This is a genomic window from Pseudomonas sp. BN505 (assembly GCF_029873175.1).
Lineage (GTDB): Bacteria > Pseudomonadota > Gammaproteobacteria > Pseudomonadales > Pseudomonadaceae > Aquipseudomonas > Aquipseudomonas putida.
The window spans coordinates 1-57671 of record NZ_SSOI01000020.1 but is presented as its reverse complement, the minus strand read 5'-3'; the positions used below and the strand labels follow the sequence as shown (position 1 = coordinate 57671).

At 64.0% G+C, this 57671-nt stretch carries 47 protein-coding genes and 1 pseudogene (1 of these 48 running past the window's edge); 16 read left to right on the top strand and 32 right to left on the bottom strand.

The features are described from left to right. From E8E78_RS03200 to E8E78_RS03175, 6 genes are all read right to left on the bottom strand, one after another. Positions 1-116, bottom strand: the beginning of a protein-coding gene (locus E8E78_RS03200) for a C13 family peptidase (RefSeq protein ID WP_049277552.1). Its footprint begins 1618 nt before the window's first position; only the first 116 of its 1734 coding nucleotides appear in the window; the start codon lies at positions 114-116; the stop codon falls past the left edge of the window. 243 nt (positions 117-359) lie between these two features. Next, positions 360-1424: a 2,3-butanediol dehydrogenase gene (locus E8E78_RS03195; protein ID WP_232099851.1), complete on the bottom strand. Its 1065-nt coding sequence runs from the start codon at positions 1422-1424 to the stop codon at positions 360-362. Positions 1425-1476: 52 nt separating this feature from the next. Further along, complete coding sequence (locus E8E78_RS03190; protein WP_197863369.1) at positions 1477-2583, bottom strand: acetoin dehydrogenase dihydrolipoyllysine-residue acetyltransferase subunit; 1107 nt, start codon at positions 2581-2583, stop codon at positions 1477-1479. Beyond that, a complete protein-coding gene (locus E8E78_RS03185; protein ID WP_016497851.1) occupies positions 2580-3602 on the bottom strand; it encodes an alpha-ketoacid dehydrogenase subunit beta in 1023 nt (340 codons plus the stop codon). Before E8E78_RS03185 ends, E8E78_RS03190 begins: the two co-directional genes overlap by 4 nt. 33 nt (positions 3603-3635) lie before the next feature. Continuing rightward, positions 3636-4613, bottom strand: coding sequence for a thiamine pyrophosphate-dependent dehydrogenase E1 component subunit alpha (locus E8E78_RS03180; RefSeq protein ID WP_016497852.1), 978 nt, complete (start codon positions 4611-4613; stop codon positions 3636-3638). Between the two features lie 22 nt (positions 4614-4635). Continuing rightward, positions 4636-5691, bottom strand: a complete 1056-nt coding sequence (locus tag E8E78_RS03175; protein ID WP_016497853.1) for an NAD(+)/NADH kinase — start codon at positions 5689-5691, stop codon at positions 4636-4638. Positions 5692-5974: 283 nt separating this feature from the next. Here E8E78_RS03175 and E8E78_RS03170 point away from each other — a divergent pair, with 283 nt between their 5' ends. Then, on the top strand, positions 5975-7828 hold the full coding sequence (locus E8E78_RS03170; RefSeq protein ID WP_174371060.1) for a sigma-54-dependent Fis family transcriptional regulator: 1854 nt from the start codon (positions 5975-5977) through the stop codon (positions 7826-7828). Positions 7829-7900: 72 nt separating this feature from the next. Here E8E78_RS03170 and accC read toward each other — a convergent pair whose 3' ends face one another. The 6 genes from accC to E8E78_RS03140 form a co-directional block, all read right to left on the bottom strand. Next, positions 7901-9256: an acetyl-CoA carboxylase biotin carboxylase subunit gene (accC, locus tag E8E78_RS03165; protein WP_012270325.1), complete on the bottom strand. Its 1356-nt coding sequence runs from the start codon at positions 9254-9256 to the stop codon at positions 7901-7903. Positions 9257-9273: 17 nt separating this feature from the next. Continuing rightward, on the bottom strand, positions 9274-9735 hold the full coding sequence (gene accB / locus E8E78_RS03160) for an acetyl-CoA carboxylase biotin carboxyl carrier protein (protein WP_016497855.1): 462 nt from the start codon (positions 9733-9735) through the stop codon (positions 9274-9276). A 100-nt stretch (positions 9736-9835) separates the two neighbouring features. Then, the gene (aroQ, locus tag E8E78_RS03155; RefSeq protein ID WP_003255330.1) at positions 9836-10291 is read right to left on the bottom strand and encodes a type II 3-dehydroquinate dehydratase; all 456 of its coding nucleotides are present in this window, start codon (positions 10289-10291) and stop codon (positions 9836-9838) included. Positions 10292-10470: 179 nt separating this feature from the next. Further along, the gene (locus E8E78_RS03150) at positions 10471-12243 is read right to left on the bottom strand and encodes a protein-disulfide reductase DsbD (RefSeq protein WP_197863367.1); all 1773 of its coding nucleotides are present in this window, start codon (positions 12241-12243) and stop codon (positions 10471-10473) included. A 231-nt stretch (positions 12244-12474) separates the two neighbouring features. Beyond that, complete coding sequence (locus E8E78_RS03145) at positions 12475-14436, bottom strand: methyl-accepting chemotaxis protein (RefSeq protein WP_197863366.1); 1962 nt, start codon at positions 14434-14436, stop codon at positions 12475-12477. Between the two features lie 226 nt (positions 14437-14662). Beyond that, the gene (locus E8E78_RS03140) at positions 14663-16018 is read right to left on the bottom strand and encodes a diguanylate cyclase (RefSeq protein ID WP_197863365.1); all 1356 of its coding nucleotides are present in this window, start codon (positions 16016-16018) and stop codon (positions 14663-14665) included. Between the two features lie 248 nt (positions 16019-16266). Here E8E78_RS03140 and E8E78_RS03135 point away from each other — a divergent pair, with 248 nt between their 5' ends. The 5 genes and pseudogenes from E8E78_RS03135 (at position 16267) to E8E78_RS03115 (ending at position 21228) form a co-directional block, all read left to right on the top strand. Next, positions 16267-17334, top strand: coding sequence for a DUF2333 family protein (locus E8E78_RS03135; RefSeq protein ID WP_016497859.1), 1068 nt, complete (start codon positions 16267-16269; stop codon positions 17332-17334). A 2-nt stretch (positions 17335-17336) separates the two neighbouring features. Then, complete coding sequence (locus E8E78_RS03130; protein ID WP_016497860.1) at positions 17337-17873, top strand: NUDIX hydrolase; 537 nt, start codon at positions 17337-17339, stop codon at positions 17871-17873. Between the two features lie 295 nt (positions 17874-18168). After that, positions 18169-18540, top strand: coding sequence for a translation initiation factor Sui1 (locus E8E78_RS03125; RefSeq protein ID WP_016497861.1), 372 nt, complete (start codon positions 18169-18171; stop codon positions 18538-18540). A gap of 151 nt (positions 18541-18691) precedes the next feature. Beyond that, a complete protein-coding gene (speA, locus tag E8E78_RS03120; protein WP_016497862.1) occupies positions 18692-20605 on the top strand; it encodes an arginine decarboxylase in 1914 nt (637 codons plus the stop codon). Positions 20606-20771: 166 nt separating this feature from the next. After that, positions 20772-21228: pseudogene (locus tag E8E78_RS03115) on the top strand (transposase). 122 nt (positions 21229-21350) lie between these two features. On the opposite strand, the gene E8E78_RS03110 reads toward E8E78_RS03115, so the two are convergent. After that, complete coding sequence (locus tag E8E78_RS03110; RefSeq protein ID WP_049275227.1) at positions 21351-22688, bottom strand: MATE family efflux transporter; 1338 nt, start codon at positions 22686-22688, stop codon at positions 21351-21353. A gap of 279 nt (positions 22689-22967) precedes the next feature. Between E8E78_RS03110 and E8E78_RS03105 the strand changes: the two genes are divergently transcribed. Beyond that, positions 22968-27869, top strand: coding sequence for an alpha-2-macroglobulin (locus E8E78_RS03105; protein ID WP_197863364.1), 4902 nt, complete (start codon positions 22968-22970; stop codon positions 27867-27869). A 163-nt stretch (positions 27870-28032) separates the two neighbouring features. On the opposite strand, the gene E8E78_RS03100 is transcribed toward E8E78_RS03105, so the two are convergent. Further along, positions 28033-28326, bottom strand: a complete 294-nt coding sequence (locus tag E8E78_RS03100) for a hypothetical protein (RefSeq protein ID WP_016497866.1) — start codon at positions 28324-28326, stop codon at positions 28033-28035. Between the two features lie 77 nt (positions 28327-28403). Here E8E78_RS03100 and pbpC point away from each other — a divergent pair, with 77 nt between their 5' ends. Beyond that, positions 28404-30746 carry a peptidoglycan glycosyltransferase PbpC gene (pbpC, locus tag E8E78_RS03095; RefSeq protein ID WP_280311810.1) on the top strand — a complete coding sequence of 781 codons (2343 nt, stop codon included), beginning with the start codon at positions 28404-28406 and terminating at the stop codon, positions 30744-30746. Positions 30747-30838: 92 nt separating this feature from the next. After that, entirely contained in the window at positions 30839-32503 is a 1665-nt protein-coding gene (locus tag E8E78_RS03090; RefSeq protein ID WP_280311808.1) for a POTRA domain-containing protein, read from the top strand. A 41-nt stretch (positions 32504-32544) separates the two neighbouring features. Here the strand turns inward: E8E78_RS03090 and E8E78_RS03085 are convergent, their stop codons facing one another. From E8E78_RS03085 to E8E78_RS03050, 8 genes are all read right to left on the bottom strand, one after another. Continuing rightward, positions 32545-33318: a response regulator transcription factor gene (locus E8E78_RS03085; protein WP_049274436.1), complete on the bottom strand. Its 774-nt coding sequence runs from the start codon at positions 33316-33318 to the stop codon at positions 32545-32547. Positions 33319-33444: 126 nt separating this feature from the next. After that, entirely contained in the window at positions 33445-33915 is a 471-nt protein-coding gene (locus tag E8E78_RS03080) for an A24 family peptidase (RefSeq protein WP_049274437.1), read from the bottom strand. A gap of 304 nt (positions 33916-34219) precedes the next feature. After that, complete coding sequence (locus E8E78_RS03075; protein WP_016497872.1) at positions 34220-34789, bottom strand: DUF4136 domain-containing protein; 570 nt, start codon at positions 34787-34789, stop codon at positions 34220-34222. Between the two features lie 19 nt (positions 34790-34808). Continuing rightward, on the bottom strand, positions 34809-35444 hold the full coding sequence (locus E8E78_RS03070; RefSeq protein WP_049274438.1) for a DUF4136 domain-containing protein: 636 nt from the start codon (positions 35442-35444) through the stop codon (positions 34809-34811). Between the two features lie 21 nt (positions 35445-35465). Continuing rightward, on the bottom strand, positions 35466-36215 hold the full coding sequence (locus E8E78_RS03065; RefSeq protein ID WP_049274439.1) for a methyltransferase domain-containing protein: 750 nt from the start codon (positions 36213-36215) through the stop codon (positions 35466-35468). After that, positions 36212-36517: a MazG-like family protein gene (locus E8E78_RS03060; protein WP_280311802.1), complete on the bottom strand. Its 306-nt coding sequence runs from the start codon at positions 36515-36517 to the stop codon at positions 36212-36214. Before E8E78_RS03060 ends, E8E78_RS03065 begins: the two co-directional genes overlap by 4 nt. Positions 36518-36692: 175 nt before the next feature. Then, on the bottom strand, positions 36693-37544 hold the full coding sequence (locus E8E78_RS03055; RefSeq protein WP_280311801.1) for a MaoC/PaaZ C-terminal domain-containing protein: 852 nt from the start codon (positions 37542-37544) through the stop codon (positions 36693-36695). 2 nt (positions 37545-37546) lie between these two features. Further along, positions 37547-38899 carry a 3-oxoacyl-ACP reductase gene (locus E8E78_RS03050; protein WP_049274442.1) on the bottom strand — a complete coding sequence of 451 codons (1353 nt, stop codon included), beginning with the start codon at positions 38897-38899 and terminating at the stop codon, positions 37547-37549. A gap of 119 nt (positions 38900-39018) precedes the next feature. Here E8E78_RS03050 and E8E78_RS03045 point away from each other — a divergent pair, with 119 nt between their 5' ends. Both E8E78_RS03045 and E8E78_RS03040 read left to right on the top strand, forming a co-directional pair. Then, positions 39019-40296 carry an acetyl-CoA C-acetyltransferase gene (locus tag E8E78_RS03045; RefSeq protein WP_049274443.1) on the top strand — a complete coding sequence of 426 codons (1278 nt, stop codon included), beginning with the start codon at positions 39019-39021 and terminating at the stop codon, positions 40294-40296. A 120-nt stretch (positions 40297-40416) separates the two neighbouring features. Continuing rightward, positions 40417-41196, top strand: a complete 780-nt coding sequence (locus E8E78_RS03040; RefSeq protein WP_049274445.1) for a helix-turn-helix transcriptional regulator — start codon at positions 40417-40419, stop codon at positions 41194-41196. A 128-nt stretch (positions 41197-41324) separates the two neighbouring features. On the opposite strand, the gene E8E78_RS03035 is transcribed toward E8E78_RS03040, so the two are convergent. The 4 genes from E8E78_RS03035 to E8E78_RS03020 all read right to left on the bottom strand — a co-directional run bounded on the left by E8E78_RS03035 (position 41325) and on the right by E8E78_RS03020 (position 46680). Further along, on the bottom strand, positions 41325-43268 hold the full coding sequence (locus E8E78_RS03035; RefSeq protein ID WP_016497880.1) for a methyl-accepting chemotaxis protein: 1944 nt from the start codon (positions 43266-43268) through the stop codon (positions 41325-41327). A 166-nt stretch (positions 43269-43434) separates the two neighbouring features. Next, positions 43435-43845 carry a Cu(I)-responsive transcriptional regulator gene (gene cueR, locus E8E78_RS03030; RefSeq protein WP_016497881.1) on the bottom strand — a complete coding sequence of 137 codons (411 nt, stop codon included), beginning with the start codon at positions 43843-43845 and terminating at the stop codon, positions 43435-43437. Further along, positions 43842-46241 carry a heavy metal translocating P-type ATPase gene (locus E8E78_RS03025; protein WP_061202613.1) on the bottom strand — a complete coding sequence of 800 codons (2400 nt, stop codon included), beginning with the start codon at positions 46239-46241 and terminating at the stop codon, positions 43842-43844. The genes cueR and E8E78_RS03025 overlap by 4 nt, the downstream gene beginning before the upstream one ends. A 52-nt stretch (positions 46242-46293) precedes the next feature. Next, positions 46294-46680, bottom strand: coding sequence for a hypothetical protein (locus E8E78_RS03020; protein WP_059395799.1), 387 nt, complete (start codon positions 46678-46680; stop codon positions 46294-46296). 145 nt (positions 46681-46825) lie between these two features. On the opposite strand from E8E78_RS03020, the gene E8E78_RS03015 reads away from it, so the two are divergent. Together E8E78_RS03015 and E8E78_RS03010 are read left to right on the top strand one after the other, a co-directional pair. After that, positions 46826-47023: a cation transporter gene (locus E8E78_RS03015; RefSeq protein WP_016497884.1), complete on the top strand. Its 198-nt coding sequence runs from the start codon at positions 46826-46828 to the stop codon at positions 47021-47023. A 242-nt stretch (positions 47024-47265) separates the two neighbouring features. Then, positions 47266-48447: a multidrug effflux MFS transporter gene (locus tag E8E78_RS03010; RefSeq protein ID WP_016497885.1), complete on the top strand. Its 1182-nt coding sequence runs from the start codon at positions 47266-47268 to the stop codon at positions 48445-48447. Here the strand turns inward: E8E78_RS03010 and E8E78_RS03005 are convergent. After that, a complete protein-coding gene (locus tag E8E78_RS03005) occupies positions 48398-48595 on the bottom strand; it encodes a hypothetical protein (protein WP_080642756.1) in 198 nt (65 codons plus the stop codon). The genes E8E78_RS03010 and E8E78_RS03005 overlap by 50 nt on opposite strands. A gap of 487 nt (positions 48596-49082) precedes the next feature. On the opposite strand from E8E78_RS03005, the gene E8E78_RS03000 reads away from it, so the two are divergent. Further along, positions 49083-49796 carry a helix-turn-helix transcriptional regulator gene (locus tag E8E78_RS03000; protein WP_049273704.1) on the top strand — a complete coding sequence of 238 codons (714 nt, stop codon included), beginning with the start codon at positions 49083-49085 and terminating at the stop codon, positions 49794-49796. 19 nt (positions 49797-49815) lie between these two features. Here the strand turns inward: E8E78_RS03000 and E8E78_RS02995 are convergent, their stop codons facing one another. The 5 genes from E8E78_RS02995 to E8E78_RS02975 form a co-directional block, all read right to left on the bottom strand. Beyond that, on the bottom strand, positions 49816-50763 hold the full coding sequence (locus E8E78_RS02995) for an adenosine deaminase (RefSeq protein ID WP_049273703.1): 948 nt from the start codon (positions 50761-50763) through the stop codon (positions 49816-49818). Positions 50764-50849: 86 nt separating this feature from the next. Further along, a complete protein-coding gene (locus E8E78_RS02990; RefSeq protein ID WP_059395797.1) occupies positions 50850-51536 on the bottom strand; it encodes an SDR family oxidoreductase in 687 nt (228 codons plus the stop codon). Between the two features lie 371 nt (positions 51537-51907). After that, positions 51908-52492 carry a YigZ family protein gene (locus E8E78_RS02985; RefSeq protein ID WP_049273699.1) on the bottom strand — a complete coding sequence of 195 codons (585 nt, stop codon included), beginning with the start codon at positions 52490-52492 and terminating at the stop codon, positions 51908-51910. Positions 52493-52501: 9 nt separating this feature from the next. Then, complete coding sequence (locus tag E8E78_RS02980; RefSeq protein WP_016497890.1) at positions 52502-53164, bottom strand: TetR/AcrR family transcriptional regulator; 663 nt, start codon at positions 53162-53164, stop codon at positions 52502-52504. Between the two features lie 90 nt (positions 53165-53254). Next, complete coding sequence (locus E8E78_RS02975; RefSeq protein ID WP_026034606.1) at positions 53255-54175, bottom strand: LysR family transcriptional regulator; 921 nt, start codon at positions 54173-54175, stop codon at positions 53255-53257. Between the two features lie 115 nt (positions 54176-54290). On the opposite strand from E8E78_RS02975, the gene E8E78_RS02970 reads away from it, so the two are divergent. Beyond that, on the top strand, positions 54291-55637 hold the full coding sequence (locus E8E78_RS02970; RefSeq protein WP_280311800.1) for an aspartate aminotransferase family protein: 1347 nt from the start codon (positions 54291-54293) through the stop codon (positions 55635-55637). Positions 55638-55714: 77 nt separating this feature from the next. Next, on the top strand, positions 55715-57208 hold the full coding sequence (locus E8E78_RS02965; protein ID WP_049273695.1) for a CoA-acylating methylmalonate-semialdehyde dehydrogenase: 1494 nt from the start codon (positions 55715-55717) through the stop codon (positions 57206-57208). Positions 57209-57671: the final 463 nt, after the last annotated feature.

Sequence of the window (57671 nt, the reverse complement as noted above, 5' to 3'; positions counted from 1 at the left end):
ACCTGCCCCCGGTAACGCCCCCCGTCGGGCAGGCGTGCGTCCGGCGCAAGCAGCGATTCGCCATCGCCACAGGCGGCGAGCAGCAGGACCAGGGTAATGGGGAGCAGTGGACGCATGGCGAGGACCGGGCAATAGGTCTGCCGAGTATGACGCAGAATGGGATCCTGAGACAGCTAGGGCAAGGCTTGTGCGGCGCCTGAAGCTCACGCGGCCCCTGTGGGAGCGGGCGTGCCCGCGAACACCGGCGAAGCCGGTGCCATCCACCGCGGCGCATTTTTCGCGGGCAAGCCCGCTCCCACAGGATTCTGCACTGCCCCGGGGTCTTGGGCAGTACCTGTGGGAGCAAGATGTTGCTGCAGTCAGCGCACGCCCGGTGAAACGATGATCTTCACGTTCTCCTCTTTGTTGTTCACCAGTTCCTCGAAGCCCAGCTCGACAATCTGCTCCAGCCCGATCCGCCCGGTCACCAGCGGGCGGATGTCCAGCCTGCCATCTGCGATGAAGGCAATCACATCGGCAAACTCGCCGTTGTACGCCAACGCTCCCAGCACCTGCTTCTCGGTGGACACCAGCTCGAAGAAGTTGAACTCGCTGGCTTCTTCGAAAATGCCCACCAGCACACATTTACCTGCCTTGCGGATGGTGTCGATGGCCAGCTTGGCCGTGTGCTTGTTGCCGATGCACTCAAAGCTCACATCCGCCCCCAGCCCGGCGGTCAGCGCGCGGATTTCCGCCAGGGCGTCGCACTGGCTGGGGTCCAGCACCACGCTTGCACCCACTTCCTTCGCCTTGGCTTTACGCGCCGAAGACATCTCCAGGGCGATTACCTTCGCCGCCCCTGCGGCTTTGGCGCACATGATGGTGCACAGGCCGATGGTGCCGGCGCCAACCACCACAACAGTTTGCCCGAGCAGGCTGCCGGCCTTTTTCACCGCGTGCATGCCCACCGCCAGCGGTTCGATCAGTGCCCCTGCCTCTGCAGGGAAGCCTTGCGGCAGCCGGTACAACAGATTGGCAGGCACGTTGACCAGTTCGGCGAAGGCGCCGTTGTTCATCAGGCCGGTGAAGGCCAGGCGTTCGCAGATGTTGTACAGGCCGTGGGTGCAGTAATAGCAAGTGCCGCAATGCTGGCAGGCGTCAGCCGCCACGGGGTCGCCCACCGCGAACCCTTCCACACCTTCACCGAGCTTGGCGATCTGCCCGCAGAATTCGTGGCCGAGGATGCACTGGCCCTGGATGCCGGTCAGCGGGTGAGGGGCCTCCACCGGGATGAATACCGGGCCGGCGACGTATTCGTGCAGGTCGGAGCCGCAGATGCCGCACCAGTCCACCTTGATCTGTACCCAGCCGGGCGCAGGGTCGGCTGGCAAAGGCACCTGTTCGACGCGAATGTCGTTGCGGCCATGCCAGACGGCGGCGCGCATATGGTTGTGGCTCAGGTCATTCATTGTTGTTCTCCAGGCTCACGGATAGGGCTTAGTGCTTGCGCAGGAATGCAAGCAGTTGCTGGTTGACCTGTTCGGCCGCCTCCATCTGCACCATATGCCCAGCCTCGGGCAGCACCAGTACTTCTGCCTCCAGGCCTTCGGCATGGTTGGCCGGGATGATCGCGTCCTTGCCGCCCCACACCACCAGTGCCGGATGCTGCCCCAGCACCCCGCGCAGGTCGTGGCGCTGGCGGTCGCAGTCAGCAATGGCTGATGCCAGTTGGCGCAAGGCGTCATCAACACCTTCCAGGCGCTTGAACTTGAGCATGTCCTCCAGCATTTGCCGGGTGACCAGCGCCGGGTCGGCAAACAGTTGCACCATCTGCGGTTTGAGGGCGTTGCGGTTGGCGGCGGCGACGAAGCCTTGCAAGTACTGCCCGTTGATCGCTTCGCCCAGGCCGGCACTGGCGACCAGGCTGAGGCTGGCCACCCGCTGCGGCGCCAGGCGTGCCACGTTGAGGCTTACCGCGCCGCCCATGGAATGGCCCGCCAGGTGGGCCTTGGTGATGTCCAGGTGGTCGAGCAGGGCCAGCACGGTTTCGCTCAGTTCATCCAGGTCGCCCCGCTGCAGGGCCTTGGCCGACTCGCCGTGCCCCGGCAGGTCGAGGGCGATCACCCGGCGTTCAGCGGCCAATGCCGGGTGGTTGAACAGCCAGTTGTTGAGGTCGCCGCCAAAACCGTGCACCAGCACCAGCGGCGTGCCGCCTTCCCCCAGCTCGAACCAGCGCAGCAGTCGGCCGCCAACCTCTGCCTTCTGTGGGGCCGGCCCCTGGGCCTGATCGGCGCCCCCCTCGGCGACGAACTCGGCCTGGAAGCGCTGCACCAGCGCATCGATTTCGGCTTCTTCGGCTTCGCCTTCCACCACCACGGCCAGCAACGCGCCCACTGGCAGGGTTTCATCCGGCTTGGCCACCTGGCGGCGCAACACGCCACTGAACGGGGCTTCGACGCTGCTGCTGATCTTGTCGGTCTCGACGTCCAGCACCTCGTCACCCTTGTTGATTTCGTCACCTTCCTGCTTGAGCCAGGTATCCACCCGGCCTTCGGTCATCGACAGGCCCCACTTGGGCATGGTCAGGGTATGGATCTGGCTCATGCGGCACTCCTTGCGGCTTCGATCACCTTGCGCACGGCTGCTTCGATCTTCGCCGCGTCAGGGATGTACAGGTCTTCCAGGGCATCGGAGAACGGCACCGGGGTGTGCGGTGCAGTGACCATCTCGATCGGGCCCTTGAGTGCGCCGAAGGCCTTCTGCGCCACCAGCGCGCTGATGTCGGTGGCCATCGAGCAGCGCGGGTTGGCTTCGTCGATCACCACCAGGCGACCGGTTTTTTCCACACTTTCAAGAATGCTGTCTTCGTCCAGCGGGCTGGTGGTGCGCAGGTCCAGCACTTCGCAGTCGATGCCCTGGCGGGCCAGGTTGTTGGCGGCTTCAAGTGCTACATGGACCATGCGGCCATAGGTGACCAGGGTCACATCGTCGCCATCACGCAGGAAGTTGGCCTCACCGAACGGCACGGTGTACACCTCTTCCGGCACCTCGCCCTGCATGCTGTACAGCAGCTTGTGCTCACAGAAGATCACCGGGTCGTTGTCGCGGATCGCCTGTATCAGCAAGCCCTTGGCATCGTAAGGGGAAGAAGGGCACACCACCTTCAGGCCGGGGATGTGCGTCCACAGCGAGGTGAGCATCTGCGAGTGCTGGGCGGCCGCCCGTAGGCCGGCGCCGTACATGGTGCGCATCACCAGCGGGGTGACCGCCTTGCCGCCGAACATGTAGCGGAATTTGGCGGCCTGGTTGAGGATCTGGTCCAGGCAGCAGCCGGCGAAGTCCACGAACATCAGTTCGCACACCGGGCGCAGGCCTTGGGTGGCGGCACCGACGGCAGCGCCGACGTAGCCGATTTCCGACAATGGAGCGTCCAGCACGCGGCCGGGGAACTGGTGATACAGGCCCTTGGTCACGCCCAGCACGCCACCCCAGGCGTCCTCCTCGCCGGGTGCACCGGCACCGCCGGCGACGTCTTCACCAATGATGAACACCGTGCTGTCGCGGCGCATTTCCTGGGCCAGGGCTTCGTTGATGGCCTGCTGGTAGCTGATCTTTCTTGCCATGGTGGTTCTCCTGTTGTTCTTGTAATCCGCGGCTCAGGGGTAGCTGACGTAGACGTCGGTGAGCAGGTCGGCGGGCTGTGGCTTGGGATCGGACTTGGCGCGGCGCACGGCGTCTTCGATCAGGTCCTCGATGCGCGCGTCTATGGCGTCCAGTTGCTCGGCAGTGAGCAGGCCGGCGCGGGTGGTCTTGTTGCGGAACTGCATCAGGCAGTCGCGGGATTCGCGCAGGTTCTTCACTTCATCCGGCGCGCGGTAGGTTTGCGCATCGCCTTCGAAGTGCCCGTAGTAGCGGCTGAGCTTGACCTCGATCAGTGACGGCCCTTGCCCGGCACGGGCGCGCTCGATGGCGGCGCCGGCGGCCTCGTACACGGCAAAGAAGTCGAAGCCGTCGATGGTGACGCCCGGCATGCCGAAGCCGGCAGCGCGGTCGGCAATGTGGTCGCAGGCGACGGACCAGTTGGAGGCTGTGGCCTCGGCGTAGCCGTTGTTCTCGGCCACGAAGATGCACGGCAGGTTCATGATCGACGCCATGTTCATGGCCTCGAACACGGCGCCTTCGTTGGAAGCACCATCGCCGAAGAAGGCCACCGACACGTCATCACGGCCCTTGAGTTTGGCTGCCAATGCCGCCCCGGCCACCAGCGGTGCACCGGCGCCGACGATGCCGTTGGCACCGAGCATGCCTTTTTCCAGGTCGGCAATGTGCATCGAGCCGCCTTTGCCGCCGCACACGCCGGTTTTCTTGCCATAGATCTCGGCCATCATGCCGTACACATCCACCCCCTTGGCGATGCAGTGGCCATGGCCGCGGTGGGTCGAGGCGATGCAGTCGCTGTCGCGCAGGTGGGCCATGACCCCGGCGGCGGAGGCTTCTTCGCCGGCGTACAGGTGGACGAAGCCGGGGATCTCGCCAGTGGCGAATTCCACGTGCAGGCGTTCTTCGAAGGCGCGGATGGTGCGCATCACTTCATAGGCATGCAGCAGTTGTTCGGTACTGAGTTGATTGGACATCTTGTTGTTCTCCAGGGTTGTCTCAACGCGGGTTTGCAGGGTGCAACCGGTGGCCGCGCGGGACGGCCAGCAGGTGATGGCGGGCGGCATGCGCCAGGACGGCCTCGACATCCACGCTCAGCGGGCCTTGGTGGTCGAGGGTGATGGTGGGCGTGTCGTGCTCGGCGAATTCGATTTCGCGCTCGCCGTCCAGGGCCAGGGTGCCGCTGGCCAGGCTCAGGCGATGGGCGACGCCGGGCGTAAGCGGGCCGCTGGCGGTGATGCCGCAGCCTTGCAGCAGGCCGGGCGCCAAGGGGGCGAGCAGCGCCTGTTCGGCAGCGGGGTTCAGGCGTACCCAGGCGCCGTGCGGGTCCTGGCGCGACACCGGGCACCACAGCCCGCACAAGGCTGACAGGCCAATGGCATGGGGTTCGGCGAAGCAGGCAAAGACTTCGCTCAAGTCTTCGCTGCGGCTGAGTGCACGGGCACCGATGAAGCGCTGGGGCGATACCGCCACTTCCACCAGGGCCCATTCGGCAAGCTGTTGCTCGGGCACTTTCACCAGCAGGCGCTTGTTGCGGCGCAGGCCGATGCTGGCTGGTACCTGGCCGCTGGCGAGCAGGCCGCCGGCCAGGCCCGCACTGGTAGCTTCACGCAGTTCGGGGAAGGCATTGTTGGTGCCGGTGGACAGCGTCAGCAGCGGTATGTCACCGGCCTCGGCAGCGACTGCCTTGTGGGTGCCGTCGCCACCGAGCACGGCGATCATCGCCACGCCACGCTCGACCATGCGCCGGGTGGCCAGGCGGGTATCGGCAACGGTCTGGGTCAGCGGCAGGTCGAGTATTTCGATGGCCGGCCAATGCTGCTCACGGGCGCCGGGGCCCTGGCTGGCCTTGAGCACGGCGGCGGCTATGCCGGTCATGTCGCTGGGCAGCAGCACCTGGCCGATGCCAGTGGCTCCGAAGGCCGCCAGCAGGCGCTGGATCGCCGAGGCCTTGTCGGTGCTCGAATAGAGCCCGGCATTGGCGGTCAGGCGGCGCAGGTCGCGGCCAGAGGCAGGGTTGGCAATGATCCCGACGGTCGGGGCGGGTAGCGGCATGGCGCACCTCGTATTTTTGTTTGCAAGGGCAGGAGCAAGCGCGGTGCCAGCTTTTCGTGGCGCGGCTCAAAGGGCCGCGCCAGAGCGTTTTTGTTGCGCTCAGGCAGGTGCTCATTGCGCTGCTGGCGAGACGCCGGGTGCCAGCGCGGGGCCTGTGTCGGCGAGACGCTGAGACGCAGCGTCTCAAGCCGGCCGGTAATCACACAGTGCTTGTCGGGGCATGCGTGGAAGCGCTTAATGGCCGGACAACGATAAAAACAGCAACGAGAACCGGAGGGCCTGAATGCTTGCCGCGAACTCCCGAGCCCATGTCGACTGCGTCAGCCGGGTGCTGAAGAACGCCGACCGCCTGCCACAGGCGCCGGTGCCAGCGCTGATCCTCGATTCATGGCGCCGTTCCATGGAGCTGTACCGCCTCGACCCCGGGTCCCAGCAGGGGCCGCGCATCCTGTCCCAAAGCCTGCTCAACGAATGCCGCGAACGCGCCGAGCTGTTTCTGCGCATCGCCAGCGATGCCGTGGCACGCCTGCACGAGCGGGTGCGCGGCGCCGACTACTGCGTGCTGCTGACCGATGCCCAGGGGCGCACCATCGATTACCGGGTCGAATCGGCCATCCGCAATGACTGCCGCAAGGCCGGGCTGTACCTGGGCACCTGCTGGTCGGAGGGCGAGGAGGGCACCTGCGGTGTAGCGGCGGTGCTGACCAGCAAGGCCCCGGTCACGGTGCACAAGCGCGATCACTTCCGCGCAGCCTTCATCGGCCTGACCTGCACCGCGGCGCCGGTGTTCGACCCGCAGGGCGAGTTGCTGGGGGTGGTGGATGTATCGGCCTTGCAGTCACCCGACGACCGCCGCAGCCAGCACCTGATCCGCCAGTTGGTCGAGCAGACTGCCCGTGAAATCGAAAACGCCTTCTTCATGCACAGTGCCCAAGGCCACTGGGTAATGCGCGCCCACGGCACCCCGGGTTATGTGGAGAGCCAGCCCGATTACCTGCTGGCCTGGGATGCCGATGGCCGCTTGCAGGCCATCAACAGCCTGGCGAGGCAACGGCTGGTGCAGCACCTGGGGCGCTTGCCCGAGCACATTGGCGAACTGTTCGACATGGGCCAGCTACGGCGCGTCAACACGTCGTCCGCCCAGCGCCTGCCGGGCCTGGGTGGGCTGTATGGCCGGGTCAGCGCCCCGCAGCAACGCCAGCGCGCGCAGCCCTTGCAGCAGGCGCAGGACGCCCGCATCGAGCATCATCTGCGGCTGGCCACGCGGGTCAAGGACTGCAACCTCGCGGTGCTGGTCCAAGGCGAAACCGGGGCCGGCAAAGAAGTGTTTGCCCGCCAGCTGCACCAGCAAAGCCAGCGCCGCGACGGGCCATTCGTCACCCTGAACTGCGCCGCCATCCCGGAAAACCTGATCGAGAGCGAACTGTTTGGCTATGTAGCCGGGGCCTTTACCGGGGCTTCCAGCAAAGGTATGCAGGGGCTGTTGCAGCAGGCCGATGGTGGCACCCTGTTCCTTGACGAAATCGGCGACATGCCGCTGAACCTGCAAACCCGCCTGCTGCGTGTGCTGGCCGAAGGCGAAGTGGCGCCGCTGGGTGCAGCACGGCGCGAGCGGGTGGATATCCAGGTGATCTGCGCCACCCACCGCGACTTGGCGAAGATGGTGGCGGAGGGCCGTTTTCGCGAGGACCTGTACTTCCGTCTGGCCAATGCCCGGTTCGAGCTGCCGCCGCTGCGTGAGCGCGAGGATCGCTTGGGGCTGATTCACCAACTGCTGGCCGAGGAGGCGCAAGCGTGTTCGGTGGAGGTGGTGTTGGCGGATGCTGCGTTGCAGTCGCTGCTGCTTTACCGCTGGCCGGGGAACCTGCGCCAACTGCGGCAGGTGTTGCGTTATGCCTGTGCGGTGAGTGAAGGCGGGCAGGTGCAGTTGCAGGATTTGCCGCAAGAGGTGCGCGGTGATGCGGTTGTTTCGGTTGAAAGCGGCGTGTCCTGCCCGGCCCGGCAGTTGTTGCTGGACGCACTGATCCGCCATCGCTGGAAACCGGCCGATGCAGCACGGGCGTTGGGTATTTCGCGGGCTACCTTGTATCGGCGTGTGCATGAGCACTGCATCGAGATGCCGCGGATGAAGGGGTAGGGCCCTGAGGCCCCGACAGGCAATAAAAAACCCCGGAACAAGTCCGGGGTTCTGGTACATCACACTATTCGATCAATGCTCGTTTGCCAGCTTGTGTTCGAGGTAGTGAATGTTGACGCCGCCTTTGCAGAAGCCTTCATCACGCACCAGGTCGCGGTGCAGCGGGATGTTGGTCTTGATGCCGTCGACGACGATCTCGTCCAGGGCATTGCGCATGCGTGCCATGGCTTCGTCGCGGTCCTTGCCGTAGGTGATCAGCTTGCCGATCAGCGAGTCGTAGTTCGGCGGAACCGAATAACCGCTGTACAGGTGCGAATCGACGCGAACGCCGTTGCCGCCTGGGGCGTGGAAGTGCTTGACCTTGCCTGGGCTCGGGATGAATTTCTTCGGGTCTTCGGCGTTGATCCGGCACTCCAGCGAGTGGCCACGGATAACCACGTCTTCCTGGCGGAACGACAGCTTGTTGCCAGCGGCGATGCTCAGCATCTCCTTGACGATGTCGATACCGGTAACCATCTCCGACACCGGGTGCTCAACCTGCACGCGGGTGTTCATCTCGATGAAGTAGAAGCGACCATTCTCGTACAGGAACTCGAAAGTACCGGCACCACGGTAGCCGATCTCGATGCACGCATCGACGCAACGCTTGAACACTTCCTGACGGGCTTTCTCATCGATACCCGGGGCTGGTGCTTCTTCCAGTACCTTCTGGTGACGGCGCTGCAGCGAGCAGTCGCGGTCGCCCAGATGGATGGCGTTGCCCTGGCCGTCGGACAGTACCTGCACTTCCACGTGGCGTGGGTTGGTCAGGAACTTCTCCAGGTAGACCATCGGGTTGCCGAAGGCGGCACCGGCTTCGGTACGGGTGAGTTTGGCCGAGGAAATCAGGTCCTCTTCCTTGTGCACCACGCGCATGCCGCGACCACCACCGCCACCGGCGGCCTTGATGATCACCGGGTAGCCGACGTCACGGGCAATCGCCAGGGCGACTTCTTCGTCTTCCGGCAGCGGGCCATCGGAGCCCGGTACGGTCGGTACGCCCGACTTGATCATCGCGTCCTTGGCCGAAACCTTGTCGCCCATCAGGCGAATGGTGTCGGCTTTCGGGCCGATGAAGGCAAAGCCGGACTTTTCCACCTGCTCGGCGAAGTCGGCGTTTTCCGCCAGGAACCCGTAACCCGGGTGAATGGCGGTAGCGCCTGTCACTTCGGCCGCAGCGATGATCGCCGGGATGTGCAGGTAGGAATCTTTGGACGAAGCAGGACCAATGCAGACCGACTCGTCTGCCAGGCCCAGGTGCATCAGTTCGCGGTCGGCCGTGGAGTGCACGGCGACGGTCTTGATGCCCAGCTCTTTGCAGGCACGCAGGATCCGCAGGGCAATTTCCCCGCGGTTGGCGATCAGGACTTTTTCCAGCTTCCCAGACATCGTTGGCTCTCCGCGAATCAAACGACGGTGAACAGCGGCTGGTCGAACTCAACCGGCTGGCCGTCTTCTACCAGAATGGCGTCGATGACACCGCCAACATCGGCTTCGATGTGGTTCATCATCTTCATGGCTTCAACGATGCACAGGGTGTCGCCTTTCTTCACGGACTGGCCCACTTCAGCGAAGTTCGGCGAGGTCGGCGAAGGCTTGCGGTAGAAGGTACCTACCATTGGCGAGCGGATCACGGTGCCTTTCAGGGCCGGGGCAGCGGCAGCGGCTTCGGCGACTGGAGCAGCAGCGGCAACCGGGGCAGCAGCAGGGGCAGCGGCCATCGGTGCTGGTGCGTAGAACTGCTGGGCAGCTGGAGTCTTGCTGTGACGGCTGATACGGACCGACTCTTCGCCTTCCTTGATCTCCAGTTCGTCGATGCCAGACTCTTCCAGCAGCTCGATCAGTTTCTTGACTTTACGGATATCCATTAATCATCAACTCCCAAAGGTTCGGTCAGGGGGCGAAATACAAAAAAACGTATCGGAAACGTTTCTCTCGAACCCCGGCCCACTTAGGCCAGGGTTTTCATCATTTGGGCTGTGCGTTGGCAGCCAGTTGTTCCAGCGCGGACTCCAGGGCCAGGCGATAACCGCTGGCGCCCAGGCCGCAGATCACCCCTACGGCAACATCGGAGAAGTAGGAGTGGTGACGGAACGGTTCGCGTTTGTGCACGTTGGACAGGTGCACTTCGATGAATGGGATGCTCACCGCAAGCAATGCGTCACGTAATGCGACGCTTGTGTGGGTGAAAGCAGCCGGATTGATCAGGATGAAGTCCACACCCTCGTTGCGTGCGGCGTGAATGCGGTCGATCAGTTCGTATTCGGCATTGCTCTGCAGGTACTGCAGATGGTGGCCCGCGGCGCGGGCACGTTGCTCCAGGTCCTGGTTGATCTGGGCCAGGGTCACGGCGCCGTAATGGCCAGGCTCGCGAGTACCGAGCAGGTTGAGGTTTGGGCCGTGGAGCACCAGTAGCGTTGCCATCTGCGGATTCCTTGGATTTGTAGGGCAATTCGACACAGCGCGGCGAGTGTGCCGTAAAGCGACGGCAAGTGTCCAGTTCCCGGCAATAGCCAGCACGATGTCCGAGATTCGCGCGAAGTATGTGACCAAATAATTAAATCTGGTCATCTATTACAGGATTTTTCCCGGCACGCGGGAAGTTATAGACCGACTTTGCCGCGCACGCGTGTCAGAATTTGCGCAAAATCACCGGCGTTTATCTCGCCAATCACCCGATCAGCGGTAATTTCGCTGCCGTTCGCGGCAAAGAACAGCAGGGCGGGTGGGCCGAACAGCTGGTAGCGGTCGAGCAGCTTGCGTTGTTCGGCACTGCTCTCGGTGATGTCGAAACGCAGCAGCTTGAAGCCGGCCAGCTGCGTTTGCACCTGCGACGCATTGAGCACTTCATGCTCGATCACTTTGCAACTGATGCACCAGTCGGCGTACCAGTCCAGCAGCACTGGCTGGCCGGCCGCTTTGGCCTGGGCCAGTGCGGCGTCCAGTGCGCTGGGGGTGGTGATGGTCTGCCAGGCATCTGCCTGTGCCGCCTGGCTGCTGCCGGTGGCCGCCAGTGTTGCAACGGGCAGCGGGCGAAGCGGGTCGCCCTGGCCGCTGAGGGCGCCGTACCAGCAGGCCAGGGCGTATACCAGCAAGGCCAGGCCAAGCAGTTGGGCCAGGCGTTGGAGAGCGGTCTTGACCACGAACTCCAAGGCGCCGAGGAACAGGGCCACGCCAGCGGCGAGGAAACCGACCAGCAGCAATGTCACCGGCCCCGGCAGCACGCGGCTGAGCAAGCCGATGGCCAGGCCCAGCAGCAGTACGCCGATGGCGTTTTTCACCGTGTTCATCCACGGGCCGCTTTTCGGCAGCCATGCTGCGCCACCGGTGGCCACCAGCAACAAGGGTGCACCCATGCCCAGGCCCAGGGCGAACAGCTTGAGTGCGCCGCCCAGGGCATCGCCACTGGCACTGATATACAGCAAGGCGCCAGCCAGGGGGGCTGACACACAAGGCGAAACCAGCAGGCTGGAGAGCACGCCCAGCACTGCCGCGCCCAGCAGCGAGCCACCCCGGGTATGGTTGGCGACGTTGTTCAGGCGGTTGCTCAGTGCCTGGGGCAGCTTCAGCTCGAACAGGCCGAACATGGCCAGGGCGAACAGCACGAAAAACAGCGCGAAGGGCACCAGCACCCAGGCCGACTGCAGGCGCGCCTGCAGGTTCAGGCCGGCGCCGAACAGGCCCATCAGCGCGCCGAGCGCCGCGAAACTGGCCGCCATCGGCAGCACGTAGGCCAGCGACAGCGACAGCCCGCGCAGGCCGCCGACCTGGCCGCGCAGCACCACGCCAGACAGGATCGGCAGCATCGGCAGTACGCACGGGGTAAAGGTCAGGCCGACCCCGGCGAGGAAGAACAACAGCAGCGATTTCCAGTTCCAGCCGTGTTCGGCGGTTGCGGGGGCGTTGGCGCCGCCTTCGCCATCGATGCTCAGGCGTGCGGTTTCCGGTGGGTAGCACAGGCCTTTGTCGGCACAGCCCTGGTAGCCCACCAGCAGGGTGAAGGCTCGCGGGTCGGTGCGCGGCAGCTCGATGTCGAGCACGCCGTGGTACACCTCGACATCGCCGAAGAATTCATCGTGCTTGGCCTCGCCCTTGGGGATGTTTGGCGTGCCCAGGGCGATGTCGGCGGGCTCGGTGCGGAACTGGAAGCGGTGGCGGTAGAGGTAGTAGCCCTCGGTGGCGACGAAGCGCAGCTTGACGGTTTGCGCATCGGCCTGGACCAGGCTGAGCTTGAAGGCTTCGTGTACCGGCAGGAAGTCGGCGTTGTTGGCCAGCGAAGCGGCGCCGAGGGTGGCGCTGGGGCGGTTGTCGAGCAGGCCCGTGGCGAACGCAGGGCTGGCCAGCAGCAGGAACAGCAGGAAAAACAGGCGGCGCATGGCGGACTCGCGAGGTGGAACGTGCCGGGCATGATAGCGGAGTTGGTGCAGGTTGGGGCCATGCAGGCGGTGGGGGCGACACATGGCCGCTGGATCATGTGTCGCCTGTGCCGGCCTTTAGCGATCTCTGTGGGAGCGGGCAAGCCCGCGAAGCAGGCGGCGCGATGGATGGCACCGGCTGCGCCGGTGTTCGCGGGCATGCCCGCTCCCACTGTTATCACGCATGCTTCGTTAAACCCTGAATGCTCGCACCGCCCGGTTCAGCTCACCGCCCAGGCTCAGCAACTGCTCGCCTTGCTCGCGCCCTTCACCTATGCGCTGCAGGTTATCTTCGCCCAGCGCGTGAATCCGCTCGCTGTGGTCACGAATTTCACTCACCGCACCACTCTGCTGCGCTGTGACATCGGCAATACGCACCGCTGTGTCGGAAATGGTGCGGATGGCACAGACAATCTCGTCCAGCGCGCCATCCGCCGCCTGGGCCTGGTTGGCCGTCGCCTCGGCATGCTCAAGCTGCGCACGCATCCCCGCCACCGAACCTTTCGCCGCTTGCTGCAGGCGGTCGATCAGTGCCTGAATCTCGCCGGTAGCCCCCGTGGTGCGCTGCGCCAGCGAGCGCACTTCATCGGCTACCACGGCAAAGCCACGGCCCATTTCACCCGCGCGGGCGGCTTCGATCGCGGCGTTCAGCGCCAGCAGGTTGGTCTGCTCGGCAATCGAGCGGATCACCGTCAACACCCCGCCGATGGTCGCCGACTCGTCGGCCAGTTGTTCGATCATACGGGCGTTGCCTTGCACTTCATCGACCAGCTCGCGCAAGCCCGACAAGCTCTGGCCAATGACCGCCTGGCCCTGTTCCACTGCGCGCCCGGCATCGCGGCTGGCATCGGCAGCGGCGCTGGCATCGCCCGCCACTTGCTGAATGGTCGCTTCCAGCTCGCCCAAGGCATCGCGGATCTGGCCGGTATCGCCGGCCTGGCGCTCGGCGCCGTCGTGCAGGGCGGCGCTCATGCCGGCCAGGGCGTGGCTGCTGCCAGCCACCTGCTCGGCGTTGTGGCGGATGGTGCCTACCAGCTCCACCAGGTACTGACGCAGGCGGTTGAGCGACTCCTGGATGTCGTGCAGTTCGCGGTTGGTCTTGCCCAGGGAGATGGCCTGGGCAAAGTCGCCCTCGGCCCAACGTGACAAGGCTGGGGCAAGGCTGGAGAGGGTGCGGGTCAGGCGCCGCTGCAAGGTGTCGATCAGCAGGGCGATGAGCAGTATCAGGCCGATCATCAGGCCCTGGATGAGGCGCACCTCGGCGGCGATCCTGGCATGCTCGCCGCGTACTTCGGGTTCCAGCGCGGCGATGGCCTGCTGCACCGCCTCCAGGCGCTGATGGGTGCTGGCGGCAAGGGCGACGCGGCGTTCGATCTGTTCGCGGGTGCGTTTCAGTTCGGCCGGGTAGCGGCTCAGCAGGCTTTGCAGTTCACGCTTCAGGTCCACCGCAATGTCTTCCTGCTGGGCGCTGGCCTGGGTTTCCAGGCCCATCATGGCGGCGAAGTCGTCGGCACCGGATTCGGCTGCGCGGGTCACGCCCAGCAACGGCAAACTGTCGATGGCCTGCGCCTGGGTGCGGATCAGTTGCAGTTCACGCTCCACTTCGTCGGCCAGCTCCGGGCGGCCGCTGCTGATCAGTTTGTCCCTTGCCAGCGACAGGCGACCGAGGTGCACGCTGGCATCGAGTAACGGCAGCAGGTAGCGGTTGGCATCGGCGCTGCCGCTGTCGCGGGCATAGTCAGCCAGCTGTTCAAAGTTGGCCCCCATTTCCCGCTCGGCCTGCAGCAGCAGGGCTTGCGGATCGCCGGCCAGTTTACCGGCGGCCAGCAGTTCGTTGGCAGTGAAGGCCTGCAGGTTGTCGAGGCTGGGGCGCAGCTTGCCGGCCAGTTCTGCGGGCCACTCGCTCAGGCTGGCCTGCAATTGCTGGTTGGCCTCCATGGCGGCGGCATGGCGCAGGGCATCGCCGCTGCCCAGGTAAGCCTGGATGTTGCGTGCTGCCTGGTTCTGGAACTGCTGGGACAGGCCCAGGTAGCGCTCCATCATCTGGTAGGGGCGCTCCAGGGCACGCTGCGACCACCACAGGGTGACGCCCAGGGCGAGACACACCGTTACCAGCAACAGGGTGTTGAAATTGGTCAGCCACTTCAGGCGCATAGCCGCGAACTTCCTGCGCAGGGGAGAGGTAGGCGCCTGAAGTTATTGCGATTTTGTGACCAGGTGATGACGACAGGGGCTGGGTGCCAGAAAAAAAGTGGCACAGTGCCTCTATCGGTGTGGCCTGCTCTGGCCTCTTCGCAGCACAAGGCTGCTCCTACATTCAGCGTGCTCCCTGTAGGAGCAGCCTTGTGCTGCGAAGAAGCCGGTACAGCCTATAAATAACTCAAGGTTCCACACGAACTACGCAATTACGCCCCGCATGCTTGGCACGGTACAGCGCCTCGTCCGCCGCACTGGCCATGGTCAGCGCATCCAGCACCTCATCCAGCTGCACCACCCCGGCACTGAAAGTGCACTGCAAATCCCGCGGTTGCGCCGGGTAGAGAATTTCTGCAAAGCGCCGGCGAATTTCGTCCAGCACCTTGTGCGCTGCGTCCAGCGCGGTATTGGGCATGACGATGGCGAACTCTTCACCCCCATAACGGCCAATGAAATCAGTCTTGCGCAAGCGTTGCTTGAGGAACAGCGCAAGGCTCTTGATCACCCGGTCGCCCATGGGGTGGCCGTGGCGGTCGTTGATCTTCTTGAAATGGTCGATGTCGAGCATGGCAAAGCTCAACGGCTGCTGTTCGCGGCGGGCGCGGAAGCTGCAGTCTTCCAGCAGTTGCAGGATGTGGGTGTGGTTGTACAGCCCGGTCAGGCTGTCGCGCACCATGCGCGCCTTCAGGTGCCGGGCGCGGGCGGCGCGGTTGCGCACGGTGGTGATCAGGTGGCGTGAGCGAAACGGCTTGGTCAAAAAATCATCACCGCCTTCGCTCATCGCATCCAGCTGCTTGTCCAGGTCGTCTTCGGCAGACAGGTAGATGATCGGCACGCTCACATAGCGGTCGCTGTGGCGGATCACCTTGGCCAGTTCCGGGCCGGTGCAGGCAGGCATGTACAGGTCGAGGATGATCAGGTCGGGCTGGAAGTCGGCAAGCTCGGCCATGGTGCGGATGGGGTCGGTCAGGCTGCGGGTGACCATGCCGGCGCTGGCCAGCACGCGCTCGGTGTGCAGCGCCTGGGTGCGCGAGTCGTCGATGATCAGCACGCGCAGCGGGTCGTGCGGGGTGGCGTTGGTCAGCAGTTCGACCTTTTCCAGCAGGCTGGAAGCTTCAAGGCTGCCGGTGAGAAAGTCCTGGCCACCCGCGCGTACGGCGGCAAGGCGGGTCGGGGTGTCGGCTTCGTGGTGGCTGAAGAACAGCAGCGGAACAGGTAGCACCAACCCCTGCTGCACCTTGGCGGCCAGCAGCAAGCCTTGGCCGGCACCGGTGAAGTCGACATCCATGATGATGGCCGAAGGCGGGTATTCGTTGATCGAGGCGAGAAACGCCGCAGCGCTGGGCAGCGCTTGCACCACCAGGCCAAAGAACTCCAGTTGCTGGGCCAGGCGCTGGGCACGCTCATGGTCCTGCAGCAGGATGTACACCGGCTTGCGCAGGGGCAGCAGCAGCGGGTCGAGCGGGTCGTCCTTGCGCAGGCCGCTACGCGTCACCTGTTGGGTGGGGCACTGCGGGCTCGGCTCAACTGCTTGGCTCATGTCCTGGCTACTTATAGGTTGGGATGTGCAGGGGCAATGATGGCTCTATGCTAGCAGCTCTTTGCAAATACGTGACTGCCCTGTATCAACAAAGCGGCCAGAACGAATATTCAGTTGCTGACTGATTGGTCGCTTATGCGTACGGTGGTGTCTGCTTTATAGTGCTGCCATGCGGGCTTGCCGTGGCACCCTGGCGCAGGCCTGTGGTCAAAGCCCTAGAACCGTCGTGACTGATTAAGGACATAGCCATGCTGGACTGGAAAAACCGCGAGGCCAAAGCCGAGCCCCGTGAGCGTGTCGACGGCCGCGGCGCTGCCGCCCGTAGCTACCTTGGCGGCCTGTGGAGCCGTGCCCTGGGGACCCTGATCGGGTTATACCTGCTGGTGTGCATCGGCCTGGGCTGGTACTGGAGCCAGGAGCCGGAGCTGTTCCCGGTACAGCAGAATGCCCAGTCTGCCGCTGAGCGCGGCGGCCAGCAGATGGTGGTGGGCTACACCACCATCGAGACCCTCAAGACTGTGGCCGGCACCTTGCTGAACAAGCCGGGTGGCTACATTTCCAACGACCGCTTCCCGCCAGGGCTGTGGATGGACAACATGCCGAGCTGGGAATACGGCGTGCTGGTCCAGGTACGCGACCTGTCCCGCGCCTTGCGCAAGGATTTCGCCCGCTCGCAGTCGCAGTCCACCGAAGACGCCGACCTGGCCAAGGCCGAGCCGCGCTTCAACTTCGACAACAAGAGCTGGATCCTGCCATCGAGCGAGTCGGAATTCGAAGAGGGCATCAAGTCGCTGAGCCGTTACCAGACCCGTCTGGCTGCCGGCGACAAGGGCGCGATTTTCTACACCCGTGCCGACAACCTGAACAACTGGCTGGGTGACGTGGCCACTCGCCTGGGCTCGCTGTCGCAGCGCCTGTCGGCCAGCGTTGGCCGGGTCAAGCTCAACACTACCCTGAAAACCGAGTCGGTCGTTGCCGGGCAGGCGCCGCAGGTGGACGAGGAGCTGGTGGAAACCCCATGGCTGCAGATCGACAACGTGTTCTACGAAGCCCGCGGCCAGGCTTGGGCGTTGTCGCACCTGCTGCGCGCCATCGAGGTGGACTTCGCCGACGTGCTGGCGAAGAAGAATGCCACGGTCAGCGTGCGCCAGATCATCCGTGAACTGGAGGCCTCGCAAGAGCCGCTGTGGAGCCCGATGGTGCTCAACGGCAGTGGCTTCGGCATGTGGGCCAACCATTCGCTGGTCATGGCCAACTACATTTCGCGGGCCAACGCTGCCGTGATCGACCTGCGTCAGTTGCTGTCGCAGGGTTGAGAATGGCCATCAGCCCGAACGAGGCCGCCCACCGGGCGGCCTCCGACCGCGAACTGGTCAGCTGGGTGGACGAGGCCGATCAGGTACTGGGGGCATTGCCCCGCGCAGAGTTGCGCGAGCGTGGCCTGATCGGCCGTTGCACCTTCATTCTGCTGTTCAACAGTGCCGGTGAGTTGTGTGTGCACCGGCGAACCCTGAGCAAGGCGCTGTACCCGGGGTACTGGGATGTGGCAGCGGGTGGCATGGTGACGGCCGGGGAGGGTTACGCTGACTCGGCGGCGCGTGAGCTGGCCGAGGAACTGGGAATTGAAGGGGTTGAGTTACGCTTTCACGAACGGTTCTATTTCGACCAGCCCGACAACCGGTTGTGGTGTGCGGTGTATTCAGCGGTGTCCGATGCGCCGTTGCGCTTGCAGCCGGAAGAGGTGATCGAGGCGCGGTTCATTGGCTTGGAGCAGGCTGAGCAAGAGAGCCTGAGCAAACCGTATTGCCCGGACTCATTGGCGGCGTTGCAGCGCTATAAAGTCAGCCAGGGATAGTTGTTTTCAATGCTGGCCCTTTCGCGGGCACGCCCGCTCCCACATGGATTGTGAAGTGTTCGAGAGCTGCGCTGTACCTGTGGGAGCGGGCGTGCCCGCGAATAGTCGCAAAACATTCGTAAAATGCCGCAATCCTGTACTTAGCAACGGCCGGATTTATCGTTACACTGCGCGCCCTTTTCGGGCTGTCGCAGGATCTTGCGGCAGTAGCGCCGCCCCTGCCAGAGTGGGGCTTCGCGGTCGGCCTCAACCCCAAGGCACGACCAGTTTTTGTCCTCAGCACAGAGGAACAAAAGTGGCCAAGAAAGCTTCTTCCTTTTCCGCCCTTGGCGGTCTCGTTTACTCCACCGACGCTGGTCGGCACTGCCCCGACTGTGGCCAGCCGGTGGATGCCTGCAGCTGCAAGCAGCAAATCATCCCCGAGGGCGACGGCATTGCCCGTGTGCGCCGTGAGAGCAAAGGCCGTGGTGGCAAGACCGTGACTACCGTCACCGGGGTGCCCCTGCCGCCCGACCAGCTCAAAGACCTGGCGACCACGCTCAAGCGCCGCTGCGGTACTGGCGGCGCCCTGAAGGACGGGGTTATCGAGATCCAGGGCGACCATGTCGAGCTGTTGATCGGCGAGCTGACCAAACAGGGTTTCAAGGCGAAAAAGTCCGGCGGCTGAGGCCATCGCACAATTTTTTGCCCAGCGCTTTCTAAACTCGTTCCTGTGGTCAGGGTCTATGCCTGAGCACGGATGAATCGTCATTTACAGCTTTTACACTCGCTCCGCTGCCTGCGGGGCAGTGTCTTCGACTTATCTATAGGGGACTTGAATGTCCGTACGACGCACACGCAAAGACGATGGTAGCCAGTGGACCGTGGCCGACAGCCGCAGTGTTTATGGCATCCGCCATTGGGGCGCTGGTTATTTCGCCATCAATGAAGCCGGGCGCGTCGAAGTGCGCCCCAACGGGCCCGACAGCGCGCCGATCGACCTGTACGAGCAGGTTGACGAATTGCGCCAGAGCGGCCTGTCGCTGCCCTTGCTGGTGCGCTTCCCCGACATTCTGCAGGACCGCGTACGCCAGCTGACCGGTGCGTTCGATGCCAATATCGCGCGCCTGGAGTACCAGAGCCAGTACACCGCGCTGTACCCGATCAAGGTCAACCAGCAGGAAGCGGTGGTGGAAAACATCATCGCCACGCAAAACGTTTCCATCGGCCTTGAAGCCGGCTCCAAGCCCGAGCTGCTGGCTGTGCTGGCGCTGGCGCCGAAGGGCGGTACCATCGTCTGCAACGGCTACAAGGACCGTGAGTTCATTCGCCTGGCGCTGATGGGCCAGAAGCTTGGCCACAACGTGTTCATCGTCATCGAGAAAGAGTCGGAAGTGGCTCTGGTGATCGACGAGGCCGCCGAGCTCAAGGTAAAACCGCAGGTCGGCCTGCGCGTGCGCCTGTCGTCGCTGGCCTCCAGCAAATGGGCCGACACCGGTGGTGAGAAGTCCAAGTTCGGGTTGTCTGCTGCCCAGCTGATCTCGGTGGTGCAGCGCTTCCGCGATGCCGGCCTGGACCAGGGCATCCGCCTGCTGCACTTCCACATGGGCTCGCAGATCGCCAACCTGGCCGACTACCAGCACGGTTTCAAGGAAGCCATCCGTTACTACGGCGAACTGCGTGCGCTGGGCCTGCCGGTCGACCACATCGACGTTGGCGGTGGCCTGGGCGTGGACTACGACGGCACCCACTCGCGCAATGCCAGCTCGATCAACTACGACATGGATGACTACGCCGGCGTGGTGGTGGGCATGCTCAAGGAGTTCTGCGACGCGCAGGGCCTGCCGCACCCGCACATCTTCTCCGAGAGTGGCCGCTCGCTGACCGCGCACCACGCCATGCTGGTGATCCAGGTCACCGACGTCGAGAAGCACAACGACGACGTGCCGACCATCGAGAACAAGGAAGCCCTGCCCGAGACCGTGCAGTGGCTGGCCGACCTGCTTGGCCCGACCGACATCGAGATGGTGACCGAGACTTACTGGCGCGCCACCCACTACATGGGTGACGTGGCCGCGCAGTACGCCGATGGCAAGATCAGCCTGAGCGAGAAGGCCTTGGCCGAGCAGTGCTACTTTGCCGTGTGCCGCCGCCTGCATAACTCGCTGAAAGCCCGCCAGCGCTCGCACCGCCAGGTGCTGGACGAGCTGAACGACAAGCTGGCCGACAAGTACATCTGCAACTTCTCGGTGTTCCAGAGCCTGCCGGACACCTGGGCCATTGGCCAGGTGCTGCCGATCATCCCGTTGCACCGCCTGGACGAAGAGCCGCTGCGCCGCGCCGTACTGCAGGACCTGACCTGCGACTCGGACGGCAAGATCAACCAGTACGTCGACGAGCAGAGCATCGAAACCAGCATGCCGGTGCATGCGCTGAAGGACGGCGAGGACTATCTGCTGGGCGTGTTCCTGGTCGGTGCCTACCAGGAAATCCTGGGTGACATGCACAACCTGTTCGGTGACACCGACTCGGTGAACATCTACCAGAACGCCGACGGCAGCGTGTACCACGCCGGCATCGAGACCCACGACACCATCGAAGACATGCTGCGCTACGTGCACCTGTCGCCGGAGGAGTTGATGACCCACTACCGCGACAAGGTCGCCAGCGCCAAGATCACTGCGCGCGAGCGCACGCAGTACCTGGATGCCTTGCGCCTTGGGCTGACCCGGTCTTCGTACCTGTCGTCGTAATTGCCGGGGCCGCTCCTGCAAAAGCCTGTGCTGCCTTTTGTGGGAGCGGCCTTGCGTCGCGATATGAGGGCGAAGCCCTCACCAGCGTCACAACCGGTAAATATCCGGCCCTGGTCTCGCGCACCAATGCCGCTACCTTTGGATGCAATGTTCAAAGGAGGACGACATGCAACGTCCAGGCTCCCATCGTTTACGTGGCGGTCGAGTGTCCGAATCCGGGCGCCTTTATCTGCTCACCACAACCACCCGTAACCGAACGCCGTTGTTCAAGGATTTTCGATTTGCCAGGGCCGTGGTCCAGCAATTGCGGGTTCAGTGAAGAGAGCAAGGCCTGTCGATCTCTGGCCTGGGTCTTGATGCCGGATCATCTTCACTGGCTTATCGAGCTTGGCCCGACGAGCCTAGGCACGCTGATGTGTGGGTTCAAGTCCAGAAGCAGTTGTGCTTTGTACAAGGTGGGCGCTGACAGGCGACATATCTGGCAGACCAGCTTTCATGACCGGGCTCTGAGGCGTGAGGAGGATGTCCGGGCGATTGCCCGCTGCATCATCGCCAACCCGATTCGGGCTGGCCTGGTCCGGCGAGCGGGCGAGTATCCGCATTGGGATTGTGTGTGGCTGTGAACCCACAGGTGAGGGCTTCGCCCTCATTTCGCGACACAAGGCCGCTCCCACATTGAGCCCCGTATGCAGGCCTTTTGTGGGAGCGGCCTTGTGTCGCGATGGGCCGCAAAGCGGCCCTGACATTAGTGAATCCACTCACCCTTCTGCTGCAACCGCCACCCCACCCACCCCAACGTCACCGCCCGCAACCCCATGAACCCGAGAAACGCCAACCACAATCCATGGTTGCCGAACCCGCTCATGGCCACCGCCACCGGCAGTGCAATCAGTACCGACAGCAACATCGCGTTGCGCATCTCCCGCGCCCGGGTCGCGCCAATGAACAGGCCGTCCAGCAGGTAACTCCACACCGCAATCAACGGCAGCAGCGCCAGGTAGGGCAAATACGGATAGGCCGCCGCCCGCACACTGTCGATGTCGGTCTGCAAGTCGATGAACAAGTGCCCACCCAGCAGGAACAACCCGGCAAAGCCCAGGCTGGTGATCAGCGACCAGCCGCAGGCCACCACCAGCGAGCGGCGCAGGGTGTCGCGATCACGGGCGCCAATGGCATGGCCGCACAGTGCTTCCACCGCGTGCGCCAGCCCGTCGAGGGCATAGGCGGTCAACAGCAGGCCGTTGAGCAGCAGGGCGTTGGCCGCTACCGTGGACTCGCCCAGGCGTGCGCCTTGTACGGTAATCAGCAGAAACACCAGTTGTAGCGCCAGGCTACGCAGGAAAATATCGCGGTTCACCGCCAGCAGCGGGCGCCAGGCCTGCCAGCGTTTGAGCGCCGCCCACGCCACTTGCCCCGGGTAGGCCCGCAGGGCCGGGCGGGTCAGGGCCAGGCCCAGCAGGGCTGCACTCCACTCGGCGATCACCGATGCCCGCGCCGAGCCCAGTACACCCCAATCCAGCCCCAGGACGAACCACAGGTTCAAGACAATGTTCAGCAGGTTGGTCGTCAGCAGGATGGCCAACGGCGCCCGCGCGTTCTGGGTGCCCAGAAACCAGCCCACCAGCGCGTAACTGGCCAGCGCTGCAGGCAGGCCCAGCAGGCGGGTGTGGAAGAAGTCTTCGGTGGATTGCTGCAGGGCTGCGCTGGGTTGCATCGCATGAAGTGCAAGCTGGCTGAACGGTATGGCCAGCAGGCCGATCAACACCGCGAAACCAAACGCCAGCAGCAGCCCTTGCACCAGCACCTGGCGCAACGCCGCACCATCGCCACGGCCGGCGGCCTGGGCGGCGAAACCGGTGGAGCCCATGCGCAGGAAGCCCATCAGGCCGACCATGAAGGTGAACAACGTGGCGCCCACGGCCACGGCACCCAATTGATGGGCGTGGGGGAGGTGGCCGATGACCGTGCTGTCGACCAGAGCCACCAGCGGCACGGAGATGTTGGACAGGATCATCGGCGCGGCCAGCGCCCAGACCTTGTGGTGGGTAGGGCGGTGGCGCCAATCGGCAGAGAGTTGGGACATTTGCATTCCATGAGGCTTGGGGCCGCTATGTGCCCCCTCGCGGGCTTGCCCGCTCCCACAGGAAAGTGTTGCTCTTGCGGACGGCGCCAAACCTGTGGGAGCGGGCAAGCCCGCGAAGGGGCGCACAGCGGCCCCCTTTGACAAATGCCACAGTGTAACGGCCAGGCAACCATTTAGCGCGACCATGGTCTCACTTGCCGCGCAACGCCCGGGTGCTGCACCTGACGTTGAGCTATAGTTGCTGCCCTCACGTACACGCTGCCTAAGAGTTCCTACTCCATGTTCAACAAAGGATTGTTGCTGGCCTGCGCGCTGGCTTTGCTCAGCGCCTGTGACTCTTCGACGCCGGACAAACCGGCGCCGGTCGAGAAACCCGTAGCTACAGCACCCGTCGAAACCCAGGCGCCCAAGCGCGAAGACCCGGCTGTGCTCGCCAAGCGCTACGAAGGCCGCGAGCTTTCGGTGCTGGATGTTTCGGAAGTGCAGCTCGATGGCGCAGCAACGCTGTCAATCAGCTTCTCAGCACCGCTGGATGCCAAGCAGGACTTCGCCACCAAGGTGCACCTGGTAGACACCGTCAAGGGTAAGCTCGATGGCGCCTGGGAACTCTCCGACAACCAGATGGAGCTGCGCCTGCGCCATCTGGAGCCGCAGCGCAAGCTGGTGCTGACCGTCGACAAGGGCCTGCTCGCGGTCAACGGCAAGCAACTGGACAGTGAGTCGGTCACCCAGCTGGAAACACGCGACATGCAACCGACCATCGGCTTTGCCAGCCGCGGTTCGCTTTTGCCCACGCGCTTGGCCGAAGGCCTGCCGGTGATTGCCCTGAACGTCGACAAGGTCGATGTCGAGTTCTTCCGGGTGAAGCCGGAAATGCTCTCGACCTTCCTGGCCAGCTGGGGGCGCAACAGCAGCCTGTACTACTACCAGTCCAAGGAAACCCTGGACATGGCCGAGCTGGTCTACAGCGGCCGCTTCGACCTCAACCCCGCCCGCAACACCCGCGAAACCGTGCTGCTGCCCATCGCCGGCATCAAGCCGCTGCAGGACCCGGGTGTGTACCTGGCGGTGATGCGTGCCTCGGGCACCTATGACTACTCGCAGCCAGCGACTCTGTTTACCCTCAGCGACATCGGCGTATCGGCGCACCGGTACCGCGACCGCATTGACGTGTTCGCCCAGGCGCTGGAAGGCGGCAAGGCGCTGAGCGGCGTCAACCTCGAAATCCATGACGAGAAGGGCAAGCTGCTCGCCCAGGCCAGCACCGATGGCAAGGGCCACGCCCAGCTGCCGATCACGCCCAAAGCCGATACCCTGATCGCTACCCAAGGTGTGCACACCACCTTGCTGCGCCTGAACACCGCCGCCCTGGACCTGGCCGAATTCGACATCACCGGGCCCCAGGCCAACCCGTTGCAGTTTTTCATCTTCGGCCCTCGTGACTTGTATCGCCCAGGTGAAACCGTGCTGCTCAACGGCCTGCTGCGCGACCAGGACGGCAAGCCCGTCAAAGCCCAGCCGGTGAGCGTGGAAGTGCGTCGTCCGGATGAACAGGTTAGCCGCAAGTTCGTCTGGGAAGCCGACAGCAATGGCTTGTACCAATACCAGTTGCAACTGGCTACCGAGGCCCCGACTGGCCGCTGGCAACTGCTGCTCGACCTGGGCGGCGGGCGCAAGCAGGTGTATGAATTTTTGGTCGAAGACTTCCTGCCCGAGCGCTTGGCGCTGGAGCTGAAGGGCAGCAGCACGCCGCTGTCGCCTGAGGAGGATGCGCGCATCCAGGTCAATGGCCGTTATCTCTATGGCGCCCCGGCTGCCGGTAATCGCCTGAGTGGCCAAGCCTATGTACGTCCCCTTCGCGAGGCGGTGCCTGCGCTGCCGGGCTACCAGTTTGGCTCGGTCACCGAAACCGAGCTGAACCAGGACCTGGAGCTGGACGAAGTTACCCTCGACCAGGCTGGCAAGGCGGTAGTCGATATCGAAAGCCGCTGGGCCGAAGCGCGCTCGCCGCTGCAACTGACCGTGCAGGCCAGCCTGCAGGAGTCCGGTGGCCGGCCGATTACCCGGCGCCTGGAGCAACCGATCTGGCCAGCCGAGCGCCTGCCGGGCCTGCGTGGCCTGTTCGATGGCGAGGAAACCGATAGCGACGGGCCGGTGGAATTCGAGTTCTTGGTAGCCGACCGCGATGGCAACAAACTGGCGGCCAACGACCTCAAGGTGCGGTTGATCCGCGAGCGCCGTGACTACTACTGGAACTACTCGCAGAGCGACGGCTGGAGCTACGCCTACAACGAGAAATTCCTGACCCAGAACGAAGAGACAGTCAGCGTCAAGGCGGGCTCCACTGCCAAGCTGAGCTTCCAGGTTGAATGGGGCCCGTACCGCGTCGAGGTGGAAGACCCGCAGACCGGCCTGGTGTCCAGCGAGCGCTTCTGGGCCGGTTACCGCGCCCAGGACAACGCCGAAGGCGGTGCCGTGCGCCCCGACCAGGTCAAGCTGGCGCTGGACAAACCGTCCTACGCCGACGGCGCCACGGCCAAAGTTACCGTCACCCCGCCTGCCGCCGGCAGCGGCTACCTGATGATCGAGTCCAGCGATGGCCCGCTGTGGTGGCAGGCAATCGAAGTGCCCGCCGAGGGCAAGACCTTCGATGTGCAACTGGACAAAGCCTGGGCACGCCACGACCTGTACATTAGCGCGCTGGTGATCCGCCCGGGTGAGCGCAAGGCCAACGCCACGCCCAAGCGTTCGGTAGGCGTGCTGCACCTGCCGCTGGACCGCGCCGAGCGCAAGTTGGCGGTGAGCCTCCAGGCGCCGGAAAAAATGCGCCCGAAACAGCCGCTGACCGTGAAGGTGAAGGCCGCCAATGCTGATGGCAGCGTGCCCAAGCAGGTGCATGTGCTGTTGTCGGCGGTGGATGTGGGCATCCTCAACATTACCGATTTCAAAACCCCCGACCCGTTTGCCAGCCTGTTCGGGCGCAAGGCCTATGGCGCCGACCAACTGGACATCTACGGCCAGCTGATCGAAGCCGGGCAGGGCCGCCTTGCCAGCCTGGCGTTTGGTGGCGATGCGGCGATGGCCAAAGGCGGCAAGCGCCCTAACACCACGGTCACCATCGTTGCCCAGCAGAGCCTGCCGGTAACGCTGGACGACAAGGGTGAGGGCCAGGCCACGGTCGATATCCCCGACTTCAACGGCGAGCTGCGCTTGATGGCCCAGGCATGGACCGAAGAGCACTTCGGCATGGCCGAAGGCAAGACGGTGGTCGCCGCGCCGCTGATTGCCGAGCTGTCGGCCCCGCGCTTCCTGGCCGGTGGCGACCGCACCAGCCTGGCACTGGACCTGGCCAACCTGTCGGGCCGCGCCCAGCAACTGAGCGTTGAAATCACCACCGAAGGGCAACTGAGCCTTGCCACCAATGCCGTGCAGACCGTCGCCCTGGCCGAGGGGCAGCGTTCGACCCTGATGATTCCTGTGCAGGCCCAGGGTGGTCTGGGGCAGGGCAAGGTGCATGTGCGTGTCACAGGCCTGCAACTGCCGAACGAGCCGACCACCGCGTTCGAACGTGAGTGGACGTTGGGCGTGCGCCCGGCCTACCCGGCAATGCTCAAGCACTACCGCGTGGCCTTGAAGGACCAGCCATGGACCCTGCCCGAAGCAGACCTGGCCGCGTTCGAACCCGCAGGCCTGGAGGCCAGCCTGGCCTTGTCGAGCCGGCCGCCGTTGAACCTGGCCGAGCAGATCCGTGCGCTGGAGGCTTACCCTTACGGTTGCCTGGAGCAAACCACCAGCGGCTTGTATCCGTCGCTGTACGCCGATGCCGACAGCCTCAAGCGCCTGGGCATCAAGGGCGAGCCGGCGGATGTGCGCAAGCGCAAGATTGAAATGGGTATCGAGCACCTGCTGGGCATGCAGCGCTACAACGGCAGCTTTGGCCTGTGGAGTTCGGACAGCGAAGAGGAGTACTGGCTGACCGCCTACGTTACCGACTTCCTCTTGCGTGCCCGTGACCAGGGTTATGGCGTGCCGGCCGAAGCGCTGAAGAAGGCCAGCGAGCGCCTGTTGCGCTACCTGCAGGAGCGCAACCTGATCGAAGTCGACTACAGCGAAAACGCTGACCACACCCGTTTTGCCGTGCAGGCCTACGCGGCGCTGGTGTTGTCGCGCAGCCAGCAGGCGCCGTTGGGCGCGCTGCGTGGTCTGTTCGAGCGCCGCGCCGATGCCCGTTCCGGCCTGCCGTTGGTACAACTGGCGGTGGCGCTGGACAAGATGGGCGACAAACCGCGTGCCGAGCAAGCCTTGCAGGCGGGCCTGGGCATCAGCCGTGGCAAAGGCTGGATGGCCGATTACGGCAGCGCCCTGCGTGACCAGGCGCTGATATTGGCATTGCTGCAGGAGAGCAACCTGGCCAGCAGCCAGGTCGACCAACGCCTGTTCGCCTTGTCGGATGAATTGGCGGCCAACCGCTGGCTGTCGACCCAGGAGCGCAATGCCCTGTTCCTGGCCGGCCGTGGCCTGCTGGGCAAGCCGGAAGGCAAGTGGCAGGCACGCCTGGACAGTGCGGGCGAGGTCCGCGAGTTCAACAATGCAGAGGCCGGCATGAAGCTGGAAGGCCCGCTGCTGGCCTCGCCACTGAGCTTACAGAACGAAGGCAGCGAGACGCTGTACCAGCAACTGACCTTGTCCGGTTACCCCCGCCAGGCACCTGCGGCCGGCGGCAATGGTATGCAGATTCGTCGTGAGTACCTGGGCATGAACGGTCAGCCGCTGGACCTGCACAACCTGCGCAGTGGCGAACTGGTGTTGGTGCACCTGGCGCTCAAGGCCGAAGACCGTGTGCCGGATGCGCTGGTGGTAGACCTGCTACCGGCAGGCCTGGAGCTGGAAAACCAGAACCTGGCGCAAAGTGCCGCCAGCCTGGACAACGCCAGCAGCGCCGTGAAGGAATGGCGCGAGTCGATGCAGAACGCCAGCGTGGTGCACCAGGAGTACCGTGATGACCGTTATGTTGCCGCGCTCAAGCTCGACAGCTATGGCACCACCCACCTGCTGTACCTGGCGCGGGCAGTAACCCCGGGCACCTACCGCGTACCGCCGCCGCAGGTCGAGTCGATGTACCGGCCGAACCTGCAGGCTGTGGGGGATGGGCAAGGTGAAATGACCGTAAAAGCCCGCTAGAGACCCGCTCTACACGGACCATGTGGGAGCGGCCTTGCGTCGCGAAAGGGCCGCAAAGCGGCCCCGGTAATTCAAGCGGCGAAGCTGAAATCCTGGGGCTGCTGTGCAGCCCTTTCGCGACGCAAGGCCGCTCCCACAAAAAAAGCGCAGATCAGCTTGGTCTTCAGTGAATCACCCAGCTCATCACCCACAACCCCAGCACCAGCCAGATGATCCCGAGGATGATCGAGGCGCGCATGAACGCGCGGATTGCCGAGTAAAGCAGCATCAGGCCGATGATCACGGCCAGGATGCTGATCAGCGAGGTGTCCGTGCCCAGGGTGCGCGCCAGGCCGTCGATAAAATTGCCACCGGCATTGGCCAGCAGGTTGAACAGCCCGCTCAAAGCGTCGACGATGAAGCGGATCACAGACCCCAGTGCCTGGCCCAGCCACTCGAAAAAACCTTCTACATGCATAGTTGCTTCCTGATGAACGAATTGGCGAGGTTGCCGTTCCCAAGCCTTTGGCCATTACCTGGCCAGGTCGGTTCCCGATGCCAAGCTTAGCGCGTGTGGCCAGGCTGTTGCGCGCCACGCTGATTGGCCTGCTGGTGCTGTGCGGCCTGTTGTGGTTGGCCGACCGCCTGTGGCCGCTGCCGCTGCCGGGCGACGACTTGGCGCGGGTAGTGCTGGCCGAAGAAGGTACACCCTTGTGGCGCTTTGCCGATGCCGAGGGGGTATGGCGCTACCCGGTCAGCCCGGACCAGGTTTCGCCGTTGTACCTGCAGGCCTTGCTGACGTACGAGGACCGCTGGTTCTACCGCCACCCCGGGGTCAACCCGTTAGCCTTGGCACGTGCGGCCTGGCTTAACCTGCGGGGTGGGCGCGTGGTGTCGGGCGGCAGCACGCTGTCGATGCAGGTGGCACGGTTGCTGGACCCGCATGACCGCACCCTGGCCGGCAAGCTGCGCCAGCTGTGGCGTACGGCGCAGTTGGAGTGGCACCTGTCCAAGCGCGAGATCCTGCAGATCTACCTGGACCGCGCGCCCTTTGGCGGCACCTTGCAGGGCGTGGCCGCCGCCAGCTGGGCGTACCTGGGCAAGTCGCCGATGCACCTGACCCCGGCCGAAGCAGCGCTGCTGGCCGTGCTGCCTCAGGCACCTAGCCGGCTGCGCCCGGATCGCCACCCCGAGCGTGCCCAGCGTGCCCGCGACAAGGTGTTGCAGCGCCTGGCCGAATACCAGGTGTGGCCTGCGCAACAAATCCGCGAGGCAGCCGAAGAGCCGCTGGTGCTGGCGCCACGGCAGGAGCCAGCTTTGGCACCTTTGCTCGCCCGGCGCCTGAACAGCGCCGACAGCCCGCCGCTGATCCGCACCACGCTGGATGCAGCGTTGCAGCGGCGCCTTGAAGACTTGCTGCTGGGCTGGCGCGCGCGGCTGCCGGAGCGCACCTCTGCCGCCATCCTGGTGGTCGAGGCGCAGAGCATGGCGGTGCGTGCCTACCTTGGCTCGATCGAGCTGGCCGACGCGCGCCGCTTCGGGCATGTCGACATGGTGCGCTCGCTGCGTTCGCCCGGCTCCACCCTCAAACCGTTCCTTTACGGCATGGCGCTGGACGATGGCCTGATCCATTCCGAATCGTTGTTGCAGGATGTGCCGCGCCGCTATGGCGACTACCGCCCCGGCAACTTCTCCATGGGCTTCAGTGGGCCGGTGTCGGCCAGCTCGGCGCTGGCCCTGTCACTCAACCTGCCGGCAGTGCAGTTGCTGGAGGCCTACGGCCCGAAACGCTTTGCCGCGCAACTGCGCATGGCGGGCATGCCACTGGCATTGCCGCCCTTGGCCGAACCCAACCTGTCGCTGATCCTGGGCGGTGCCGGCAGCCGGCTGGAAGACCTGGTGGGTGGCTACGCGGCGCTGGCGCGGGGTGGCAACAGTGCGCGGGTGCGCTTGCAGCCGCAGGACCCGCTGGTGGAGCGCCGGCTGCTGTCACCAGGGGCGGCGTGGATCATCCGGCGCATCCTCAGTGGCCAGGCGCGCCCCGACCGCGACCCGCATGCCGAACTGGTACAGCGCCCGCAACTGGCCTGGAAGACGGGCACCAGCTATGGCTTTCGCGATGCGTGGTCGATTGGCGTGGGGCCGCGCTACCTGATCGGCGTGTGGATCGGTCGCCCCGACGGCACGCCGGTGCCCGGCCAGTTCGGCCTGGCTTCGGCGGCGCCGTTGATGCTGCAGGTGCACGACCTGCTGAGCAACCGCGACAGCCAGCGTGGCATCAGCGTGCCGGTGGAGCGGGTGCCGGCGAATGTCGGCGTGGCGGCGATCTGTTGGCCGCTCGGCCAGCCGATGAGCAAACAGGACCCCAACTGCCGGCGCCAGCGTTTTGCCTGGACCCTGGACTGCACCACGCCGCCGACGCTGCAAGCCGCCGATCAGCCCCTGGGTCTGGGGTTGCGCGAAAGCGTGTGGGTCAACGACCTGGGGCTGCGAGTGGATGGCAGTTGCCCAAGCGCCAAGGCCCGCGACATTGCCTTGTGGCCGGCCCCGCTGGAGCCTTGGCTGCCCCGCGTGGAGCGGCGCGCGGCGCGGCTGCCGGCCATCGACCCGGCCTGCCCACCGCAGGTGCCGGCCAGCGCTCCGCCGTTGTCGATAGTGGGCGTGCGACCGGGTGACAACCTGCGCCGCCCGGCGACCAGCAGCGAGCCGTTGCAGCTGCATGTATCGGCCCTGGGCGGTGGCGGGCGGCGCTGGTGGTTCCTCAATGGCCAGCCGTTGGGCGAAACCCTGGGGCAGGACAGCCTGCTGGTGCGCTTACCGCAGGCCGGGCAGGCCGAGGTCAGTGCGCTGGACGAAAGCGGCGAGACCGCGCGAGTGGCGTTCCAGGTCAGCGAGTAGGCGTTCGACGACAGCCGGGCCAGCACCTACGCTTGCAAGTGACGGGTGTGACCGGCTGGTGCCCCGCAACCCAAGGGAACATGGAGCGCCCTATGCGTCCTCTGGCCGTGCCCCTGTTGTTGCTGCCTTGGGCGTTTTTGGCCCATGCCGAGTCGTTGCCGGGTTTTCTCGACAGCCATGAGTACGAACGGCGCCTGCCCGACACCAACCTGCCGGTAGACGCCTATCGGCCCGCCAGCCCCAATCTGCGAATGCCCCGGCCAAACGCCGAAAGCCAGGCCTGGGCACCTGCGGATACGCGCATGGTGCTGCACAAGGTGCGTTTCGAAGGCGGTACGGTGTTCCCCTTGAGCGATTTGCGCGAGCACTACCAGCCGTTGATCGGGCACAGCATCACATTAGGCGAGCTGCAGCAGTACACCGAGCGCCTGACCGAGCGCTACCGGCAGGACGGTTACCTGCTTTCCTACGCCTACCTGCCACCTCAGGATGTGGCCGAAGGCCGGGTGAATGTGGTGCTGGTCGAAGGTTACATCCGGGATTACCGCGTGGAGGGCGACATCGGCCCGGCGGGTGGCTATTTGCAGCAGCTGCTGACGCAACTGGAAGCCGAACGCCCGCTGACACGTGAAACCCTGGAGCGCCACCTGGGGCTCGCCGAACGCCTGCCGGGTGTGTCGATTGAGGCTGAGCTGGCGATGGCGCAAACCGCTGACGGTGCCGCCCGCTTGACCGTGCGTGCGCAGCGCAAGCTGTTCAGTGCCGCTGTTACCCTGGCCGATTCCAGTCGCGACGATGCGCAGGCACTGCTGACGGCCACCAGCAATGCCCAGACCCGCTTTGTTGAACAGTTCAAGGCCAGCCTGCTGCTGCCTCCGGGGGATGACCAGGTGCATTACCAGCGGCTGGACTACAGCCAGTACCTGGACGCTGCCGGCAGCCAGTTGCTGCTGTCGGCTTCGCGCTATCGCAGTGATCCGGGCACGCGCATACGCCTGGATGATGGCCGTGACATGACCCGCGAGCGGGACAGTGAACGCTATGCAGTGGGCCTGCGCCAGCCAGTGGTTGTCAGGCCGAACGAATGGATGGCGGTGCAGGGGCACCTGTATGCGGTCAGCGAGCACGTCGAAGACCAACTGGACGGGGGGCCTTCACTACGGGACTACGACACTTCCGTGCGCGCGCTGTCCTTCGAAGGCGACTGGCGCAAAGTGGAAAGTGGCCGCCTGCGTATTGTCAGTGCCGGGGTTTACCAGGGGCTGGATTACCTGGGCGCGCGTAGCGGTGCTGACTACGATCTGGATTTCCTGCGGTTGCGGCTTTCCGGACTGCAGAGTGACACGCTGGCTGGCAACTGGCAGGGGGTGGCGTCGGGCGCGTTGTACTGGAGTGATGACCGGCTGCCCGACAGCGAACGGGCGGGCTTTGGTGGGCTGCATTTTGGCCGTGGCTACCCGCGTGATCAGGCGGACGGGGACAAGGGGTGGGGTGTGGCTTACGAACTGAACTACAGCCTGCGAGGTAACGGGCTGGCGCTGGTTCAGCCCTATGCGGCAGTGGATGTGGCGCAGGCCTGGCATAACCGGGGGCCTGTGGACGATGCCCACCTGGCTTCAGCGGCACTTGGCGTACGGTTGGGGGATGGGCGCTACTTCAACGTTGCGCTGGAGGTGGCGAAGCCTTTGGCGGATGTGGCGTTGGATAGCCTGGACCGTGGCCCCCGGCTGATCCTGAGTTTGGGTTTTCAAATGTAGGGGGGCTGCAAAGCAGCCCCGGCAATCTCCAGGCAAACCCCTCAATGGGTAGTAAACCTCAGATGCACCGGCGACGAGCTGGGCGTCAGCGCCAATGCCAGCTGGGTACGGTTGTGCATGTGGGTCAAACGCAACACTTGCGACACATACAGTTTGACGGTGTTTTCGGTAATGCCCAGCTCACAGGCGATCTGGTAATTGGTCTTGCCCTTGCTCACCAGTCGCGCCACTTCCAGTTGGCGTGGCGACAGCTTCTCGAAGGCAGCTGGCAGCTCGCTTTCGCTCTCTTCAACATCGGTGGCACGGCGGTGGGTACCTTGGCCACGGGCTTTTTCCAGGTCCTGGTACAGTTCGTCCACCGAATCGGCCAGGTCCTGCAAGCGCTGGTTCAACCCGCCCAGGGCGCGGAAGTTACGCTGGCGTTCTTGCAGGGCCTCTTCCTGGCGGCGCACGCCCTCCAGCAGTTCGTCGAGGTTCATGGGCTTCTGGTAATAATCGGCAAACCCTTCGCGCAGGGCGCGGATCACGTCCTGTTTGTCCGCACGCCCGGTCAGCATGATGGCTTCAAACATACGTGGCCCGGTGACTTCCTTGAGGGCGCGAACCAGTTCGATGCCATCACGCTCAGGCATGTGCAGGTCGCAGATGATCAGGCCGATGGCCTCGTCGGCCAGGTAGCGCTGGATGGCTTCGTCGGTCGAATGGGCTGGCAGGCAGTGGTAGCCCTGGGTTTCGAGAAACTCACACAACTGTTCGACGATGACTGGTTGGTCATCGACCACCAATAGCTTGATTTCACTGAATGGTCTGGACACGATCAACTCCCTGTTCGTATGCGGCACTGCTCCCGTGCCAGACACGCTGGCAGCTTAAAAATAGTCGCACTTTTTGGATATGTACAAGTTAACGGTTATGTACAACCCATAGGACCATAGGAGTGATTATTGGATCCATACCGCCGTTAGAAGAAAACCTGCTAACACGTAGGGTACGAATGCCTGTTTGTCGCCCATTTCTTCGGTCAGGGCCTGCAAACGCTTCTTCAACTTGGGGTTGAGCAGGGTCCACAGGCGCCGGCGGGTGAGCAGCCACACCAGCACACTGACACCGGCGCCAATGAAGGTGCCGAGCACGTATTGCGGGCTGGTGGCCAGGGCCAGTGCGCCCATCAGCTTGACGTCGTCGGCACCGAAGCGGCCGAGCATGTAGCCGGGCAGTGTAAGCAGCATGACGATAGCCAGTGCCCAGCCGGCATCACTGGCATCGGCGCCGATCCAGCTGTGGCCGGTGGCGAACAGCCAGAACAGGGCGCCGGCAGCCACGCCCAGGGTCAGCAGATCGGATATCTGGCGTTGACGCACATCCTGTTCGGAGCACAAGGCAAGCCACAGCAGGAGAACAATGCTTTGCATTGGCAGGTCGCCTTTCCCAAATGTTGAACACATCTACCCGGTCAGTCAGGTTTCCTTAAGTGAAGATAGACAAGAACCTGCGCACGAGTGGGCGGGAAAGGGAAAAAGGCGTGGCTGGAATGGATTTTGTCGTAGCTGTCACAGACCTGGCAGGTGGTGCAGCCGTGTTCAGAATCGCGATCTCTGTGGGAGCGGATTCACCCGCGAACACCGGCGAAGCCGGTGCCATGCACCGTGTCGCTTGCTTCGCGGGTGAACCCGCTCCCACAGAGTCCGCGGCGCCTATAAAAGCCGCGTTTGAATGTTACTTCTTGCTACCCGGCGGGTAGTTGGCCAGCACCTTGGTCACGGTATTGTGGATGGCGCTGTTGCGTTCTTCCGGGCTTGGCGGGTAGTTGTTCATGATCTGCTCGGCACTGCCTCGCCAGACCAGCTTGCCGTCACGCCCATCGAACATGTCGATCTGGATGGTGGCGACCTTGTAGTCGACACTGCGGGTTTCGTTGTACATCGGGCCGCCCCAGTAGCCGCCCCAGTAACCACCCCAACCACCGCCGTAGTTGGTGGTGATCTGCTGCTGGCGCTGCTCGACAATCAGGTACGCGCGCACGCCCAGGTCAGGCCGCGCGCCAGCCTGGACCGGGCGCAGGCCGCGCTGGTCGAGCTGGTCGGCGACCGCTTGGCGGATGCGCTGTTCGGTGAGGTCGCTTTTGATGCGGGGGTCGTCCGGGCGGTATTGCAGGCCCGGCTCCTGCCACGCCCAGCTCCGGTAGGCGGCAAAATCGCGGCTGGCATCGAAATCCTGCTGGACATTGTTGCTGGAGCAGGCGGCGAGCAATAACGCGAACGACAGTAGAACGAGACGGCGCAACATGGTGGTTCTCCGTTAAACGTTAACTGGGAGGATAGCCGCTGAGCGCCTTGTGCACAGAATCGCGCAGGGCGCTTTCGCGTTCACGCGGCGAGTCCTTGTCGCTGCCGCTTTCGGCGCTGGCGCTCCACACCGGCTGGCCGCTGCGGGCGTCGTACAGGTCGATGCGCACCACCATCACCTCCACCTCGTAGGTGCGCACGATGGGCACGCTGGCATAGCCCCCGTAGCCATGGCGATAGCCGCCATAACCGACACCACCGTAGGGATAGGGGCCGTAGTACGGGTCGTAGGTGTCGTAGTCACGCACTTGGCGCAAGCGTTTTTCCAGGCGCATGTCGGCGCTGACCAGCAAATCGCCGGAAGCCCCCCGGGCAGGGCGTAGGCCATGCTGGTCAAGTGCGCCGCTGACGGCATCGGCCAGTTGCGCCGGGTCGGCATTGGCCGAGCCGCTGGGCAACTGGCCGTTGCGCCAGCTCCAGCTGCGGTAGTGCCCGTAATCCCGGGCGGGCGCGGGGTAGGCACTGGCGTCGAAGGTGGTGGCCGCCTGGGCGGGGGCCGGTGGCAGCGGGCGGCTGCTGGCCACATACGGGTTGCTGCCCTGGCAGGCAGCCAAGGCAAGCGGCAGCAGGGCCAGGCACAACAGACGGTACGGCATGTATTCCTCCCGGCGGGCGGGTCAACGGGGGCGGCAGACCCAGTGCAGGTAGCGGCCAAGCCCGGCGAAGCCGGGGTGGCGGCGGTAGGCCAGTTCCATTTCCAGCAGGTCGAGCAGCTCGGCCTTGGCTTGGAACTCTTTGGGCATGTAATCGTGGAACACCCGCACACCACTCTCGGTTTCAACCTGCCATATAGGATCAAGTTGCGCCTTGAGCTCGCGTGGATCAAGCGGTTTCTGTGGGGTCAGGCTCTGCTTTTCACCTTCCAGCCGGTTGCTGCGCAATTTGCGGAAATGGCCCTTGAGCAGATTGCGATAGACCAGCGCGTCGCGGTTGTAGAAGGCCAGTGACAGCCACCCGGAAGGGGCCGTGAGCTGGTGCAGCACGGGCAGGATGCTTTCGGGCTCTGCCAGCCATTCGAGCACGGCATGGCACAGCACCAGGTCGTAGGGCTCGGTCAGTTGGCCAAGCAGGTCTTGCCAGGGTGCCTGGATGAACGTGGCGGTCTGGCCGGCCTCGGCAAAGCGCGCCCGGGCGCCGTCGAGCATGGGGGCGGCAGGCTCGGCCAGAGTCAGATGGTGGCCACGCTGGGCCAGCCACAAGGCCATGTGCCCCAGCCCGGCGCCGATGTCGAGGATGCGCAGCGGGCGATCGGGCAGCGCCTCGGCCAGGTCGGCCTGCAGTACGGCCAGGCGGATCGCGCCCTTGGCGCCGCCGTAGATCTTCTCGGCAAAGCGGGTGGCCAGCTCATCGAAGTGACGGTCGTTCATCGGGCGAAGCGCCTCTCGCTGTCGGCCAGCTTGGCCCGCACCACCTGGTCCATGTCCAGGCCCAGCTCGCTGCACAGCAGCAACAGGTAGAGCACCACATCACCGACTTCCTGGCCGGCGTGGGCGAGTTTGTCGGCAGGTAGCTGGCGAGATTGGTCTTCGCTCAGCCACTGGAAGATTTCCACCAGCTCGGCCATTTCGACGCTGGCGGCCATGGCCAGGTTCTTCGGGCTGTGGAAGCCGCGCCAGGCATTGTTGTCGCGAATCTGGTGCAGGCGTTGGGTGATTTCTTGCAGGTTCATCGGGGGTCTCCTAATGCTGCATAGCTTCGGCCCAGGCCCGACGCAAAGCAAGGGGCCGCTTTGCGGCCCATCGCGACGCAAGGCCGCTCCCACAGACCGCGCTGACATCAAGGCTGACGCAGTCGCTGTGGGAGCGGCCTTGTGTCGCGAAAAGGCTGCGCAGCAGCCTCACGATTCAAAGGGGAGCCCAGCGCCCGACCATATGCAGCACCCCGGCATGCCCATCCAGCCGCAACGCACCCTCAGGCCCCGCCTCACTGGCACTGAGTACCACCTCCGACGGCAACCGCACCGGTTTGCGGAAATCCACTTCAAAGGCAAAGCCGCTGTGCGGCAGGTGCCCACGCAGTGTCGCCAGGGCCATGGCCTTGCTCCACATGCCATGGGCAATGGCCGTGGGGAAGCCAAACAGCCGCGCGCTGGTGGCACTGAGGTGGATAGGGTTGTAGTCCCCGCACACCTTGGCATAACGTCGGCCGATATCACTGTCGGCGTACCAGCGGGTGGCCTCGGGCAATGGCTCCGGTTCATCGTCGGCTGGCTCGCCTGCCTGGCCCTCCAGCTTCAGCCCGCGCACCAGCATGCGGCTGGTCTCCCGCCAGAGCAGGCCAATGCCGTCGTCTGCCTCGGTAATCAGGTCGAAGGTGCCGCCCTTGGCATGTGCCTGAAGGTTTTGCGCATACACCGCAAAGCGCAGCCCTTCGATACCACCAAGCGGGCGTAGCACCTCGATGCGGTTGTGCAGGTGCACCAGGCCGAGCAGCGGGAAAGGGAAGTTTGGGGCGGTCATCAACTGCAGCTGCAGCGTGAACGCCATGACGTGGGGATAAGTGCCTGGCAGGCGGCCATCGTCGATAAAGTGGCAAAGCCGTCTATAAGCTGCCAGGTTGCCCGGCTGAACCGGGATGAAACAGCGCAGGCCATCGTCCGGCAAGCGGTCACCGCTGATGCTGCGCTTGCTGGCTGCACGCAGGTACAGGCTGGCGCGGGCAGCCGGGCTTTGCAGGTCGTGCCAGTTTCTGCTCATGTTCACGCTCCCATCAAGGCCTGGCCGCACACACGCAGCACCTGGCCGTTGACTGCCCCGGAGCCTGGCTGGCTGAGCCAGGCGATCGCCTCGGCGACGTCCTGCGGGCGGCCGCCCTGGCCCAGCGAGCTCAAGCGCCGCCCGGCCTCACGTAGGCCCATGGGCATGGCCGCGGTCATGTGGGTTTCGATGAAACCGGGGGCGACAGCGTTGATGCTGCCGCCGTGTTCGGCGAGCCGGGGCGCCCAGGCTTGGGCCAGGCCGATCAACCCGGCCTTGCTCGCGGCGTAGTTGGCCTGCCCGCGGTTGCCGGCGATGCCACCGACCGAGGCCAGCAGGGTGATGCGCGCGTTTTCTCCCAGTGCGCCGTTGTCATACAGTGCCTGGGTCAGTAGTTGCGGTGCCTTGAGGTTGACCGCCATGACCGCGTCCCAGTATTCCGGGGTCATATTGGCCAAGGTCTTGTCGCGGGTGATGCCGGCGTTGTGCACCACGATGTCGATGCCGTCGGGCAGGGCGGCAAGCAGTTGCGTTGCCGCATCGCTGGCGCAGATATCCAGAGGCAGCGCTTTGCCACCCAAACGTGCGGCGAGGGCGTCGAGGTCCTGGCTGGCCTGTGGCACATCGAGCAGCAGCACATCGGCGCCGTCCCGCGCCAGGGTTTCGGCGATCGCGGCGCCGATGCCGCGTGCCGCGCCCGTGACCAGGGCGCGGCGGCCAGCCAGCGGGCGGGTCCAGTCGCCTACCTGGCTGGTGCAGGCTTCCAGGCGCAGTACCTGGCCAGAAATGAAGGCACTCTTGGGCGAGAGGAAGAACCGCAAGGCGCCTTCCAGCTGGTCTTCGGCACCGGGCGCGACATACAGCAGCTGGGCAGTCGCGCCATTGAGCAGCTCTTTTGCCAGCGAGCGGCTGAAGCCTTCAAGGGCCCGTTGGGCAACGCTGGACAATGGGTCGTCGAGGCTTTCCGGCGCGCGCCCCAGCACCACCACATGGGCGCTCGGGGCCAGGCTGCGCAGCAGTGGCTGGAAAAATTCGCGCAACTGCTTCAGCGCATCGCTGTCGGACAGATGACTGGCATCGAACACCACGGCTTTGATTTTCGGCCCCAGGCCGGCCACCCAGGCTTCGGCCTGCAGGTGGTCGGCATTGAAGCTGTAAAGCGCGTCGGTCAGGCGCGGGGCGATGGCTTCGACCTGGCCTGCCAGCGGCCCGCCCCCCAGTACCAGGGCCCCTTCGACCGGGCGCAGGCGGCCGGCTTGCCAGCGCTCCAGCGGCGCCGGGCGTGGCAGGCCGAGGGCATCCACGAGGCGGCGGCCGAGGTTGGAGTTGGCAAAACCGAGGTAGCGATCGCTCATGAGTGGGTCTCCGCAAAAGGCAAGCTTGAAAGTGTGGACCAACTTTGTGGCAAGGTCGTTCGAATGCGGTAAAAACACCTAGGCTGTACGGATCAAATTGTTTCAGGAGGAACAAGCACATGCGTTCACCTCGCAGGGTCGCGATCTTGGGCGGCAACCGAATCCCCTTTGCCCGCTCCAATGGCGCCTACGCCACGTCCAGCAACCAGGCGATGCTCACGGTCGCCCTTGAGGGCCTGATCGAACGTTATCGCCTGCATGGGTTACGGCTGGGGGAGGTGGTGGCTGGCGCGGTGCTCAAGCATTCACGCGACATGAACCTCACCCGCGAATGTGTGCTGGGTTCGCGCCTGTCGCCGCAGACCCCGGCGTATGACATCCAGCAAGCCTGCGGTACTGGGCTGGAAGCTGCGCTGCTGGTGGCCAACAAGATTGCCCTGGGGCAGATCGACTGCGGTGTTGCCGGCGGCGTGGATACCACTTCCGATGCACCGATTGCCGTCAACGAAGGCCTGCGCCACATCCTGTTGCAGGCCAACCGTGGCAAAAGCCTGGGCGAGCGACTCAAGCCTTTCCTCAAGCTGCGGCCTCACCATCTGAAACCCGAGTTACCACGCAACGGCGAACCGCGCACGGGCTTGTCGATGGGCGAGCATTGCGAGCGCATGGCCCAGGCCTGGCGCATTAGCCGTGCAGAGCAGGACGAGTTGGCGTTGCTCAGCCACCAGAAGCTGGCCGCCGCGTATGCCGAGGGTTGGCAGGAAGACTTGCTGACGCCGTTTTTGTCGCTGGCACGGGACAACAACCTGCGCCCGGACCTGAGCCTTGAGCAGTTGGCCAGGCTCAAGCCCGCCTTCGACCGCAGTGGCCAGGGCACGCTGACGGCGGGTAATTCCACACCACTCACCGACGGGGCCTCGGTGGTGTTGCTGGGCACTGAAGAATGGGCTGCGCAGCAGGGGCTTCAGGTGCTGGCTTACCTGGTCGATGGCGAAACCGCTGCGGTGGATTTCGTCACCGGCCGCGAAGGGCTGTTGATGGCCCCGGTGTATGCCGTGCCACGCTTGCTGGCGCGCAATGGCCTGACCCTGCAGGACTTCGATTACTACGAGATCCATGAAGCCTTTGCTGCCCAGGTGCTGTGCACCCTCAAGGCCTGGGAAGATGCCGACTATTGCCGCGAGCGGTTGGGGCTGGATGCGCCGCTTGGGGCGATTGACCGCAGCAAGCTCAACGTCAAGGGCAGCTCGCTGGCAGCTGGGCACCCGTTCGCCGCGACCGGGGGGCGGATATTGGCCAACCTGGCCAAGTTGCTGGCCACGGCGGGGAAGGGGCGTGGGCTGATTTCGATTTGTGCGGCGGGTGGGCAGGGGGTGACCGTTATCGTCGAGCGTTGATTTTCTGCAATACCGCGTCGCCTGCTTCGCGGGTAAACCCGCTCCCACAGGACAGCGCAGATGTCCCCGTGGTGTCCACCAGCTGTTAGGCTTGTCTGCTCAGAACTACAAGAAACCGCCATGCCGATCATCGGACATCCTCGCGCTATTCCTGCGCTGGACCATTTGCCCAGGCCCCTCTATGCCCGTGCCGAAAGCCTCGGTGCCGGCTCCTGGACCACCCGCCACCAGCACGACTGGGTGCAGTTTTCCTACGCCATCAGCGGCGTACTGGCCGTGTACACCCGTGACGGCAGTTACTTTGCCCCACCCCAGTGGGGTGTGTGGATCCCTGCCGATGCCGAACACGAAGTGCTGACCTCGATGCAGGCCGAGATGCGTAGCCTGTATGTGCGCCGCGATGCCTGCCCATGGGCACCAGAGCAATGCCGGGTGCTGGAGGTGACGCCACTGGCACGCGAGCTGATCAAGCAGTTCTGCCTGTTCCCGGCGGACTACCCGGAATATGACAGTGCCGAGGCGCGTTTGGTGGCGGTGCTGCTCGACCAGTTGCGCACCTTGCCGGAAGTCGGTTTTTCGCTGCCGTTGCCACGTCACGCTGGGTTGCTGGCGCTGTGCAACGGTTTGATCGCCGCGCCGGACCAGCCGCAGACTTTGCAGCAATGGGCGCGGGAGCTGGGGTGTTCGGAGAAGACGCTGATGCGGCTGTTCCAGCGGGAGACGGGGTTGAGCTTCCGCAACTGGCGCCAGCGCATGCGGTTGCTGTCGTCGCTGGCGCTGCTGGAGGCGGGGGAGAATGTGACCGAGGCGGCGTTGGGGTGTGGGTATGACTCCACTTCGGCCTACATTGCGGCGTTCAAGCAGCTATTTGGGGCTACACCTGGCGAGTTGAAACTCTAGGCATTATCTGCCTGTACCGGCCCTATCGCCGGCAAGCCAACTCCCACAGGGACTGCAAACCCTGAGGGCAGCGGGGTCCTGTGGGAGCTGGCTTGCCGGCGATAGGGCCGGGACAGGCAGTGCATCAATCAGGTGCGGAACCTGCGCACCAGCGAATCCAGCTCATTGGACAGCCCAGCCAGGCTCTCGGAGTCCTGGCGCGCCGCCTGGGCCAGTTCGGCCACCAGCTGCGCATCCCCGTGAATCTGGCTGATATGCCGGTTGATGTCCTCGGCCACCTGGTGCTGCTCCTCGGCCGCCGTGGCGATCTGCGTGTTCATGTCGCGAATCACATCCACCGACTCACGGATTTGGCCGAAACTGTCGCGGGCCAGGCCGATACGGCTCACCGACTGCTGCGACACTTCCAGGCTGGCATGCATCTGATCGGCCACTTCGGCCGTGCGGCTGGCCAGGTTGCCCAGCAGGCCGTCGATTTCGGCAGTGGAGTCGGCTGTGCGCTTGGCCAGGGCCCGCACTTCGTCGGCCACCACGGCAAAACCACGGCCCTGCTCACCGGCACGGGCTGCTTCGATGGCCGCGTTGAGGGCCAGCAGGTTGGTCTGTTCGGCAATCGAGCGGATGGTGCCGAGGATCGACTGGATAGCGTTGCTGTCACGCTCCAGCTGCTGGATCGACTGCGCGGACTGTTCGATCTCGTGGCTCAGGCGGTCGACGCTTTGTACGGCGGCGTCGATCTGCTGCTGGCCCTCGCGTGCTTGCTGCTGACCGCTGTCGGCCGACTGCGCCGCCTGGCTACAGGAACGGGCCACTTCGTTGGCGGTGGCGACCATTTCGTGGAAGGCGGTGGACACCATGTCCACGGCTTCGCGCTGGCGGCCAGCGGCTTCGGCCATGTCGCTGGAAACGCGGGTCGAGCTGCTGGAAGTGCTGAGGATTTTGCCGGCGGCAGCGCCGATGTGCTGGATCAGGCTGCGAATGGCGCCGAGGAACTGGTTGAACCAGCTGGCCAGTTGCGCGGTTTCGTCGCGGCCACGGATTTCCAGGTTGCGGGTCAGGTCACCCTCGCCCTGGGCAATGTCCTCCAGGCCGCTGGTGACGCTATTGATCGGGCGCACGATCAGCTTGGCGAAGCCTGCACCGACCACTGCGAACAGCGCGGCCAGCACTACGGCAATGCCGCCGATCAGCCAGGTCAGCCGGGTGGTGGTCTGCATCACTTCGCTTTGTTCGATCAGGCCGATGAAGGTCCAGCCCAGTTGCTCATCGGGGTAGACGTTGGCCATATAGCGCACGCCATTGAGCTCGACCTCGACCAGGCCTTTGCCGGCCTTGGCCAGCGCGGCATAGCCGTCGCCAAAGCTGGCCAGCTGCTTGAAGTTGTGAGCGGCGTCGCGTGGGTCGACCATGACGTTGCCGTTGCTTTCCACCAGCATAAGGTAGCCGCTTTCACCCAGCTTGATCTGTTTGACGATCTCGGTCAGGCCTTTGAGCGACACGTCGATGTTGACCACGCCGCCGGGATTGCCCAACTGGTTGGCCACGGCGCGCACTGTGCTGACCAGTACCGCGTCGTCGGCCGCCCAGTAGTAGGCGCCGGTACGCACGGTCTTGCCCGGGTTGGCCATGGCCAGTTGGTACCAGGGGCGGGTGCGTGGGTCGTAATTGACGAACTTCTGCCCGGCCGGCCAGCCGGTGTAGCCGCCGTCGTTCACACCGTAGGACAGGTAGGCATAGGACGGATGCGCGTTGGCCAGGCGGGTCATGAAGTCGAGGAGCTTGCCGGCCTGCTCGCCCAGTTCGTAGGACGGCGCGGCGCTCATGTACTTGTTCAGCTCGCTGCCGGTGGCGGCGACCATTGGCTGCGAAGCCATGTACTCGACGTTCTGGTTGATGCCCTGGAAGAAGATGTTCATCGCGTTGCTGACCTGGCGGATTTCCCGGCTGCTACCGTCGAGGAATCCGTCGCGGGCTTCGCCGCGCAGGTTGAGGACCACCAGGGTGGCCACGAGGACGATGGGCAGGCCGGCGATGACCGCGAATGCCCAGGTCAGTTTCTGTTTGATGCTCATCGACGCTCCCGGAATTTTTATTGTCGACCCACGAGGCAGGTAGCCAGTGCATCGGCAGCGTCCGGGTTTTATGTAGGAAAACGCCCGTATTTATTGGATAAAGTCGCGGTTGGTGACTATTCGGCCGCGTTTGGACGCTTTTGGCATACCAAACGCGGGTGACCGATCAGTGACAGCAACTTCCAGCAGCACCGTTGGCCAGGTCCTTGAGGATCGGGCAGTCCGGGCGGTCGTCCCCCTGGCAATGCGAAACCAGCTCGCCAAGGGTGTCGCGCAGGCTCACCAGTTCCTCGATACGCCGGTTCAGTTCATCGATGTGCTGCATGGCCAGTGCCTTCACATCGGCGCTGGCACGCTGGCGGTCTTGCCACAGGGTCAGCAGCTTGCCGACCTCTTCCAGGGAGAAGCCCAGGTCGCGGGAGCGCTTGATGAAGGCCAGGCTGTGCAAGTCTTCTGCCTGGTACAGGCGGTAGCCGCTGTCGCTGCGCGTGGCAGGTTTGAGCAGGCCGATGGATTCGTAATAACGGATCATCTTGGTGCTAAGCCCGCTGCGGCGGGCGGCCTGGCCGATGTTCATGGCGCTTCCTCGTTGGTGCTGGTGGGTTTCCACGCCTTGAGCCACAGCGCGTTGCTGACCACGCTGACGCTGGACAGGGCCATGGCGGCGCCGGCCAGTACCGGGTTGAGGTAACCCAGCGCGGCCAGCGGGATGCCGATCAGGTTATAGATGAACGCCCAGAACAGGTTCTGGCGGATTTTGGCGTAGGTCTTGCGGCTGATTTCCAGGGCGGCCGGCACCAGGCGCGGGTCGCCACGCATCAGGGTGATGCCGGCGGCCTGCATGGCCACGTCGGTGCCGCCACCCATGGCAATGCCGATATCGGCGGCCGCCAGGGCCGGGGCGTCGTTGATGCCATCGCCAACCATGGCGACCACGCCATCCAGCTTGAGCGCGGCCACGGTGGCGGCCTTGTCGGCCGGCAGCACTTCGGCATGCACATCGTCGATGCCCAGGGCGTCGGCCACCACCTTGGCGCTGCCGCGGTTGTCGCCGGTCAGCAGGTGGCTGCTGATGTGCTGTGCGTGCAGGGTATTTATGGCTTGCGCGGCGCCGGGCTTGAGGCTGTCACCGAAGGCGAACAGGCCCAGCACACGGGGTTGCGTGCCGCGTTCGATCAGCCACGACAGGGTGCGCCCCTCGGCTTCCCAGGCCTGGGCCTTGGCGGCCAGGTCACCGGGTTGCAGGGCGCTTTCGTCGAGCAGGCGGCGGTTGCCCAGGGCTAACTCGCGGCCCTCTACACATCCGGCGATGCCGCGCCCGGTCAGCGACTGGCTGTCGGTAACGCTTGGCACGTCCAGCTTCTGTTCGGCGCAGGCATCCAGCACCGCCTTGGCCAGTGGGTGCTCACTGCCGCGCTGCAGGGCGCCGGCCAGGCGGTGCAGGTCGGCGCTGTTGCCCACTTGCGCCTGGCTGTGGACAACCCGCGGGCTGCCAGAGGTAAGCGTGCCGGTCTTGTCGAAGACCACGCGGTTGACCGCATGGGCACGCTCCAGGGCTTCGGCGTCCTTGATCAGGATACCGTGGCGGGCGGCAACCCCGGTACCGGCCATGATTGCTGCAGGCGTGGCCAGGCCCAGGGCACAAGGGCAGGCGATGACCAACACGGCAACGGCGTTGATCAGTGCGGTTTCCAACGGTGCGCCGGCCAGCCACCAGCCGATCAGGGTGATCAGGGCCAGTACCAGCACGGCCGGGACGAACACTTGGCTGACCCGGTCGACCAGCTTCTGGATCGGCGCCTTGGCGGCCTGGGCGTCTTCCACCAGCCGGATGATACGTGCCAGCACGGTTTCGGTGCCCAGCGCCTGGGTGCGCACCAGCAATCGGCCTTCGCCATTGATGGCACCACCGGTAACACTGTCGCCGGGTTGCTTGGGCACCGGCAGGCTCTCGCCGCTGATCAGGGCTTCATCGGCATGGCTGCTGCCGTCTTCGACCACACCGTCTACCGGGAAACGCTCGCCGGGCTTGACCAGCACCAGGTCGCCCAGGCGCAACTGCGCGATGGCCACGTCTTGCTCCTGGCCGTCGACTACACGCAGGGCGCGTTCCGGGCGCAGTGCCTCAAGGGCGCGAATGGCGCTGGCGGTCTGGCGCTTGGCACGGCTTTCCAGGTACTTGCCCAGCAACACCAGGGCAATCACCACGGCCGAGGCTTCAAAGTACAGGTGTGGGGCCATGCCGGCAGGGGCCTGCGCCCACTGGTACAGGCTCAAGCCGTAGCCAGCGCTGGTGCCTAGCGCCACCAGCAGGTCCATGTTTCCGGCACCGGCGCGCACGGCCTTCCAGGCGGCTACGTAGAAGCGGGCGCCAAGAATGAACTGCACCGGCGTGGCCAGCAGAAACTGCGCCCATGCAGGCAACATCCAGTGCAGGCCGAATGGCTGCACCAGCATCGGCAATACCAGTGGCAGGGCCAACAGCAAGGCTGCGCCGACCGCCAGGCGCTCGTTGCGCAGGCGGCGCTGGGCAGCGCTTTGGTCGCCGTTTGCCGTTTGCGGCAGGCTGGCGCTGTAGCCGGCCTTGTGCACGGTGTCGATCAGCAGGTTGTCATCAACGGCTGCCAGCACTTCAAGGTGCGCGCGTTCGCTGGCAAGGTTGACGCTGACCTGCTCAACACCCGGCAGCTTCCCCAAGGCGCGCTCTACGCGGCCGACGCAGCTGGCGCAGGTCATGCCGCCAATCTGCAGTTCGACGGTACGGGTGGGCACGCCGTAGCCGGCTTCGCGCACGGCATCGACCAGGGCGGGCAGGCTGTTGGCCGGGGCCTGGACCCGGGCCTGTTCGGTGGCGAGGTTGACGCTGACCTGTTCAGCGCCGGTGACCTTGCGCAGGGCGCGTTCGACCCGGCCGGCACAGCTGGCGCAGGTCATGCCGGAGATCGGCAGGTCATATGTGGTGGATGCGGGCATGGCTCTCCTCCTTGGACAGGCCTCCAGCATCAACCTTGCCATGCAGGTAAGGTCAATAGCCCAGGCCGGCTCGCTTCAACTCCAGCCCATATTGCCCCATGGCGATGCGGTATTTGTTGATCTGGCCCGCCTGCAGGTTCAAGCGTGTGCTGCGTTGGTCTTCGATGCCCGCTGCGCAGCCTGGCATCTGCCCTGGCAAAAGGCGCAGGCGCACATCTACCGGGCCGGGCGGCAGGTTGAACGAGGTGGATTGCTCCTGGAACACACGCCCGGAAAGCTGATCGTTGAGGTAGACGCCGATTTCGCAGTTGGTGGCCACTTCCAGGCGTTCCCGGGAAATGATCAGTACGCTGTAGTCCGAATTGCCCTCGGCACTGGCCGGTGGCACCGCAGCCAGCGCGCTCAATAGCCCGACGACGCCCAATGCTGCCCTGAACATGAAGAATCTCCTGCTTGCCTGATCGTCAAACGCGAAGCTTGGCCGACGCGGGCGCGGATTTCCACCCCAGGTGTTGCTGGCAGGGCTTGACCTTGCCCCGATGGCAAGCTTGAGACTCGTTGAAAACCTGAAGGAGGCAACCCCCATGCAAGTGTTCAATGTACAAGGCATGACCTGCGGCCATTGCGTGAAAGCCGTGACCCGCGCGGTGCAGGAGCAGGATGCAGCGGCCAAGGTCGAGATCGATCTGGCAGCCAGGCAGGTACGGGTGCAGAGTGAACTGGGGCAGGAGCAGATCCTTACGGCCATTCGTGATGAAGGTTATCAGGCCGAACTCGCCTGAAGACTTGGCAGTGGGAGACTCACCTGTGGGAGCGGGCGTGCCCGCGAATACGCGTAGCCGGTGCCATCCACCGCGTTGCCTGATTCGCGGGCACGCCCGCCCCCAGAGGAACCGCGGCAATTTTCAGGTTTCGAGCCAGACAATTGTGGCCGCAAGGCCCAGGTTTGTTGCAAATGTTTTCATACCGATAGTGGCCACAGCGGGTAGAATCAATCACTTGCTTAGCCTGCTATGGATTCCTGATGAACCTGCGAATGGTGCTCATCCTGGGCGCACTCAGTGCGTTCGGGCCCTTGGCGATCGACTTCTACCTGCCCGCCTTCCCGGCCATGGCGCAGGCGTTCGCCACCGATGAAAAACACATCCAGGCCACTTTGGCCGCCTACTTCCTCGGCCTGTCCATCGGCCAGTTGGCCTATGGCCCGGTAGCCGACCGCTTTGGCCGGCGCATACCGCTGATGTTCGGGGTGACCCTGTTCACCCTGGCGTCGCTGGCCTGTGCCTATGCCCCCAACCTCGACACCCTGGTACTGGCGCGCTTCGTCCAGGCACTGGGCGGTTGTGCCGGCATGGTGCTGTCGCGGGCCATCGTCAGCGACAAGTGCGACCCGGTGGCCTCGGCCAAGGTGTTTTCGCAACTGATGCTGGTCATGGGCCTGGCGCCGATCCTGGCACCGATGCTGGGCGGGGTGCTGGTGAACCTGGCGGGCTGGCAGTCGATCTTCCTGGCCTTGAGCCTGTTCAGTGCCGGCTGCCTGCTGGCGGTCAGCCTTGGCCTGCCGGAAAGCCTGCCTGAGCACATGCCACGTCAGCCGCTGTCTGGCGCTTTGCGCCAATACCTGCGTTTGCTTGCAGACCGGGTGTTCCTTGGCCATGCCTTGACCGGTGGTATCGCCATTGCCGGCATGTTTGCCTACATCGCCGGTTCGCCTTTCGTGTTCATCAAGCTCTATGACGTGCCGGCCGAGCACTACGGCTGGCTGTTCGGTACCAACGCCGCCGGCTTCATCCTGGTGGCACAGGTGAATGCACGTCTACTGGCCAAGCGTGGCCCGGCGTTCCTGCTGGCGCGCGGGGTGTGGGTGTACCTGGCGGCAGGCCTGGCGCTGTTGGGCGTGGCAGCCTTGCAGCCGACACAGTTGTGGCCGCTGCTGGTACCGCTGTTCATCTGCATCGCCAGCCTGGGCTGCATCATCCCCAACGCCTCTGCCTGCGCCATGAGCGGGCAGGGCGCACGCGCTGGCAGCGCCTCGGCACTGATGGGCTGCCTGCAGTTCAGCGTCGCCGCAGGGGCGGCGGCACTGGTCGGCCTGCTGCATGATGGCAGTGCGGTGCCGATGGCGACGGTGATCAGCTTGTGCGGTGCACTGGCGGTCAGTGTCGCGCTGCTGACCCGACGCTTGCAGGCCAGGCGTCCCGCATAAGCGGGTGAGGTGCCTGCAGGCGGGTTTCGAGCGTGGCGACGAAGGCCCGCGCCTCGGCCTCGCTGCGGAAACTGACCACGTGTTGATCGAGCTGGACCTGCCAGGGGCAGGCAGGGTTTCGGCTCGATGCACTGACGACAATTTTCATCGCGGCAAACCTCCAGAAGGGGGAGCCGCTCAAGTGTAGCGCCGCCCCTCGTGGCTGCCACGGGCTGCATCAGTGTCCTGACTGACGGTCGACAGGCGCATTTCCTCTCCCTGTTTCCCGCTTTGGGCGTAATGCCCGCAAACTCGCAGAACCTTCGCTTCGTTGCGCGCTATTTGCGGAACATTGCTGTGGGCCGTATCTGAAATTGCAGGCGGTCTTTTTTCATCAAGATGTTTCTACGCCGCTGTACGCGTATATCGGACCTTTGGTTGACCGGGTTCCGGGCAGTTTTCCGAGGCTGTTTCACTGTTTGCCAAGGGTAGGCATACCCAGTGGTTTTTCGCCGCAGGTATGTCGGCAGGTGAGCGTCTGAACGGCGTTTGCTGCGGCCTATACTTGCGACCCAGGCCAGTGACAGCGAGAGGTGCTTCCCTGCCAGGGTTGGCCATCGCATCCACACCGTGAACTTGCAGGGAGTTACAGGGATATGAACGCAGCCAGCAGTATCAGCCAGATTGCCAGCCTGATGGCCGACCCGAAGCGCAGTGCCATGTTGTGGGCATTGATCGACGGCACGCCACGGCTGGCCAATGAGCTCGCGATAATGACCGGCCTGACTTCGTCATCGGCCTGCGCGCACCTTTCGTTGCTGTCGTCTGCCGGATTGCTCAGGCATGAAGCACGTGGCCGCAAGCGCTATTTCCGCCTGGCGACACCGCAGGTCGGGGCCGCCGTGGAGGCCTTGGCCAGCGTTCAGCTGGAGGGCGCCAGGGGGGAGCAGGCCAAGGCGCCGGTATCACCTTTGCCCATGTCGATGCGCCGCGCACGTCGTTGTGGCGATCACCTGGGTGGGGAGCTGGCCAGTGAGCTGTACCATCGCGTGGTGGTGGCCGGCTGGCTGGAAGGCAGCGGCCGACAGTTGATGGTAAGTGACGAGGGGCGGGCGCAGTTGGCGCTTGTCGGGGTCTACATCGATGCCCTGGCGCCACACCAGCAACGTGGTTGCGTGATCTGCCGTTGCACCGAGTGGAACGATCAGGCCCCGCACCTGGGGGGCGTGCTGGGCCAGGCCTTGTTCAGGCTGTTTCTGCAATCTGGCTGGATGCGCGAGGCCGAGGACACGCGGGCATTGCATATCTCGGCGCTGGGTATCCAGCAGATCAATCGCATAGCCCGCGTGGCGACGTTGCAGGTCGGCTGAGCGCAACGGCGTCGGTCAATCAGACCAGCCGGGCATCCAGGCTGTTCTGCGCCAGCCGACGGGCCTGGTCTTCGGTCATGCCCAGGTGTGTGTGCAGGGCGTGGAAGTTTTCCGTCACGTAGCCGCCGAAGTAGGCCGGGTCGTCCGAGTTGACCGTAACCTTCACGCCGCGTTCGAGCATGTCCAGGATGTTGTGCTGGCTCATGTGGTCGAACACGCAGAGCTTGGTGTTGGACAGCGGGCACACGGTGAGCGGGATCTGCTCATCGATGATGCGTTGCATCAGGCGCTCGTCCTCGATGGCGCGTACGCCGTGGTCGATACGCTTGATCTGCAACAGGTCGAGCGCTTCCCAGATGTACTCGGGCGGGCCTTCTTCGCCGGCATGGGCAACGGCAACAAAGCCTTCGCTGCGGGCCCGGTCGAACACGCGCTTGAACTTGCTTGGCGGGTGACCCATTTCCGAGCTGTCCAGGCCGACGGCGATGAACGCGTCGCGGAACGGCAGGGCCTGGTCGAGGGTTTTTTGCGCTTCCTCTTCACTGAGGTGGCGCAGGAAGCTGAGGATCAGGCCACTGCTGATGCCCAGTTGCTTGCGGCCGTCGTTCAGCGCCTGGTTGATGCCATTGAGCACCACTTCGAAAGGGATGCCGCGGTCGGTGTGGGTTTGCGGGTCAAAGAACGGTTCGGTGTGGATCACGTTCTGGGCTTTGCAGCGTTGCAGGTAGGCCCAGGTCAGGTCGTAGAAGTCCTGCTCGGTACGCAGCACATCCGCGCCCTGGTAATACAGGTCGAGAAACTCCTGCAGGTTGTTGAAGGCATAGGCACCACGCAGGGTCTCCACATCGGCCCAGGGCAGGGCGATCTTGTTGCGCTCGGCCAGGGCGAACAGCAGCTCGGGCTCCAGCGAGCCTTCCAGGTGCAGGTGCAGTTCGGCCTTGGGCAGGGCGTTCAACCAGTCATACATAGTGGGGCATCTCAATCAGGTACGGTTGCCGCCATTCTACAGGGGCTGGCCGGGCATTGCGCCCGGCCAGGCTGCGACCCGTTGAATCACCAGACCAAGGGTTCGCCCTTGTAGTTGATGAAGCGCAGGCCGCCGTTGCCGCTTTGTGCGTTGATCTGGTCGAGCATGCCGCGGGTGCTGGTGAACACGTCGATTTCGGCGTTTTCGCCGCCCATGTCGGTTTTCACCCAGCCCGGGTGCATGGCCAGCACGCACAGGTCGGGGCGCTGTTGTTCAACCACGAAGCTGTTGATCATCGAGTTGAGCGCTGCCTTGCTGGCCTTGTACAGGCAAATTTCGCCCCCGTCGGGGATGGTTACGCTGCCCAGGATCGAACTCATGAAGGCCAGCACGCCGCTGCCCTCGCGCACCTGGCCGACCAGGCGGCGGGCCACGCGGATGGGCGACACGGCATTGGTCATGAACAGGTCGCCGATGTCCTTGTTTTGAACCGTCTCCAGGTCTTGCGGCAGGGGGCCCATGACGCCCGCATTGACGAATACCAGGTCGAACACCTGGCCTTGCAGGCGTTGTTTCAGCCCATCGAGTTGGGCGGTGTCGTTCATTTCCAGCTGTTCGATGCGCACGCCGGGCACGTCCGCCAGGGCACCGGGTTGCTGTGGGTTGCGCACGGTGGCAGTGATGTTCCAGCCGTCTTCGTTCAGGCGTTGCACCAGGCCCAGGCCAAGCCCGCGCGAGGCGCCGATGATAAGTGCGGTTTTTGCATTAGCCATGTGAACGCGCTCCGTGGTCGGTGAAAGAGAAAGGTATTTGAGAATAATCCACAGCGGCACTCACTGCCTTGCCGATGACTGTATAAAAAACGATCAACTGCGCCGGGGCCTTGCCCGGCCGGGCGCTTCGCCTGTTGGCGCACGGGTTATCCACAAGCTGATCCACAGTTATTGTGTGCAAGCCTACGATCTTGCAGGCAGCCCCGCCTGGCCGCGTGTTGGGGATAACTCGTGAGCTTTCAGCAGTTTGCGGCTGTCATCAAACAGTGATCAAAATATGATCAAAGCTCTGGAGGCCATGAAAACAGTAGCTTGCAAGCGACTGCCCCAAGCTTATCCACAGGCGGGCCCACAGTTGTTGTGGGCAATGTTCAGCATGCTTCGAGCAGGATGCGCCCGCGGCTCAGGTCGGCCAGTTGCTGCTGCAGTGGCGCCCTGTGGGCATCACCAAGCGCGATCAGCAGGTCTACGCCATTGGCGGTGAACTGTTCATTCAGTACCAGGCCGTCCACCTCCGCCAGGCGCAGTTTAACCAACGCGAGTTCGCTGAAACTGCAACTGCAGGTGAATTCGCTGCGCTGCACCAGCAGCCGCTTGGGTGCCTGTTGCAGGCACTTGTTGGCGCCGCCGCCATAGGCCCTCGCAAGGCCGCCGGTACCCAGCTGGATACCGCCGTACCAGCGGATCACCAGCACTACGACCTGGTCGCAGTCCTGCGCTTCGATGGCTGCCAGGATCGGCCGGCCTGCGGTGCCGCCGGGTTCGCCGTCATCGTTGCTGCGGTACTGCCCGCCGAGCTTCCAGGCCCAGCAGTTGTGGGTGGCGGCAAGGTCGCTGTGGCGTTCGATAAAGCTCATCGCATCGGCGGCACTGTTGATCGGCCCGGCGAGGGTGATGAAGCGGCTCTTGCGGATGTCCTCGCGGTATTCGCAGAGGTCGAGCAGGGTAGAAGGCATAAATGACGGTTACACAGCGGGCTTGATGCCGCAGCCCTTCAGAATGATGTGGATAAGGTTGTTGCTTGCGTCTTCCATGTCCTGCTTGGTCAGGCGGCTGCGGCCGGTAACCTGGCAGATCTGGGTAGCGAAGTCGGCGTAGTGCTGGGTGCTGCCCCAAAGCAGGAAGATCAGGTGCACCGGGTCGACCGGGTCCATCTTGCCGGCTTCGATCCAGGCCTGGAACACGGCAGCCCGGCCGCGGAACCACTCGCGGTAGTCAGCACTGAAATATTCGGTCAGGCAGGTGCCACCGCTGATTACTTCCATGGCGAAAATCCGCGAGGCCTGCGGGTTGCGGCGCGAGAACTCCATCTTGGTGCGGATGTACTGGCTCAGCGCTTCACCGGGGTCGTCCTCGACGCTCAAGGCGTTGAAGGTACTGTCCCACAACTCGATGATGTTGCTGAGCACGGCAATGTACAGGCCCAGCTTGTTGGTGAAGTAGTAGTGCAGGTTGGCCTTGGGCAATTCCGCCTTCAGGGCGATGGTGTTCATGCTGGTGCCCTTGAACCCATGGCGAGCGAACTCGTCCTCGGCGGCCTGGATAATGGCCTGTTCGTTTTTCTGGCGGATGCGGCCCGCGGGCTTGCCCGAGGCGGAGAGGCGGTGCGCAGGGACTTCTAGGGTCATGGACGATTCCGTACGGGTCAGTGGCTGCGGCTGTCGGACAAGATTACCTGCCTGCGCCGAAGTGACAAGCGTTTGCGGCACAGACTGGCATCAACGTGTCGCAGCCAGGCTGTCGAGGAAGCTTTCCAGTACCAGGTTGGGCCGCCGGCCCTTGCGCGTTACCCAGCTCAGGCTCAGGTCATAGAAGCGCTGTTGGGGCTTGAGGGCGCGCAAGCGGCCTTGCTGCACCCAAAATGTGGCGTAGTGGTCGGGCAGGTAGCCAATGTAGCGCCCGGTGAGGATGAGAAACGCCATGCCTTCGCGGTCCGAAGCACTCGCCGTGCAGTTCAGCGCCTGGTAATGGGCCTGGATGTCGGCGGGCAGGCGGAATGTGGGGGTGATGGCTTCCTGGCTGTTGAGGCGGTCGTCGTCGACCTGCTGGTCATCGGCATAGAACAGTGGGTGGCCGACCGCGCAGTACAACAGCGAGCGTTCGCTGTACAGCGGCTGGTACTCAAGGCCCGACAGCGGGCTGGTCTGAGGTACCACACCAACATGCAGGCTGCCGTCGAGCACGCCGTGTTCGACCTGGCTGGGGGCGATCATGCGGATCTGGATACGCACATCGGGCCCGCGGTCCTTGAGTTCGGCCAGGGCATGGGTGATGCGCATGTGCGGCAGGGTGACCAGGTTGTCGGTCAGGCCAATGTTCAACTCGCCACGCAAGTGCTGGTGCAGGCCGTTGACCTCGGTGCGAAAGCTTTCCAGTGCGCTGAGCAGTTGCAGTGCCGAATGGTAGACCTCGCGGCCTTCCTCGGTCAGCGAGAAACCGGCGCGGCCACGCTGGCACAGGCGTAGGCCAAGGCGTTGCTCCAGGTCGTTCATTTGCTGGCTGATGGCCGAGCGGCCAATGCCCAGCACGTTCTCGGCGGCCGAAAAGCCACCGCACTCGACCACGCTGCGGTAGATCTTCAGCAGGCGGATGTCGAAATCGCTGACTTGGGCGAGTGGATCGGGGCGTCGGCTCATCAGTTTAGTCACGGCCTGTCTGAAGATTAGAAATGTTGGCTTTTTCAGACTTTATCGCCGTGCCAATTTAGCTGCAACAACATACATCGTTGCCTAATCGTCTTCCGAGGAACCGCCGATGAACATGCCCGAAACCGCTCCCGCCGGTATCGCCAGCCAGCTCAAGCTGGATGCCCACTGGATGCCTTACACCGCCAACCGCAACTTCCACCGCGACCCACGGTTGATCGTGGCGGCCGAAGGCAACTACCTGGTCGATGACCAGGGGCGCAAGATCTTTGATGCGCTGTCTGGCCTGTGGACCTGCGGCGCCGGGCACACCCGCAAGGAAATCACCGATGCGGTGACCCGTCAGCTGGGTACCCTGGACTATTCCCCGGCGTTCCAGTTTGGCCATCCGCTGTCGTTCCAGCTGGCGGAAAAGATTGCCGATCTGGTTCCAGGCGATCTGAACCACGTCTTTTATACCAACTCCGGTTCCGAGTGCGCCGATACCGCGCTGAAGATGGTGCGTGCCTATTGGCGCCTGAAAGGCCAGGCGACCAAGACCAAGATCATCGGCCGTGCCCGCGGCTACCATGGCGTGAACATCGCCGGTACCAGCCTGGGTGGCGTGAACGGTAACCGCAAGATGTTCGGCCAGTTGCTGGATGTCGACCACCTGCCTCACACCGTGCTGCCGGTGAACGCCTTCTCCAAGGGCATGCCGGAGGAGGGCGGTATTGCCCTGGCTGACGAAATGCTCAAGCTGATCGAGCTGCACGATGCCTCCAACATCGCTGCGGTGATCGTCGAGCCGCTGGCGGGGTCTGCCGGTGTACTGCCGCCGCCTAAGGGTTACCTGAAGCGCCTGCGTGAAATCTGCACCCAGCACAACATCCTGCTGATCTTCGACGAAGTGATCACCGGCTTTGGCCGCATGGGCGCGATGACCGGTGCTGAAGCCTTCGGCGTCACCCCGGACCTGATGTGCATCGCCAAGCAGGTAACCAACGGCGCCATCCCGATGGGCGCGGTGATAGCCAGCAGTGAGATCTACCACACCTTCATGAACCAGCCGACGCCGGAATACGCCGTGGAATTCCCGCACGGCTACACCTATTCGGCCCACCCGGTGGCCTGCGCCGCCGGTATCGCCGCGCTGAACCTGCTGCAGAAGGAAAACCTGGTGCAGTCCGCCGCCGAGCTGGCGCCGCACTTCGAGAAGCTGCTGCACGGCGTGAAGGGCACCAAGAACGTTGTCGATATCCGTAACTATGGCCTGGCCGGCGCCATCCAGATCGCCGCCCGTGACGGTGATGCCATCGTCCGCCCGTACGAAGTGGCGATGAAATTGTGGAAGGCAGGCTTCTATGTACGCTTCGGTGGCGACACCCTGCAGTTCGGCCCAACGTTCAACACCACGCCGCAGGAACTGGATCGCTTGTTCGACGCCGTCGGCGAAAACCTGAACCTGATCGACTGATCTTTCCGATTTCGATGCCAGGCGCGCGCATGTATAGATAGCGCGCCTGCCTCTACCTTCTATATCCGGAGTTTTGCATGAGCATTGTTCAGCACCTGATCCATGGCGAGCTGGTTTGCAAAGGTGAGCGCACCGCCGATGTCTTCAACCCGTCCACCGGCCAGGCTGTACGCAAGGTTGAGCTGGCCAGTCGCGCGACCGTGCAGGAAGCGATCGACTCCGCCAAGGCGGCCTTCCCGGCCTGGCGCAACACCCCACCGGCCAAGCGCGCCCAGGTAATGTTCCGCTTCAAGCAACTGCTGGAGCAGAACGAAGCCAAGATTTCGCAGATGATCAGCGAAGAGCATGGCAAGACCTTGGAAGACGCAGCCGGCGAACTGAAGCGCGGCATCGAGAACGTCGAGTTCGCCTGCGCAGCGCCAGAAGTATTGAAAGGCGAGTACAGCCGCAACGTCGGCCCGAACATCGATGCCTGGTCCGACTTCCAGCCGCTGGGCGTGGTCGCTGGCATTACCCCGTTCAACTTCCCGGCCATGGTGCCGCTGTGGATGTATCCACTGGCCATCGCCTGCGGCAACGCTTTCATCCTCAAGCCTTCCGAGCGTGACCCCAGCTCGACCCTGTACATCGCCCAGCTGCTGCTGGAAGCCGGCCTGCCGAAAGGCATTCTGAACGTGGTGCACGGTGACAAGGAAGCGGTGGATGCACTGATTGAAGCGCCAGAAGTAAAAGCACTGAGCTTTGTCGGTTCAACGCCGATCGCCGAGTACATCTATGCCGAAGGCACCAAGCGTGGCAAGCGCGTGCAAGCCTTGGGTGGCGCGAAGAACCACGCGGTACTGATGCCGGATGCCGACCTGGACAATGCCGTCAGCGCACTGATGGGCGCGGCCTACGGTTCGTGCGGCGAGCGCTGCATGGCCATTTCGGTGGCGGTATGCGTGGGTGACCAGGTGGCCGATGCCCTGATTGCCAAGCTGGAACCGCAGATCAAGGCACTGAAGATTGGTGCCGGCACTTCGTGCGGCCTGGACATGGGCCCGCTGGTAACGGCTGCTGCCCGTGACAAGGTAGTGGGTTACATCGATGACGGTGTTGCTGCTGGCGCCAAGCTGGTGGTGGATGGCCGCGGCTTCCGTGTGGCCGGTAATGAAGATGGCTACTTCGTGGGTGGCACCCTGTTCGACAAGGTGACCCCGGAGATGCGTATCTATAAAGAAGAGATCTTCGGCCCGGTGCTGTGCGTGGTGCGTGTGAACAGCCTGGAGCAGGCCATGCAGCTGATCAATGATCACGAGTATGGCAACGGTACCTGCATCTTCACCCGTGACGGTGAAGCGGCGCGCCTGTTCTGCGACGAGATCGAAGTGGGCATGGTAGGTGTGAACGTGCCGCTGCCGGTGCCGGTGGCTTATCACAGCTTTGGTGGCTGGAAGCGTTCGCTGTTCGGTGACCTGCATGCCTATGGCCCGGACGGGGTGCGCTTCTATACCCGTCGCAAGGCGATTACCCAGCGCTGGCCGCAGCGTGCCAGCCATGAAGCGTCGCAGTTTGCATTCCCTAGCCTTTAAGGCAGGTAACTAAAAGCGGGGAGGCCGAAAGGCCTCCCCGCTTTGTTTTTGGGGGTGTTCGCCTTGGGGATTCAGCAGTGTTCGGCTTGGGTCTTTCAGCGCCTGTGAGATCGAGCGCCGCCCGCGCGGCGCTCGATCTCATAGGCGCAGAAGGTGTTGTGGCGGGCACCTGTTAGCCTTTCTAGGGTATTTCCCGCTTATATTTCAGTTTCTTGAAATTAAAGGTTGACGCCCTTCCGAATCCCCTTATAATGCGCCCCACTTCCAGCGACATCGGAACGACAAACTCCTTGAGATTCAATGAGTTAGATAGTTAAGGTGCTGCTGAAAGGGCTACGATCGAAAGATCGCAAGCGGTTGAAATGGTGGTTGACAGCGCTTCTAAACGCTGTATGATTCACCTCCCGCTACGAGAGATCGCAGCGAGTTAAGTGTTTGAAGCTAAACGAGTTTCTCGGAAAAA

Coding starts and splice junctions, on each gene's coding strand:
- E8E78_RS03195 (WP_232099851.1), bottom strand. CDS start 1,424: ATGCGCGCCGCCGTCTGGCATGGCCGCAACGACATTCGCGTCGAACAG.
- E8E78_RS03190 (WP_197863369.1), bottom strand. CDS start 2,583: ATGAGCCAGATCCATACCCTGACCATGCCCAAGTGGGGCCTGTCGATG.
- E8E78_RS03185 (WP_016497851.1), bottom strand. CDS start 3,602: ATGGCAAGAAAGATCAGCTACCAGCAGGCCATCAACGAAGCCCTGGCC.
- E8E78_RS03180 (WP_016497852.1), bottom strand. CDS start 4,613: ATGTCCAATCAACTCAGTACCGAACAACTGCTGCATGCCTATGAAGTG.
- E8E78_RS03175 (WP_016497853.1), bottom strand. CDS start 5,691: ATGCCGCTACCCGCCCCGACCGTCGGGATCATTGCCAACCCTGCCTCT.
- E8E78_RS03170 (WP_174371060.1), top strand. CDS start 5,975: ATGCTTGCCGCGAACTCCCGAGCCCATGTCGACTGCGTCAGCCGGGTG.
- accC (WP_012270325.1), bottom strand. CDS start 9,256: ATGTCTGGGAAGCTGGAAAAAGTCCTGATCGCCAACCGCGGGGAAATT.
- accB (WP_016497855.1), bottom strand. CDS start 9,735: ATGGATATCCGTAAAGTCAAGAAACTGATCGAGCTGCTGGAAGAGTCT.
- aroQ (WP_003255330.1), bottom strand. CDS start 10,291: ATGGCAACGCTACTGGTGCTCCACGGCCCAAACCTCAACCTGCTCGGT.
- E8E78_RS03150 (WP_197863367.1), bottom strand. CDS start 12,243: ATGCGCCGCCTGTTTTTCCTGCTGTTCCTGCTGCTGGCCAGCCCTGCG.
- E8E78_RS03145 (WP_197863366.1), bottom strand. CDS start 14,436: ATGCGCCTGAAGTGGCTGACCAATTTCAACACCCTGTTGCTGGTAACG.
- E8E78_RS03140 (WP_197863365.1), bottom strand. CDS start 16,018: ATGAGCCAAGCAGTTGAGCCGAGCCCGCAGTGCCCCACCCAACAGGTG.
- E8E78_RS03135 (WP_016497859.1), top strand. CDS start 16,267: ATGCTGGACTGGAAAAACCGCGAGGCCAAAGCCGAGCCCCGTGAGCGT.
- E8E78_RS03130 (WP_016497860.1), top strand. CDS start 17,337: ATGGCCATCAGCCCGAACGAGGCCGCCCACCGGGCGGCCTCCGACCGC.
- speA (WP_016497862.1), top strand. CDS start 18,692: ATGTCCGTACGACGCACACGCAAAGACGATGGTAGCCAGTGGACCGTG.
- E8E78_RS03110 (WP_049275227.1), bottom strand. CDS start 22,688: ATGTCCCAACTCTCTGCCGATTGGCGCCACCGCCCTACCCACCACAAG.
- E8E78_RS03105 (WP_197863364.1), top strand. CDS start 22,968: ATGTTCAACAAAGGATTGTTGCTGGCCTGCGCGCTGGCTTTGCTCAGC.
- E8E78_RS03100 (WP_016497866.1), bottom strand. CDS start 28,326: ATGCATGTAGAAGGTTTTTTCGAGTGGCTGGGCCAGGCACTGGGGTCT.
- pbpC (WP_280311810.1), top strand. CDS start 28,404: ATGCCAAGCTTAGCGCGTGTGGCCAGGCTGTTGCGCGCCACGCTGATT.
- E8E78_RS03090 (WP_280311808.1), top strand. CDS start 30,839: ATGCGTCCTCTGGCCGTGCCCCTGTTGTTGCTGCCTTGGGCGTTTTTG.
- E8E78_RS03080 (WP_049274437.1), bottom strand. CDS start 33,915: ATGCAAAGCATTGTTCTCCTGCTGTGGCTTGCCTTGTGCTCCGAACAG.
- E8E78_RS03075 (WP_016497872.1), bottom strand. CDS start 34,789: ATGTTGCGCCGTCTCGTTCTACTGTCGTTCGCGTTATTGCTCGCCGCC.
- E8E78_RS03070 (WP_049274438.1), bottom strand. CDS start 35,444: ATGCCGTACCGTCTGTTGTGCCTGGCCCTGCTGCCGCTTGCCTTGGCT.
- E8E78_RS03065 (WP_049274439.1), bottom strand. CDS start 36,215: ATGAACGACCGTCACTTCGATGAGCTGGCCACCCGCTTTGCCGAGAAG.
- E8E78_RS03060 (WP_280311802.1), bottom strand. CDS start 36,517: ATGAACCTGCAAGAAATCACCCAACGCCTGCACCAGATTCGCGACAAC.
- E8E78_RS03055 (WP_280311801.1), bottom strand. CDS start 37,544: ATGAGCAGAAACTGGCACGACCTGCAAAGCCCGGCTGCCCGCGCCAGC.
- E8E78_RS03050 (WP_049274442.1), bottom strand. CDS start 38,899: ATGAGCGATCGCTACCTCGGTTTTGCCAACTCCAACCTCGGCCGCCGC.
- E8E78_RS03045 (WP_049274443.1), top strand. CDS start 39,019: ATGCGTTCACCTCGCAGGGTCGCGATCTTGGGCGGCAACCGAATCCCC.
- E8E78_RS03040 (WP_049274445.1), top strand. CDS start 40,417: ATGCCGATCATCGGACATCCTCGCGCTATTCCTGCGCTGGACCATTTG.
- E8E78_RS03035 (WP_016497880.1), bottom strand. CDS start 43,268: ATGAGCATCAAACAGAAACTGACCTGGGCATTCGCGGTCATCGCCGGC.
- cueR (WP_016497881.1), bottom strand. CDS start 43,845: ATGAACATCGGCCAGGCCGCCCGCCGCAGCGGGCTTAGCACCAAGATG.
- E8E78_RS03025 (WP_061202613.1), bottom strand. CDS start 46,241: ATGCCCGCATCCACCACATATGACCTGCCGATCTCCGGCATGACCTGC.
- E8E78_RS03020 (WP_059395799.1), bottom strand. CDS start 46,680: ATGTTCAGGGCAGCATTGGGCGTCGTCGGGCTATTGAGCGCGCTGGCT.
- E8E78_RS03015 (WP_016497884.1), top strand. CDS start 46,826: ATGCAAGTGTTCAATGTACAAGGCATGACCTGCGGCCATTGCGTGAAA.
- E8E78_RS03010 (WP_016497885.1), top strand. CDS start 47,266: ATGAACCTGCGAATGGTGCTCATCCTGGGCGCACTCAGTGCGTTCGGG.
- E8E78_RS03005 (WP_080642756.1), bottom strand. CDS start 48,595: ATGAAAATTGTCGTCAGTGCATCGAGCCGAAACCCTGCCTGCCCCTGG.
- E8E78_RS03000 (WP_049273704.1), top strand. CDS start 49,083: ATGAACGCAGCCAGCAGTATCAGCCAGATTGCCAGCCTGATGGCCGAC.
- E8E78_RS02995 (WP_049273703.1), bottom strand. CDS start 50,763: ATGTATGACTGGTTGAACGCCCTGCCCAAGGCCGAACTGCACCTGCAC.
- E8E78_RS02990 (WP_059395797.1), bottom strand. CDS start 51,536: ATGGCTAATGCAAAAACCGCACTTATCATCGGCGCCTCGCGCGGGCTT.
- E8E78_RS02985 (WP_049273699.1), bottom strand. CDS start 52,492: ATGCCTTCTACCCTGCTCGACCTCTGCGAATACCGCGAGGACATCCGC.
- E8E78_RS02980 (WP_016497890.1), bottom strand. CDS start 53,164: ATGACCCTAGAAGTCCCTGCGCACCGCCTCTCCGCCTCGGGCAAGCCC.
- E8E78_RS02970 (WP_280311800.1), top strand. CDS start 54,291: ATGAACATGCCCGAAACCGCTCCCGCCGGTATCGCCAGCCAGCTCAAG.
- E8E78_RS02965 (WP_049273695.1), top strand. CDS start 55,715: ATGAGCATTGTTCAGCACCTGATCCATGGCGAGCTGGTTTGCAAAGGT.